Consider the following 57162-nt stretch of genomic DNA (forward strand, 5'->3'; position numbering starts at 1 on the left):
TCAGCGGCAGACGGCGAGCGCGTCCAGCGCCACCGCGCCCTGCCCCCGTCCCAGCACCATCAGCGGGTTGATGTCCAGCTCGGCGAGGTCGTCGCCCAGTTCCAGCGCCATCCGCTGCACCCGCAGCACGACCTCGACAAGCGCGTCCACGTCCGCGGGCGGGCCGCCGCGCACCCCTTCCAGCAGGGCCCGGCCGCGCAGTTCGCCGAGCATCGCCCGCGCCTGGTCCTCTCCGAAGGGGGGCACCCGTATGGCGGCGTCGTGCAGCACCTCGACGAGCACACCGCCCAACCCGACCGTCACCGTCGGCCCGAACAGCGCGTCCTGCGTGACGCCGACCATCATCTCGACGCCCCGCTCGACCATCTGGCAGACCAGGATGCCGTCCAGCTCGATGTCCTCGTACCGCGCGATGTCGGTCAGCTCGCGGTACGCGTCGCGCACCTGGCTGGCGGAGGTCAGCCCGACCTTGACGAGGCCCAGTTCCGTCTTGTGGGCGAGTTGTGCACCCGACGCCTTCATGACGACCGGGTAGCCGACCAGCCCCGCCGCTCGGACGGCCGCCGCCGCGCTGGTCACCAGCTGCTCGCGCGGGACCCTGATCCCGTATGCCCGCAGCAGTTGCTTTGCGGCATGCTCGCTGAGCTGCCGGCCCGCACGCAGGAGCCCCTGGGCCTTGCGGAAGGACGGCGACGGCGTGCGCGGTGCCTCGTCGAAGGGGGAGTGGTAGCGGGCGGTGAACCGGTGGTGTTCCAGGTACGCCTTTACGGCGGTGACGCAGTTGCGGAACGTACGGAAGGTGGCGACGCGGGACGAGCCGAGCAACGTTCTGCGGTATGCGTCCTCGGTGCCGACGGGCGAGCCCCACACCACGCACACCAGCTTGTCAGTGGCCTCCGCCGCGTCCACCAGGTCCTGGGCGAGTTTGTCGCTCATCGGCGGGAAGGGGCCGGTGATCGGGCAGATCAGCACCCCGACGTCGGGGTCGGCGAGGAGCGCGTCGATGATCTTCCGGCCCCGCCAGTCGCCGACCGGATGGCCACCGTTGTCGACCGGGTTGGCGACGTTCAGATAGCCGGGTATCCACTGGTACAACTCGCGCTGCTTCCCCTCGGACAGGGTGGGGAGCTTCAGACCGGCCTCGGTGGCCAGGTCCGAGAAGTGCGCCCCGGTTCCGCCGGAGATCGAATACACGACGACGCCGTCGGCCAGCGGCTTGCGGGCCCGGGCCAGCAGGGTGGCGGTGTCCTGGAGTTCGTCGAGCCCGTCCACCCGGATCACGCCGAACTGCCGCATCGCCGCGTCCACCACCTGGTCGGTTCCGGTCAGCTTGCCGGTGTGCGAGGCGGCCGTCCTGGCCCCCGTCTCCGTCCGCCCCACCTTGACGGCCACCACCGGCACCCCGGCCCGCGCGGCCCGGTCCGCCGCCAGCAGAAAGGAGCGCCCGTCCTTGAGCCCCTCCACGTAGCAGGCGATGGCCCCGACCTCCGGGTGCTGTGAGAAGTACGAGATGAAGTCGGCTGTCTCCAGATCCGCTTCATTGCCCGTAGGAGCCCAGTGGGAGAGCCGCACCCCCAGCTCCTGGAGGGAGTAGACGGGGCGGCCCTGGTGGCCCGACTGGGTGATCAGGGCGATCGCCGGTCCGTCCAGGTCGTCCCGGAACTCCTCGAAGGCGTTGAGGTTGGTGTTCGGCCCGAGCAGTCGCAGACCGGACCGTTCCACCGCCGTGGCCAGCCGCGCCTGGGCGGCGGCGCCCTCCTCGCCGGTCTCGGCGAAGCCCGAGGCGAAGGCGACCGCGAACTTCACTTTGGTCTGCGCGAGTTCCTCGATCACGGGGAGCGGGTCGCCGACCAGCAGCACGGCCAGATCGACCTGTTCCGGCAGGTCCGCGACGGAGGGGAAGCAGGGCCGCCCGAACACGGTCTCGCGGGTGGGGTGCACAGGATGCAGCCGGGCGCCGACCCGTTCGGCCCAGGCGATCAGCTGCCGGGTGATTCCCGTATGGGGGCGCCCTTCGGCGTCGGAGGCGCCGACGACGGCCACGGACGCGGGCCGGAAGAACCGGTCCAGGTCCGGCACGGGCGCGTGCAGAGGCCGGCCGCTGACGTCGAGCTCGTCTTCCATGGCGCCGGTCGTCATACGGCGGACGGTGGCGTGCGGTTCCTCGCCGCAGGCCACCACCCTGGCGCGGAGGTCGGTGGTGAAGGTGCCGTGAGTCGATCCAAGCATCGTTCCGCCCGCTCCTGCTCGAAGTCCGTGGGGTACCGTGCCCGGTCAGTCATAGCTGACACTCTGTCAGGTTACTGAACTGACGCCCTGTCAGGAATGGGTGTGCGGGCAAAGGCCGGCGCGGGTCGGCTCGGAGGGTCCGGGAAGGGGGCCGGAGGCGGGAAGGCGTGGCGCATTCGGGTGACCGCCATGTGGCGTACGAGGGAGTGGGGCGGGGTGCGCACGGGGAGGGGAGGCAGGGGCGAGGCCGGTTGGACTCCTCGGACGAGCGTGCCGCGCGCCGGCCCGGGCAAGTCCGGCCGACCTTCCCGGCCCGGCGCGCGGTGCTGCGACCCGACGGAGGTGTACAACCTCCAGGAGATCTTGAACGTCCAACGAGCGAGCCGGCTCCACCGGCCCAATTCGCCGTCCGTGGCCCACCTTTGGGGGAGAGAATGAGACCTGCCGCCGCCCGCCGCACGACGCGCCTGGGGGCCTGCGCCGCCGCAGCCGTCGCCGGGCTGCTGACCGTCGGACCCGCGGTACCCGCGTCCGCCGAGGAGCAGACCGACCAACTGTGGATCAGCGCGCCCACCGAACAGAGCCTCCCGCTCGGCGGTGGCTCCGATGGTGAGCCGCAGAGTCGTTCGCTGGACATCGGGCTCTACCACGACAACGACAACTTCGCCGTCACGGACGGCCGGCTCACGGTCGACATCTCCGGGATCGTGGGAGTGGCCGATGTGACCTGGCCCGACAACTGCACGCCGAGCGGGACGACCGCGGTGTGCGGCGTTCCCGAGGTCCCGGTCATCGGTGACGCCTACCGCCCGCAGGTCCATCTCACGGTGCGGGCGGCCGACGGTGCGGCGGCGGGCGCACAGGGGCGGATCACCTATGCCGCCGTGGCCACCGGCGGGCCCGGCGGCTCCCTGGAGGCCCCGCTCGACTCGTTCGACACCGCGCTCACCGTCGCGGGCGGACCGGACCTCTCCCTCGGGAACGTCACCCCGGTGAAGGGCGCCCAGCCGGGCAGCACGCACACCGTTCCGTTCGCGCTCACCAACAAGGGCGACACCCGGTCCGAGGGCTTCACCGTCAGGTTCTTCGGGTCCTACGGGCTCGACTTCGTCACCCGCTACCCCGAGTGCGCGTACCAGACGATCGGCGGCGACGACTACGCTCCGATGACCGAGGTCAACTGCGCTTTCGACCAGGTGCTCGAACCGGGTGACTCCTTCGCTCTGCCCGAGCCGATGCAGGTGGCCCTCGCCCCGCACGCGCTCGCCGAGCGCCTCGATATCAGCGTCGAGCCGGGCAACGGTGCCACCGACCTCGCGGAGGAGGACAACTACACCATGGCCTCCTTCGGCGCGGTGAACACCGCCGACTTCGAGGCGCGGGGTGCCCGCGTCGCGGGCGGTGCCGGTGAGACCGTGACCGCCGAACTCGGCTTCCACAACAACGGTCCGGCCTGGCTGGGCAACCTCGGCTCCGGCGACCCGGTCGCGATCCTCGTCTTCACCGTCCCCGAGGGCGTCACCGCGACCTCCGTGCCCGAAGCCTGCGAGCCGAGCACTCTGAGCGGCGGCTCCTACCCGGGTCGGACGGGCGCCCCGCGCTACACGTGCGAACTGCCGTACTGGACGCTGCCGGACACGACGCGGACCTTCCCGTTCAAGCTGCGCGTCGACCGGGTCGTCCCGGATGCCGCCGGGCAGATCGTTCTCAGGCCGAGCTTCGGCAGCACGTCGTTCCCGTTCGACCCGGAGCCCGGGAACAACAACGCCCAGGTCGTGGTGAACGCCACCTCGAACACCGCCTCCGGGGCGTGAGGAGCGCCCGCCCCGGCATCTGAGGGGAGCCTCCTCGGGATCGGAGGGGGCCTTCTGCGGCGACCGAGGACGCTGAGTCAGTCGGCGTCAACTCTATGACCTGGCAAGGTGGTTCACCGGGTGGGGTGCGGTCGGGCATCGCTCCGGCCGTGCCCCGCGCGGGTGTGGGCACGTGGGCCCGCCCGTCCCGTGGGCCCGGCCTTCCCGGTCCAGCAGCCGCGTGCGCGTTCGTGCGCCGTGTGCGCGGGACCGGTGGGCGGTCAGCGGGAGCGTGCCGCCCTTCCGGCGATCCTCCTGGCTATCTTCCGGGCGTCCAGGGCCATTTCGCGCAGCATGCCGCTGATCGGGTTGGTGAACCCGGTGAAGTACAGGCCAGGCGCCTGCCTGGGCGTACGGCCGCCGCGCACCACCGGGCGGCCACGGGCGTCCAGCACGCCGAGGTGGCCGACCAATCCCTCCAGGTCCCTTCGGTAGCCGGTCGCCGCGATCACCGCGTCCGGGGTGATCCGAGTCCCGTCGGCCAGCACCACGGCATCCCCGTCGAACGACTCGACGGCCACCACCGGCACCACCCGGCCACCCTTCACCGCGTCGATCAGTCCCACGTCCTGCACCGGAATGGCGCCTTCCCGGACCCGTGAGTACAGGCCGGTGTCCGGACGCGGCAGCCCGTACGCGGTGAGGTCGGGTACGGCCAGCCGCGACATCAGGCGCGCGGCGCGGTCCACCAGCCACACCGGCAGCCTGCGCACCAGGACGGCCGTCGCCTGGGACGGCCAGCCGAGCGTGGAGCGGCGCACGATGTGCGGCGCCGTGCGCACCGCGATCCGCACCCGCGACGCCCCGCCCTCCACCAGGTCGACGGCGATTTCCGCGCCCGTGTTGCCGACGCCGACGACCAGGACGTCCCGGCCCGCGTACGGGGCGGCATCGCGGTACTCGGAGGCATGCGCGAGCTCACCGGTGAAGGTGTCGCGCCCCGGCCAGTCGGGAACGCGTGGGGTGTGGTTGAAGCCGGTGGCGACCACGACCGCGCGCCCGGTCAGCATCCGGCCACCGCTCGCGGCCAGCTGCCAGCCGGAGCCGTCAGGGGACCGGTCGACGCGGGAGACCTCGACGCCCGTCACGACCTCCAACTCGTGGTACTCGGCGTACTTCTCCAGATAGCGCACCATGTCGTCCCGGTCCACCCAGCGCCCGAATCGGCGCGGGATCGCCAGCCCCGGCAGCGCGGACCGGCGTCGCGTGGTGTGCAGGCGCAGCCGGTCGTAGTGGCCGCGCCAGGACGCTCCCACGCTTCCGGACTTCTCCAGAACCACCGCTCGCATCCCGCGTTCGCGCAGGGCCGCGGCGGCGGACAGCCCGCCCGGACCGCCGCCGATGACGTACACGGGCCGGTCCTCGGTGAGGTCGGTGAGGGCGGGGGCGGGACCGCCGGCGACAGAGGTGCTGCGGGACATGGTTCGGAGCGTAATCGCGGAGTTGATTGATGGGTCTCGGTCAAGACCGGAATCGATTGCGAATCGGTCACGGAGCCTGCCCCTTGCGCCCGCCGCCGACTTCAGGTGAACTGACGTACCGTCAGATTCCTTCGGTGGGAGGGCTCATGCAGACGATCTGGTTCGGTGGGGCCGAGTGGCTCGCCGTTCTCCGGGTGGGTCTCGGGCTGTGGTGGCTGGAGAGCTGGCGGCACAAGGACAAGAAGGGCTGGTTCGAACGCGGTACGGGCATCGCCTGGGCCGCCGACGTGGCGGAGAAACACCGGTGGTCGGTCGTGCGCACCGGCTTCCGGCGGATCGTCGCCCCCCGCCCGAAACTGATGGCCTACGTCGTCGTGTACGCCGAACTCGCCCTCGGCCTGGGCCTGGTCGCCGGTTTCCTCACTCCGGTGGCGCTCGTCGGCGGGCTGCTCCTCAACCTGCTCTATCTGACGCTGATGATCCACGACTGGGCCGAGCAGGGACAGAACGCGATGATGGGGCTCATCTCGCTCGTGGCGCTGTTCGCGATGTCCTGGCAGACCTGGTCCCTGGACGACGCGATCGGGCTCTTCCCGTGACCGCAGCCTCCGCCGCCCCGCGCTTCGACCTCCCCGAGCCCGACGCCTTCACCCGCCCCTACTGGGACGCCGCCGCCCGGGGGCTACTGCTGCTGCGCCGCTGCGGTGCCTGCGGGCGTGCCCATCACTACCCGCGCGAGTTCTGCCCGCACTGCTGGAGCGATGACGTCGTCTGGGAGCGGGCGAGCGGGGAGGCCACGCTGTACACATGGTCGGTCGTCCACCGCAACGATCTGCCGCCGTTCGGCGCCCGCGTTCCGTACACCGCCGCCGTCGTCGATCTGGCGGAGGGGCCTCGGATGATGACGGAGATCGTGGACTGTGCGGAGCCGGATCTGGTGATCGGCATGCCGCTGTGGGTGACGTTCCGCCGCGAGCCGGGGCAGGAGGCCGTTCCGGTCTTCCGGCCCTGAGGAAGGGCCGGTCGCGGTGCCATGCCCGGCGTGCCGGTGTCTCAGTGCGCCCGGGTGTCGCGCAGCTTGCGGCGTTCCCGGAAGTTGGGGTGGCGAACGGTCACGCCCCCCATGCCGCACGATCCCGTCAGCCGGAGCAGCGGGGCACCCGGAGCACTGTCGTCCGTGGTCTTGTTCCTCAGTCCGCCGAGGCCGAGGGACAGTTCTTCGGTCTGCACGGTCCAGCTCTGCGGAACGACGATCTTCACGCCCCCCATGTCCCCGTGTACGTCCAGTTCGATCTCGCGCCACCGGCAGTCGGCGAGGGTGAAGTCGATCCTGACACCGCCGACGCCGCCGTGGGCGCGTATCGAAGGGGGTACCTTCCAACGGCCCGAGCGGGACGCGCCGTGTACGCCGCCGTTGAGGACCAGCGGCTCGCCCGCGGCCACCGTGACGGGCACCAGGTCCTCGGTGAGGGGTGCCAGTTCCGCGCAGGTCTTGGCGGACAGGGCCAGCCCGAGACGGGTGTCCAGCTCGTCCAGGTCGAGGCGTCCCTCGGCCGCCGCCTCCCGCAACTGTTCGACCACGGCCTCGCGGTCGGCATCGGAAGCGCGCAGGGGTTTGACGGAACGCGAGGGCTCAGCAGTCATGGCAGTGATGATACGGACGGGCGCGTCATGAGGAGCCCGGCACCGCTCACGCCCGGCACCGCTCACGCCCGGCACCGCTCACGCCCGGCACCGCTCACGCCCGGCACCGGCCATCCCTCACAGCGCCGGCAGCCATCTCCTCGCAGTGTCAGCAGCCATCCCTCATAGCCCCGGCGGACGGCGCGCACGGCCCCGGCGGACGGCCCTCACAGCCCCGGCGCCCCCCATACCGGGAACCACCGTGCCAGGTCCTTCTCCATCCGCAGATCGTCTCCGAGGACCGCTCTGACCTGCAACTCCAGCTGGTTGTCGCGCCTCTCCACGCTGCCGGGAACGGGCGCGAACGGGTAGAACGTGCCGCGCTTGTACAGGTAGACGAGCGCCAGCGGGCGGTTTCGGGCGTCCCGGAAGCCGATCAGCGAGCAGAGCAGTTGCGGTCCGAAGCCACCGTCCTGGAGCAGGGTGTTGACCGCGTGCAGGTCGTTGACCAGCGAAGCCACGTCGTCGGGGGACTGGCGGGCGAGCAGCCAGGTGTATCCGTACGCGTCCTGGCTGAACTCCACCGGGACGCCGCCGCGCTCGGTGTCGGCGTCGAGGAGTTCGCGTACGTCCTGCTGGATACGGGCGAAGGTGCCGCCCTCGACGCCCGCGAAGCAGACCGAACCGAGCCCGGTGGGCTCGAAGCCGGCACCCGCCTGGAGGGTGAGGGCCGCGGACGGGACGGCGAACAGCTGGTCGAGGTCGGGGCGGACCGGTTTGCTGCGGCCCAGAATGACGTCGAGGAGACCCATGCACGTTCCTTGGGGAGGGAGCGGGAAAGAAAGCGGGCAGCGGGGCCGATCGCGGCCCTGTGGATCGAGGAGATCGGGGTTCCTACGGGCGGGCGAGGTCGGCGGAGATGCGGGCCAGCTGGTCGAGGCGCTGTTCGAGGGTCGGGTGGGAGGAGAGCAGTCGGCTCAGGCTCTCCTTGGAGGAGAACGCGGGAACGAAGTAGAAGGCGTTGTACGGCTCCGCCTTGCGCAGGTCCTCGGTCGGGATACGCGCCATCTGGCCGCTCACCTTCGTGAGGGCGGAGGCCAGCGCCGAGGGGCGTCCGGTCAGCAGCGCGGCGGCCCGGTCGGCGGACAGCTCGCGGTAGCGCGAGAGCAGCCGGGTGAGCAGGAAGCTCAGCACGTACACGAGCGCGCTGATCAGCGGGATCAGCAGGACCACTATCCCGATGGGGTCGTTGCTGCGGCTGCTGCGGGAGAGGCCGCCCCACAGGGCGACGCGGGTGATGATGCCGGCCAGCACGCCGAGGAACGAGGCGATCGTCATCACGGCCACGTCGCGGTGGGCCACGTGTGACATCTCGTGCGCCAGCACACCCTCCAGCTCCGGGGGATCCAGTCTGCGCAGCAGCCCAGTAGTGGCGCAGACCAAGGCTGTCTTCTCGCTGCGACCGGTGGCGAACGCGTTCGGTACGTCGCTCCGTGCTATGGCCACCCGAGGCTTCGGCATGTCGGCCAGGGCGCAGATCCGGTCGATCGCGCCGTGCAGTTCGGGCGCCTCCCCCGGGGTGACCTCGCGGGCGCCCATGCTGAACGCCGCGATGCGGTCGCTGAACCAGAACTGCGCGATGAACATGCCGCCGACCAGGATCAGGATGATCGGCCAGGCACCACGCAGCACGGCGAGCAGCACGCCGACCAGGACCACGTACAGCAGTCCGATCAGGAACATGGTGCTGACCATCCGGGTGGTCAGTCCGCTGTCCGGTGCGTAACGGGAACGGGTCCGGCTCATGGTCGCCTCCAGTCACCCTGTCGCCTTCCATCTTGCCCCCTTTGTCGCAAAAGCGTGGTTGGGCGGGGGTAAACGGCGAGGAGGGCGGGGGAACGGCGGAGGGCGACGTGCGCGGGAAACGGGCGACGAGGTGGGGGAGGGGGAGAGGCGGGCCTCGACGTGCGCGTTCGGTGCGGCGGCGGAAGAGTGGCCGGCGGAGAGAAAATGGAGCGGGGAGGGCACCGAGGGATCGCCGGGAGGGGCCGAGGGACCACCGGAGGATATTTGGCCGAACATCAACTGGACCCTTTAGATGCCTCGGGCATCTAGTGGGCACAGATCGGTAGGACTCCCTCCACCCCTGCGAGGTCCGCCATGGCAGTTGCCGAGACCATCCCATTCCCGCAGAACCGTACCTGCCCCTATCACCCGCCGACCGAATACCGCGGCGCACACCGCGGTGACCGGCCCGTATCACCCGTTCGGCTCTTCGACGGACGTACGGTGTGGATGGTGACGGGGCACGCCGAGGCACGCTCACTCCTCGTGGACCAGAGACTGTCGTCCGACCGGGAGAACCCCTCGTTCCCGATCTTCGCCGAACGGGTGGCCAAGTCGTCCCTGCGCCGTGTCGAGCTGATCGGCGTCGACGACCCGGAACACAACGCCCAGCGCCGGATGCTGATCCCGAGCTTCACGGTCAAGCGGACGGAGGCCCTGCGGCCGCAGATCCAGCAGATCGTGGACCAGCTGCTCGACCAGATGATCGAGCAGGGGCCGCCGACGGACCTGATCGGCGCCTTCGCGCTGCCCGTGCCCTCCATGGTCATCTGCTCGCTCCTCGGTGTGCCCTACTCCGACCACGAGTTCTTCGAGGCGCAGTCGCGCAAGCTGCTGCGCGGCCCCGCGGCCACCGACGTGGAGGCCGCACGGGCGGCGCTCGACGACTACTTCCGTGTGCTGATCGAGCAGAAGAGGACCGCCCCGGGCGACGGACTGCTCGACGAACTCATCGCGAAGCAGCTGGAGACCGGGGCCGTGGACCACGAACAACTGGTCCGACTGTCCGAGATCCTGCTCGTGGCCGGTCACGAGACGACCGCCAACATGATCTCGCTCGGTACGTTCACCCTGCTGCAGCATCCCGACCAGCTGGCCCGGATGCGTGAGTCGGACGATCTGATGGCCTCCGCGGTCGAGGAGCTGATGCGATTTCTGTCCATCGCCGACGGGATCGCGCGGGTGGCCGTGGCGGACATCGACACGGGCGGCGTGACCATCAAGGCGGGCGACGGCGTCATCCTGTCCACCTCGGTGATCAACCGCGACGAGAACGTCTACACCGCGCCGGACGAACTGGACATCGGCCGAAGCGCGCGCAACCACCTCGCGTTCGGATTCGGGGTGCATCAGTGTCTGGGGCAGAACCTGGCTCGGGCCGAGATGCAGATCGCGCTGCGTGAGCTGTGCCGGCGGCTTCCGGGACTGCGGCTGGCGGTGCCCGCCGACGAGGTCCCGTTCAAACCGGGCGACACCATTCAGGGGCTGCTCGAACTGCCTGTGACGTGGTGAACGGGAGTGGTCCGGACGGGACCAGCCGGATCGGCCGGATCGACCGGGACCGCCGGATCGGCAGGATCGGCCGGGACCGCCGGATCGGTCGAAGCAACCGGACCGGCCGGAGCGACCGGACAGGAAAGTCGGAAAGGTTTGACGAGATGCAGATCAGTATCGACAGGGAACGGTGCATCGGCGCGGGACAGTGCGCGCTCACCGCACCGAAGGTGTTCACCCAGGACGACGACGGATTCAGCGAACTGCTGCCCGACTACGAGGAAGCCCTCGAAGGGCCCATGGTCAAGGAGGCGGCCCGTGCCTGCCCGGTACAGGCGATCACCGTCACCTGACCGGGCCGGATCGGGCGTACACCGCTCGCACCCGTGGGCGGGCGACCGCGCTGGGGCGTGACATAGCGGTGGCATGACCGTGCGCGCGGTGACGCCACTGTGCCGTGGTCGTGGCCGTGCCGGGGCGCGTGACCGTGCGGGGCGTGGGCGGCGACTGCTCGCGCCCGCGCACGGCCGCGGCCCCCGAACGCTTTCGGACGGCCATGGCACCGGGCGCTTTCGGACGGACACGGCGCCCAGGCGCTTTCGGGCGGTCACGGCGCCTGGGCGTCCCCCGGAGCCACGGCGCCTGGACATCCCCCGGAGCCATGGCGCCCGGATGTCCCGCGATGTCAGGGCGCTCAGGCGTCCTGCAACGGTCGCGTGGCGCGAGCGCCCCCGATCGGACTGCCCGACCGTCCCCGATCGGACTGCCCGACCGTCCCCGATCGGACTGCCCGGCCATTCCCCTGCGGTGGAGTCCGGCCGTTCCGTACGCCGTACGGCCGTCGCGCGCGGCTGCCCGGTCAGGGCCAGAGCAGTTCCCGGTCCCAGGTATCCGCCCGCCTGACGTAGCGCAGCCGTACGTGCCGGCGTCCGGCGTCGCCCTGGAAGAATTCGACCTCCCGGGGCTCGACCACGTACCGCGTCCAGCTCGCGACCTCTGCGCCCGGTTCTGCCCGAGCCCGCTCCCAGGCCAGGTCCGAGGCGTGGTTCAGCTCCTGGTACGAGCCGAGCACCTCGCTTTGCCGGCCGACCAGCGCCGACGCCAGGGCCCCGGTCGAGCGTGCGTGCAGATCGGCCAGGCTCTCGGCGGGCGAGCAGGCGATGACCGGCCCCCGTACCCGTACCTGCCGACCCTGGACGGGCCAGTAGAAGCCGAGCGCGGCGTACGGGCGGGCGGCGAGCTGGCTGCCCTTCGTGCTGGTGCGGTGCGTGGCGAAGTGCCAGCCGCGCTCATCCGCGTCGTGCAGCATCAGCGTCCGTACATCGGGCCGGCCCTCGGCGTCGACCGTGGCCAGCGACATCGTGTGCGGCTCGGTCTGCCCGGCCGCCACGGCCTCGCAGAACCATGTGTGGAACAGCGGGAGCGGGGCTTCGGGGACACCGTCCGGGTCGAAGGCCGGAAGGTTGGTGTCCCAGACCCGCTGGGCGTGGAGCAGGTCGAGGAAGCGCTGCCGCGCGTCGGACTTCTGTACGTCACTCATGGCCCCATTGCAGCGCATCGCCGCCCGCCGCTTTCCAGGCCCTGCCCCGTGCCCCGTTCCCTCGTGGCAACACTCTTCCCTCGCGCCCTTCGCCCCCTCGGCCCTATCAATCCCATCAGCCCCATCATTCCTCTCGGCCTTCTCAGCCCCTCGGTTCTCAGTCGCGCCCCAGCACGAGCGTCCCCGACGAACAGAACCAGCCGCCCGTCCCCGATGCCACCGCCAACTCCGGCGGCTCGCCGTCCCTCCTGCGCACTTGGCGCGCGCCCGCCTCCCCGCGCAACTGCCGTACCGCCTCCACCAGCAGGAACAGCCCGCGCATCCCGGGGTGGCAGGCGGACAGCCCGCCACCGTCCGTATTGACCGGCAGCCCGCCCGTCAGGCCGGTCCGGCCCTTCTCCACGAACGCACCGCCCTCGCCCTTCGCGCAGAATCCCAGGTCCTCCAACGTCACCAGCGTCATATAGGTGAACGCGTCGTAGATCTCCGCGAAGTCGATGTCCGACGGTCGCACCCCCGCCCGCTCGAACGCCAGCCGACCCGAGACCGCCGCGGGGGAGAGGGTGAAGTCGTCCCACTCGGACATGGTGGAGTGGGAGACGTGCTCGCCCGCGCCGAGGATCCACACGGGATCCTTCGCCGTGTCCGGTACCCGGTCCTCGGCGGCCAGCAGCACCGCGCACCCGCCGTCGCTGCGGATGCAGCAGTGCAGCTTGGTGAACGGATCCGCGATCATCGGCCCCGACAGCACGTCGTCCACGGTGATCGGGTCGCGGAACATCGCGTCCGGGTTGGCCGCGGCGTTCGCCCGTGCCTGGACCGCCACCTCGGCGAGCTGCTCCAGAGTCGTCCCGTACTCGTGCATGTGGCGGCGGGCGGCCATCGCGTACTTCGCGATCAGCGAGTGCCCGTACGGCACCTCGAACTGGAGCGGCCCGCGCGCCCCGAAGGAGAGGTTGGACGTGCGCCGGCCTGCCTTGATATCCGCCCGCGCCGTCGACCCGTACACCAGCAGTACGGCATGGGCGTGCCCCGCGGCTATGGCGTCCGCCGCATGGGCGGCCATCACCTCCCAGGTCGAGCCGCCGACCGCGGTGGAATCCACCCAGGTGGGCTTCAGCCCCAGGTACTCGGCGATCTCGACCGGGGCGAGCGCACCGAGGCCGGCGGAGGCGAAACCGTCCACGGCGGACCGGTCCAGGCCCGAATCGGCCAGGGCCCGACGAGCGGCCTGGGCGTGCAGGGCGTACGGCGTGGTGTCGTCGACGCGTCCGCAGTCCGCGAGCGCTATGCCGACGACGGCGACCTTGCGACGGGAGGCAGACATGAATCTGACGGTACATCAGATTCGCTCCTGGTGGACCGGCACGGATGGCACTCGCTGGGGGGCCGGTGGGGATGACTCTTGTGGGTGGACCGGATCGGGTGGGGCGTCGCGGGGCGTTGCTTCGGCGGGCTGCTTCGGGCGGGGCGTCGCGGGTGGATCGCTTCGGGTCGGCGCTATGGGCGGGCTGCCCGGGGCGGGTCGGTTCGGACGGGGAGCTCTGGGTGGGTCGACGCGGGCGGGTCAGTGCGGGCGGAGGTGCTCCGGGTCGGCCCCCGGGCGCGCGGCTCTGGGCATCTTGCCGGGTCGCCTCTAATATGACGGACCGTCAGATCAGAGGTCGGGGGCCAGAGACCGGGGCCGCTGAGCGGAAGGAGCCCGACGATGGACGCCGCCTTCACCGCGGAACAGGACGCGATCCGCCGCACCCTGCGGGAACTGCTCGCCGAGCACGCCGGATCCGACGACATCCGGAGCGCCGTACGCACCGCCGACGGCTACGACACCTCCCTGTGGCGCAGGCTGGCCCGGGACCTCGGGCTGCCCGGTCTCGCTCTTCCGGAGGAGTACGGGGGCATCGGCTGCGGCCTCACCGAACTCGCCGTCGCCTGTGAGGAGACCGGCCGGGTCCTGCTCCCGTCACCACTGATCGCCACCGCCGCCCTCGCCGCGCCCTTGATCGCCGTACTCGGCACCGAGGCCCAGCGCACCGCGCTGCTGCCGCGGCTCGCCACCGGGGGGCTGACCGCGACCCTGGCCGTCCCGGGTGCCTCGCTTCCCCTCGCGCTCGGCCTCACCGGTGACCCGGCCGACGGCGCCTGGGCGGGTGGCGGCCGGGCGGGCGGCATCCAGGCCGCGCCGACCGCCGACGGGAGCGGCTGGCGGTTGTACGGGGAGGCCGCGCAGGTCCTCGACGGACACAGCGCGGGGCTGCTCGTGGTCGCCGCCCATACCGGCGGCTTCCCGCGCAGCCGTACGCTCCTCTTCCTGGTCCGCCCGGACGAGACGGACGGCGTCGTCCGCGTGCGCCGCACCTCGCTGGACGAGACCCGCCCGCTGGCCCGCGTCGAGCTGCGCGACGCCCCGGCCGAAATCCTGGGCGCGGACGACACCGCCGATGTGACCGGCGTGCTGGCCGCGGCCGGACACCCGGTCGCCGCCCTGCTGGCGGCGGAGGCGGTGGGGGCGGCGACGAGCGCGCTGGAGCGGACCGTGGAGTACGTCAAGGTGCGCGAGCAGTTCGGCCGGGCGATCGGCTCCTTCCAGGCAGTGAAACACCGTCTCGCGGACCTGTATGCAAGGGTGCGGGCGGCGCGCTCCGCGGCGTACTACGCGGCCTGGGACCCGGCCGCCGCAGGGGGACTCGCCCTCGCCCAGGCCCTGGAGACGCTGCGGATCACCGGGGCGGAGACCGTCCAACTGCACGGCGGGATCGGCTTCACCTGGGAGCACGATGCGCACCTCTACTTCAAGCGGGCCGCCGCCGGAGAACTGCTCTTCGGCCCCGTCCACGCGCTCCGCGACCGTGCGGCACGGCTGGCCGGGTTGTTCGCACCGTGCGACGGCGCCTCGCCGCACGGCATACCGACCGCTGCTCCGCCACTCGCCGCCGTGCCGCCTTCCGGCCCGCCGCCCGCCGCCCCGCGCGAAGCCGCTCCGGGGACGGCGAGCGGGCGGGTGGTCGTGTGATGGCGGCGGGCGTCCGGCTGGTCCAGAGGGTCTCCGCCACCCGGGCCTTCGCGAAGATCGCCCCACACGTCATCCCGGCCATGGACCAGGCGGTGCACCGGCTCACGCGCGGCAAGGTGCTGCTCAGCGCCCGGATGCTGCCGGGGCTGGTCCTCACGGTGCCGGGCGCCAGAAGCGGACGGCCCAGGACCACTCCGCTGGCCTGCATGCCGGAGGGCGGGGCGGCCGTGCCTGGGGACGGGGCGCCGCGGAGCTGGATCCTGGTCGGCAGCAACTTCGGCCGTCCGGGGCATCCGGCCTGGACGGCGAACCTGCTGGCGGGCCCCGACAAGGCCGTCATCAGCTGGAACGGGCGCGACATCCCGGTGCGCGCCACCCTTCTGACGGGCGCGGAGCGGGAGGCGGTGTGGCAGGCGGCGCTGAGGTTCTGGCCTCCGTACGCGTCCTACCAGGAGCGGGTGGAGCGGGAGCTCCGGCTCTTCAGGCTGGAACGGTCGGGTGAGGCGAGGCGCTGACCGCGCTCGGGCTGAGTGGCCGGACGGGTTGGTCGGGGGGAGTGGCCGGACGGCCGCCCCGAGGGGTGACCCGACGGGCGATTCCATGGTGGGCCGGACCGAGGTGAACCAGCAGGGAGGACGTGGTGATCCGGTGGACCGGACCGAGGCGAACCAGCAGGCAGGACGTGGTGATCCGGTGGGGCGGATCGGTCGGACGGGCCGCGGTGAGCCAGTGGGGTGAGGCGGGGTGGGCCGGTGGGGCCGAGCGGAGCGAACCGGGATCTGGAGGCCCGGATACGCCGACGGCGGACCACACGTGTGGTCCGCCGTCGGCGAGACAGGACCTGGGGCACCCGGATCGGCCGGGCGGTACCCAGTACGGGAAGTGAGGGGGGAACCCGGCGCGACTACCTCGTCGGCCTCTTGCCGGTGATGCCCAGATGCACCAACAGAGCGAGGTTCGGCTTGAGTTCGGCCTGCTTCACGCCCCAGGTCGTGAAGCCCTTCTGATGGGAGGCGACCGCGGCCAGCATCGCGACCAGCGAGCCGGCCATCGCGGCGGCGCTGACCTCCTTGTCGACCTTGCCGCGGGCCTGGAGGTCCTTCACCGCCTCCGTGAGGGAATTGGTCACCGAATTGAGGATCTTCATGCGGATCTTGTAGAAGCGCTTGTCGCCTTCCGCCGCCCCCAGGTCGACCACGCGCAGGATCGCGTCATGATGTCGCCAGAAGTCGAGGAACCCTTCGACGAGCTCTTCGGCGGTCTGCCAGCCGGCTTTGCCGACCCAGGAGCGGCCGGCGACCAATTCGGTCAATCCGGCGCCCTCTTTGGCCATTTCCTCGGCGATCTCAAGGACGGCGCCCTCGACATCGGGGAAGTACTGGTAGAAGGTCGCGGGTGAAGTCCCCGCCCTACGGGCCACGTCGATGACCTTGACGTCCCGGTACGGCGAGGAACTGAGCATCTCGCTGAGGCAGTCGAGCAGCTTCTGCCGCGTTGCCTGTCCACGCCGACCGGCCACGCGGCCGTCGACGGTGCGTACTTGTCCTGTCATGCCGTCAGCTTACCGAGGGGTGATCCCAGCGCGATTCGGCCGACTGCAAATGGGGAGCCCCGCAGGTGCCTCGGGGGGTGTGGCCGAAAACCGACGTACGGGCCCTACGCAGGGATAAGTCCTATCAACAGCCTGTGGATAACTTCAGTGGATAACTTTCTGTGATGGTGTGAATGTCGAACGTTTCTTCGAAGGGTGAGTCCGGTGTGGTCACCCGGGGCGCGTTCCGCGCCACTGGCGGTTACTTTGGCTGTGACGAGCGTCACCGATGCGAATCGTGAACCGCCATGGGCGGCCGACCGCGACCACGAGCGGCCGGGGGTGTTCAAGAGCGGTCGGGAGCAACGGCGTGAACACGGAAGGACCGGGCCATGGCCGCATTCGCGCGATCCGCGCCGTGCTGGGTGGATGTGCAGCTTCCCGATCTCGAAGCCGGCAAGCGCTTCTACGGTGAGCTGTTCGGCTGGACCTTCCGGCCCGGCGACGGCCCGTACGCGGACGCGTTCAGCGGGGGCAGGCTGGTCGCCGCCCTCGCCGCCAAACAGGACGGACGGATGCCCACCGCTTGGGGCGTCTACTTCGCCACCGACGACATCGTCGCGTCCGTCGCCCGGATCAGGGAGGCCGGTGGCGCCGTGATCACCGATCCCGTACGGGTCGGCCGGGCCGGTGCGGTCGCCCAGGCCGCCGACCCCGGCGGAGCGGTGTTCGGGCTCTGGCAGGCCGACGAGCGCGAGGGCTTCCAGAAGCAGAACGAACCCGTCTCGTTCTGCTGGACCGAGGTCCACACCCGGCAGAAGGGCCGCGTGGACCCCTTCTACGAAGAGGTGTTCGGCTTCCAGGGCACCGACCTCGACGCCTCCGGCGCCGACGTTTCCGGTACGGGTTCCTCCGGTGCCGGTGCCGGTGCCTCCGACATCGTTGCCTCCGGAGCCGCGGACTCCGGCACCGCTACTTCCGGAGCCGCGGACTCCGGCACCGACTTCCGTCTGTGGTCCCCGGCAGACGCCGAACCGGGGCCCGACACGGCGATCGGCGGCCGGAGCGTCATCACCGACGCCTTCCCCGCCGAACTGCCCAGTTACTTCCTGGTCTACTTCGCCGTCGAGGACTGCAACTCCACCGCCGGGCACGCCGTACGCCTCGGCGGGCGCATCACCGCGCCGCCCTTCGACATCCCGTACGGGCGGATGGCGGTGCTCCAGGACGATCAAGGCGCCGAGTTCGCCGTACTTCAGCCCGCTGTGTCCGGGAAGCGGGCGGAGTGACCTGTGACACCCCGGTCCGCCCCCGGGTTCGCAACCGAGGGCTCAGCCAGGAACAATCGGGGTGCGCACCGCCGGGTGGTGCCCAGTGGTGAGACGCCGCACGAGGCGGGTTTTCGCGGTCTTCCGTTTCGGGAGGTCCGTACGGGGAGGTGGCAGTGCAAGTGGTGGAGCAGCTGACGCAGCACGACCCGAGGCGGATCGGCCCGTTCGAGGTGCTGGGACGGCTCGGGGCCGGCGGCATGGGGCTGGTCTATCTCGCCCGCTCGGCTTCGGGCCGACGGGTGGCGATCAAGACCGTGCGTACGGAGCTCGCCGAGGACCAGCTGTTCCGGGTCCGCTTCACGCGTGAGGTGGAGGCCGCCCGCGCCGTCAGCGGGTTCTACACGGCCGCGGTGGTGGACGCCGACCCGCGGGCGGCAGTCCCCTGGCTCGCCACCGCCTATGTGCCCGCGCCCTCGCTGGAAGAGATCGTGAACGAGTGCGGGCCCATGCCGGCGCAGGCGGTGCGCTGGCTCGCCGCCGGGATCGCCGAGGCGCTCCAGTCGATCCACGGCGCCGGGCTCGTCCACCGCGACATGAAGCCCTCGAACGTGCTCGTCGTCGAGGACGGCCCCCGGGTGATCGACTTCGGCATCGCGTCCGGGGTCTCCAACACCCGCCTGACCATGACGAACGTCGCCGTCGGCACCCCCGCGTACATGTCCCCCGAGCAGGCCAGGGACTCCCGCAGCGTCACCGGCGCCAGCGACATCTTCTCGCTCGGCTCGACGCTGGTCTTCGCCGCCACCGGACATGCACCGTTCCACGGGGGCAACCCCGTCGAGACGGTCTTCATGCTGTTGCGCGAGGGCCCCGACCTGGAGGGACTGCCGGACGAGCTTCGTCCGCTGATCGAGTCCTGCCTGCAGATGGACGCCACCCTGCGGCCCAGTCCTGCCGATCTCCAGGCTCAGCTCGCCCCGCACCTCTTCGCCTCCGGCGACGACAGCGGTACGGCCTCGGCCTGGCTGCCGACCACCGCCACCGCGCTGATCGAGCAGCGCCGCGGCGGCCGCAAGCCCGTCCCCTCCGCGCCGGTACCCGCGTCCGAACCCCCTCCCGCCCCGGCCCCGATGCCCCCGCCGCCCCAGCAGCCACCGGCCGCCGACCCGCACCCGGCCTGGCACGGCGACGCCGACCCGCACCCCGTGGCCCCGGCAGTGCTGCCCGACGGCGGCGGCCCCGTCCGGCTGCCCGGTACCCAGGTGCCGATCGGGCCCGGCCCGCGTGCCCAGGACGTGCGGGCCGCTGCCACGGCCGCCCCGGACGCCGGGCCCGCGACCGGCTGGGTGCGTCCGCCCGCCGGAGCGAACGGCGGTGCGGGGTTGAACGGCGGCGCCGGAGTGAACGGCGGTGCCGGAGTGAACGGCGGTGCCGGGTTGAACGGCGGCGCCCCGCCCGCCCCGATGCCCGCGCCGACGCACACCCCCGACGCCTCGCCCGCGGACCCCGACCGCTGGCGGCCCTGGCGGTTCCGGATGTCCAACGACCTCTGGGGCACCCCCGTCGTCGTCGGGGACCTCCTCTACGTCACCTCGTTCGAGGTACACGCCCTGGACATCGGCAACGGGCGGCGCCAGTTCAAGACCCGGGACGTGGCCTGGGTGATGTCCGTCGACGGCGGCCGTATCCACGCCTCCGACGGACCATCGCTGTACGCCCTGGACGCCATGACCGGTGCCGAGCAGTGGCGGCTGCAGACCGATGCCTGGGTGTACTCCCTCAGGGCGGAGCGCGGCACCGTCGTCACCGGAACCCGGGGCGGCGGTGTCCAGGCGTGGGAGGCGTCCACGGGCGAGAAGCTGTGGGAGGCCGTCGGCGTACAGACCGACTTCGAGTCGCAGGACGCCGGGCCCGCCCTCCACGACGGCACGGTCTTTCTCTGGCAGGACGCCCGGCTGCGCGCCGTCGACGCGCGCACCGGCATCGAGCGCTGGTCGTACCCCATCGGTGACGCGGTCTCCTGCGGTGGTGTGCCGGTTCGGGTGACATCGGCGCCGGACGGTTTCGTGTACATCAGCGCCGGGGCCCGGGTGCTGGCCGTCGACCTCGTGTCCGGTCACGTCCGCTGGCACTTCGAGTCGCCCGCGGTGTTCCTCTCCGCGCCCGCGTTCGCGCCCGGCCCCGCCGTCACCGGGGGCGGCGTGTATCTCGCGGACTACCTCGGCACGGTGTACGCGCTCGACGCCTCGACCGGCAAGGACCGCTGGCGGATCGCCACGGAGTCCCGGCAGTCGATCGAGCCCGTCCTGGTGGCGGGAGGGCACGTCCATGTCGGCAGCGGTAGCGCGCTGTACACGCTCGACGCGGTCACCGGTACCCCGAAGTGGCGGTTCGCGGCGGGCGGCGACGTGGTGGGCACACCCGTGGTCGCCGACGGCCGGGTGCACTTCGGCTCCGCCGACCACGTCCTGTACACCCTGGACGCGGCGGGCGGTCAGCTCCGCTGGAAACTGGCGACCGGCGGTGAGATCACGGGATCCCCGGTGGCGCGCGGCGGTGTCGTGTACGCGTGCAGCAAGGACCGCTGTGTGTACGCGCTGGACGCGCTGAAGGGAACGGCTACCGGGAATCGGGCCCGTGCATAGCAACGGGTCGCAGATAGCAACGGGTCGCAGATAGCAACGGCTCGCGGGCTCAACAACGGGTCGCAGGCGTAACAACGCCTCGCGGGCACAGCAACGGGCAGTGGCAAACGGGTTCCAACGGCCCGGGTACGACGACCGGGTCCGGGCCTGGCGCGGGCGCCTGGGGACACGGGACTTCGGGGAAGACACGGGACTTCGGGGAAGGCGCCGGAACCCCGGCGCAGCCGGGACCGTCTCGGGGCAGCCGGGACGTCAGGGGTCAGCGTCCCGGGCCGACACCTGGTCCGGGACCGGGGCCCTCGTCCGGTCCGGTGTAGGGGTACGGGTCCTCTCCGGCGTGCGGGTTCGGTCCGGCGTGGGGGCCGGTGTGCGGGCCCGGTCTGGGCCCTTCGCGCGGGTCCCGGTCCGGTCCGGTGTACGGGTCCGCCTCCGGCTCCGGAAGGGTGCTCGTCTGCGCGGACGGTCCCGGTTCCTGCGTCGGCGGCCAGGTGTCCGGGTGCTCCGAACCGGGCGCCGTGTACGGCCGGGCCTGCCCCTCAGGCACGGGCCTTCGTCCACCGCGCCGCCCGGCCATCATGGCCGCGCCCAGCAGGGTCAGCACCCCGCCCACCGCCGCGCCGGCCACACCCCACCGCAGCCCGGAACCACTGGTCGTGATCCCCAGACCGCCCGCTGTCTGCCCCTGGCGCACCATCCACAGCACGGTGAACCCCAGCACCAGCACACCCGCCACCGCCACCAGCGACCGGGAGCGCAGTACGACCCCGATCAGCGTCAGCAGCGCCGTGAAGAGGAAGAACGCCAGAATCGAACCCAGCAGACCCGGCCGGCCGGACGTGATGCCGGTGAACGGGTCCAGAATCCCGTAGTGACGTCCGAGACGGCCGCCGTACCAGTGACGGAAGGGGCTCAGCACGGCGATCGCCGCACCGACGAGGGCGAAGACCGAACCGAGGACATTGCGGATCATCGTCCGCCTCCTGCCTGCGCACGGACGCTACGACGGGTGCCTGCGCATGGACCGGTGAGAGAGACCGGTGCGGAGCGCCGCTTCACAGGTCCTGTGTCCGTCACGGCCCCGTGTCACGGGTCGGCACCACTCGCTCCCGACGCTACGCCCGCCCCACGGCCCTCGCCACCGTGCGCTACCGTGACGCGGTTGTCCCATGCACAACAAGCGTGTGGGGGCGACCGCGCGAGGACTGTGGCACAGGACAACGACACGCGAAGGACAACCACACAAGGGGGGCTGCATCGATGATGCGGCAGCACGTCAAGCTATCCGCGGTACTGCTGGTGGCGGTGCTCGCACTCACCGGGTTCTCGACCGGCCGAGGCCACTCCAGCAAGGGCAGCAGGGGGTCGAGCAGCAGCGGTGGCGGCTGCTCCAGTTCCGAGAAGAGCAACAACGACTACCGCCGCAGCGGCTACCGCTACGACAACCACCATGGATCGTCGACCGGTACCGGTGGCACGACCTCGTCCGGTTCGGACGAGGTCGACGCCTATGTGTTCCGCTGCGCCCAGCCGCCGAAGGGCAAGAGCAAGGCCGTCACCACCGCGACCATCAGGCTCACGGCGAAGGCCACCGGTTCGCGCACCTACGAGGTCGACGTGGACTTCCTCGACGCGCTGGGCAACACCGTCGACACCGGCGAGGCCCGGGTGAACGCCGTGGGCGGAGACACCACGACGGTGTCCGTGCGCATGGACCACCCGCGCAGGGTCTCCAAGGTCCGCAAGTGCCGCGTCGAGGCTGAACTGAGCTACTGAGCCGCGGCGGGAAGCTCATCGCAGCCGGAAGCCGCCACCGCCCCGCCCCTGGAAGAGTTCGGTCTGCCGTTCCGGCGGCAGGTTGCCGAGCGCGATCAGGTGCGGGGCGTGGGCCAGGGCCTGCGCCCTGGCCGCCTCCTTCGCGGACCACACCGCCCGCACCGTCCCCTGCACCGCCTCCGTCGGGTACGAGGCGATCACCTCCGCCGACCGCAGGGCCGCCGCCACCGCGTCGCCCGGTGCCGTCACCTCGCCGACCAGGCCGATCTCGTACGCCCGCCGGGCCGTGATCCGTTCCGCCGTCCCCATCAGGGACATCCGGGCCACCTCCCCGAACGGCATCCGCTGCGCCATGGCGATCGCCTCGTACGCGCTGACCATGCCGTACGTGGTGTGCGGGTCGAAGAACGTCGCCGCCTCGGACGCCACGACGAACTCCGACTCGCCCAGCAGATAGAACGCCCCGCCGCAGGCCATCCCCTCCACCGCCGCGATCACGGGCTTCCACAGGTCGTTCGCCTTCGGTCCGATCGCGAGCAGCGGATCGTCGATCGTGTACGGGGACGAGGGCTGCGGCACCTCGGCCGACCGGTCGATGCCCGTGCAGAACGCCCGCCCGCCCGCGCCGGTGAGGACGACTGCCCGCACCTCGTCGTCGTACCGGAACGCCCGCCAGGCGGCGGCCAGTCCGGCGGCCGTCTCCGGATCGATGGCGTTCAGTCTCTCCGGCCGGTCCAGGGTGACGAGCGCGACCCCGGACCCGTGGTCCGTCTCCGTCCGCAGGCTCATCGACCCGTCCACAGGCTCATCGACGCCCTCCCCTTCCCTTTCCCTCACCGCTCCAGCAGCCAGCGCACCAGGGCGGTCCCGGAGGCGTCCGGGCAGAACACCGCCCGCACCGGCGCCCCGATCCGCAGCCGCCCCGGATCGACCGAGTCCAGTGGGGCATCCGGTCCACTGACCACGTTCCCGACCAGCCGGATCCCCGGCGCGTCGGCCAACTCGACCACGGCGGCGTTGTACGGCGCCTGCGCGGCGTACGCGGGCAGCAGCGGCGGATGCGGCAGCACGTACGACCAGATCCGGCCGCGTCCGCTCATCTGCCGCCACTCGCTCGCGAAGGACCGGCAGTGCGGGCAGCACGGCCGGGGCGGGAAACGCAGCCTTCCGCACTCCGGGGCGGCGCACGCCTGGACCCGGAGTTCGCCGCGGGCCGCGTACTCCCAGAAGGGGGCGCCGTCGTCGTCCACGACCGGTGCCAGCAGGGCGGCGTCTCTCTGGTTCGACTGTTCCACTCCTCCACTCCTTTCGCTCAGACTCGGACCCTCGGACCCTCGGCCCCTCGGACCCTCAACCCGTCAGTTCCTCAGTTCCTCAGCAGTACGGCCGACGTGGGCACGCCCTCACCAGCCGTGACCAGGCACGTTCCAGCGTTCGGGACCTGGGCGGTGGAGGTGCCGCGCAACTGCTTCACTCCCTCGGTGATCAGGTTGAAGCCGTGCACATATGCCTCGCTGAGCCCGCCGCCCCCGGTGTTGACGGGCAGCCGCCCGCCGGTCTCCAGCGCCCCGCCCTCGGTGAACGCGGCGCCCTCGCCGCGCCCGCAGAAGCCGTAGCCCTCCAGCGACAGGGGGATGAGCGGGGTGAACGCGTCGTAGATCTGTGCGACGTCCACATCGTCCGGGCCGAAGTCGGCCTGCTTCCACAGCTGCCGGGCGGCCGTCCACGCCGGGCCGGAGAGCGGATCGTCGTTCCAGTAGTTGACCATCCCGTGGTGCTGGGAGGGCAGACCCTGCGCGACGGAGTGGATGTAGACAGGGCGCTGCCGGCAGTCCCGGGCCCGTTCCGCGGAGACGACGACGCAGGCCAGCGCACCGTCCGTCTCCAGGCAGTTGTCGAAGAGGCAGAGAGGTTCGCTGATCCAGCGCGAGGTCATATACATGTCGCGCGTCAGCGGGCGTTCGTACATCATCGCGTCCGGGTTCTGGTTGGCGCGGTTGCGACAGGCGAGGGCCACGTTGAAGAAGTGGTCGCGGGTCGCCCCGTACTCGTGCATATAGCGCCGGGCCAGCATCCCGATCTCATCGGCCGGCCGCAGCAGCCCATACGGACGGGTCCACTGGGCGGGGGTGGGCAGTTGGACCGTGGTGTTCTTCCACGGGCGGGGCCCCGAGCCGCGTTTCCGGGACCGCCAGGCCACCCCGACGCTCGCCTGCCCGGTCGCCACGGCGGCGGCCAGATGCGCGACCGTGGCGCATGAACCCCCGCCCCCGTAGCCCACCTTGCTGAAGAAGGTCACATCGCCCGCGCCGATCGCCTTGGCGACCTCGACCTCGTCGGTCTCCTCCATCGTGTACGAGGCGAAGGCGTCCACCTCCGAGGCGTCGATGCCGGCGTCGTCGAGGGCCGCGACGATGGCCCGGCAGGCCAACTCCTTCTCGGAACCGGGCAGTCGTTTCGCGAACCGTGTCTGTCCTATGCCGGCTATCACCGTTCTGTCCTTGAGTGCCGCCACCGCCACCTCCGAGACCGTCCCGACCGCTGACAGCGGCAGAGGCTACAGCTAATCTGACGGATAGTCAGCTACTGGTGGTCGGCTACCGCGTCAATCAGCTACTGCGTCAATCGGCTCGGCTACCGCGTCAATCGGCTACTGCGTCAGGAGGACGAGCGATGCGCGGCGACGAGGAGTGGGGCAGCGTCCCGGGGCTGGTGCGCGCGGCGGCGCGGCGGTACGGGAGCCGCGAGGCGGTGGTCGAGGGCCGGACCCGGGTCTCGTACGCCGAACTCGGCGAACGCGTCGAACGGGCTGCCGCCGCGTGCATGGCCTCGGGCGTCGAGCCGGGGGACCGGGTCGCGGTGTGGGCCCCGAACACCCTGGACTGGATCGTCTCCGCGCTCGGCGCCGTCACCGCCGGGGCGGCCCTCGTCCCCCTCAACACCCGCTTCAAGGGCACGGAGGCGGCGTACGTCCTGCGGCGCAGCCGGGCGAGGCTGCTCTTCGTCACCGGAACCTTCCTTGGTACCTCGTACGTGGCATCGCTGCGCAGGTCCGACGTACCCCTCCCGGATCTGGAACGGGTGGTGGTGCTGGCGGACGCCGCCCCCGACGACTACCTCACCTGGAAGGACTTCCTGGCGGCGGGGGAGGGGGTCCCCGCCGCGGCGGTCCGGGCGCGTGCCGAGGCGATCGCCCCCACCGACCCCTCCGACATCATCTACACCTCGGGCACCACCGGCCGGCCCAAGGGAGCCGTCATCACCCACGCCCAGACCCTGCGCTGCTACGCGGTCTGGAGCGAACTGGCGGACTTGCGCGAGGGCGACCGCTATCTGATCGTGAACCCCTTCTTCCACACCTTCGGCTACAAGGCGGGGGTGCTCGCCTGCCTGATGCGCGGCGCGACCATGGTGCCGCAGCCGGTGTTCGACGTGGACACGGTCCTGGCCAACGTCGCCGCCGAACGCATCTCGGTGCTGCCCGGCCCGCCTACCCTCCACCAGTCCCTGCTCGACCACCCGGCCCGGAGCGCCCACGACCTCTCCGCCCTGCGCCTGGTGGTGACGGGTGCGGCGGTGGTCCCGCTGCGGCTGGTGGAGCGGCTGCGCACGGAGCTGGGCATCGCGACCGTCCTCACGGCGTACGGTCTCTCCGAGGCGAGCGGCATCGTCACGATGTGCCGCCGGGGCGATCCGGGGGAAACCATCGCCTCGACATCGGGCCGGGCGATCCCGGGCACGGAAGTCCGCGTCCTGGCCGAACCGGGCCGTCCCGGCGAGATCCTCGTCCGCGGCTTCAACGTGATGCGGGGCTACTTCGAGGACCCGGGGGCCACGGCGGCGGCCATCACCCCGGACGGCTGGCTGCACACCGGTGACGTGGGCGTCCTCGACGCGCACGGCAACCTCCGGATCACCGACCGGATCAAGGACATGTTCATCGTCGGCGGCTTCAACGCGTACCCAGCCGAGATAGAGCAGATCATCGGCCTGCACCCGGACGTCGCCGACGTGGCGGTCGTCGGCGTCCCCGACCCTCGCCTGGGCGAGGTCGGCCGTGCCTACGTGGTCCGCCGGCCGGGCGCCGCGCTCACGGCCGACGACCTGATCGCGTGGTCGCGCCGTGAGATGGCGAACTACAAGGTCCCGAGGTCGGTGGAGTTCGTGCCCGGTCTGCCGCGCAACGCCGGCGGCAAGGTGCTGAAGGGGGAGCTGCGGGGGCGGGCGGTCTGACGGTCCGCCTCGCGTCCGCGGTGCGCGGGTGCCCGCTGCGAGCCGGTGCGGCGCGTGGCCACCGGATGGCCATCGCGTGTGCCGATGCGGGGGCGCGAGCCGTTGACTCGCGCTCCCCCGCACGGCTTCAGGCCCGTGGATGCGCCACGGCCGCGACGGCTCCCCCTCCGCGCCGCCGCGGCCGTTCCCCCCGTGCCAGTCGGGTCTAGGCGGTCGGCTTGAGCGGCTCCGACGTGGCGTGCTGGTCCAGCGTGGTCAGTTCTTCACCGGTCGCGTGCTGGTCCTGCGTGGTGGTCGGAGCCTTCGGCTCGCTGGTCGCGTGCTGGTCCGCAGGCTTGAAGATCGGGTCCTGCTTCTTGGCGTCGGCCATGGTGGTCAACTCTCTCTGAGCGCACTGAGTGCAATGGCTTGGCAAGGCCCGCCCGGCTGTTCCCCCGTGGACTGCCGGGCGGGCCCCTGTCGGGCCGCTCACCATAGTGGTGTGGCCGTTGTCGCCCCCGTCTGCCCCCCGACGCGACGGATCGACTGCTATGAGCATGAAGGGTGGTGATAAACGAACGATGAACGTCTCGGGCTCAGGAGGCCGTCGCAGGCTCCAGCAGCGACCGGACCGCCTCCGCTTCCGGGGAGCCGAGTTCCTCGTAGATATTCAGTGCCTCACGCCAGCAGACCTGTGCACGCCCGGTCTGACCGATTCCGGCAAGGGCCCGTCCGAGCACGGTCAGCACGTTTCCGCGACGCCATTCGCCGCCGATGCCCCGCAGGACGGTGAGGGCCGACTCGGCGAACTGCGCGGCCTGGGCCGGTCGACCGGCGACGATCTCGACCTCGGCCAGCCGGAAGAGGGACATGCCCTCCCACAGTCGCTGTCGACTGTCGCGGAAGACTCCGAGGGCCTCGTTCAACTCATCTGCCGCGGCGGACAGTTGCCCACTCTGGGTGAGGGCGAGCCCCAGCGCGTAGCGGCCGTTCGCGCTGCGTAGCTCGTGTCCCATGGACTCGTAGATCTCGATGCCGGACTGGGCGAGGGCGATGGCGCTCTCGGTGCGGCCGGTGGCCAGGTGGATACGGGACAGATTGCACAGGGCACTGGCTTCTCCGGGGCGGTTCTCGTCCGCCCGGAACGCCTCGATGGCCTGGGTCAGGAAGGCTTCGCCGTCTGCGTGGCGGCTCTGGTACAGGGCGATGATGCCGCGAGCGTTGGAGGCCCAGCACGCCGGCAGGGGATCACGAACCGTGTCGGCGAGCCGGATCGCTTCCTGGGCTTCTCGATCGGCGTGGTCGAACCGCCCCGCGAGCTGATGCACATTGGCCAGCGACATGACGGCCCGGCCCTCGGCCCGCCGGTCTCCGCAGCGACGGGTGGCTTCCCGCAGGGTGATCGCGGATGCCTCGTACTGCTTCGAGTTCGCCCCGGACTCGCCCAGGTCGAGGGCGGCGTACAGCAGATCGACGGCGCGGCGCAGGGTGGCGGGGCCGGTGGACTGGCAGACGCAGGCCAGCAGGTTGGTCGCCTCGGCGTAGAGCCAGTCCAGTGCCGAGTGCCGGTCGGTGAAGCGCAGTCCCGCATGCCGCGTCGGCTCCAGGTGGTCCACCAGCCGGTCCCCCGGCCGCTCCAGGGCGTACACCCCCGCCGCCGTCGCGAGGTAGAAGTCCAGCAGCCGCGACAGCGCCGCCTCACGTCCCTCCGGGGGCCGCTCGTCCCGTTCCGCGCAGGAGCGGGCGTAGAGGCGCACCAGGTCGTGGTAGCGGTAGCGGCCCGGGGCGGCGGACTCCAGGAGGCTGGTGTCGACGAGGGACTCCAGGACGTCCTCGGTGGTGTGCACGTCCAGGTCGAGCAGCGCCGCCGCGGCGGCCAGGGAGATGTCGGGGCCGTCGGCCAGGCCGAGCAGGCGGAAGGCGCGGGCCTGGGCGGGTTCGAGCTGGCCGTAGCCGAGTTCGAAGGTGGCTTTCACCGCGAGGTCGCCGGCCTGGAGCTCGTCGAGGCGGCGGCGTTCGTCGGCGAGCCGGGCGGCCAGGGCGGAGACCGTCCAGGTGCGGCGGGCGGCGAGACGGGAGGCGGCGATGCGGATGGCCAGAGGGAGGAAGCCGCAGGCGGCGACCACGTCGAGGGCGGCCTCGCGTTCGGCTTTGACGCGGTCCTCGCCGACGATGCGGGTGAAGAGCTGGAGCGCCTCCTCCGGGGACATCACGTCCAGGTCGACCAGATGGGCGCCGGCCAGGTCGACGAGCCGGACACGGCTGGTGACCAGGGCGGCGCAGCCGGGCGTGCCGGGGAGCAGGGGACGGATCTGGGCCGCGTCGTGGGCGTTGTCGAGGACGACCAGGATGCGGCGGCCGTCGAGCGTCGAGCGGTAGAGGGCGGCGCGTTCGTCGAGCGAGTCGGGGATGGCCGAGTCCGCCGTGCCCAGGGCGCGCAGAAAAGCGCCGAGGACCGTCTCGGGTTCGGCGGCGCGGGCGCCGGCGCCCTGGAGGTCCACGTAGAGCTGGCCGTCCGGGAAGTGCTGGCGTGCCTGGTGGGCGACGTGCACGGCGAGGGTGGTCTTGCCGACGCCGCCGATGCCGGCGAGTGCCGAGACGGCCATGACGGAGCCCTCGGCGGTCGCCAGCCGGTCGCCGAGCTCCCGGACGAAGGCGGCGCGGCCGGTGAAGTCCGGCACGGTGGCCGGGAGCTGGGCGGGGCGCACGGGTACGTGGGCCGGGGCCGGCTGGTCGGCGGGGCGGGCCAGTTCCTCGTCGGCCCGCAGGATGCGCTGCTGGAGCTGGGAGAGTTCGGGGCGCGGGTCGACGCCCAGTTCGTCGGCGAGGAGCCGGCGGGTGTCCGCGTACACCGCGAGCGCCTCCGCCTGCCGACCGCTGCGGTACAGGGCGACCATGAGGAGTTCGCGCAGCCGCTCGCGCAGTGGATGCGCGGCGGTGAGCGCGGTCAGTTCGGAGATCGCCTCCGCGTGGCAGCCGAGGTCCAGGTCCAGGTCCAGATGGATCTCGGTGAGCTGGAGCCGCCATTCCTTCAGGCGGGTGCGCTGGTTCTCGGCGTACGGGCCGGGCACGGAGGCCAGCGCCTCGCCGTCCCACAGGCCGAGCACCTGGTCGAGCAGGGCGCGGGCCTGGGCGCGGTCGCCGCCGACGCGGGCCTTCTCCGCCTCGGCCGCCAGATCCTGGGCCACGGTCAGGTCGACGGCGTCGTGACGGGTGCGGATCGCGTATCCGCCGGCGTCGCTGACGAGCGTCTGCGGGTCGAGGACCTTGCGGAGCCGGGAGGCGTAGGTGCGTACGGCGGCGAGTGCCTGCGAGGGCGGACCCTCGCCCCAGATGCCGTCGATGAGTTCGGCGGCGGTGGCGGTACGGCCGTTGCGCAGCAGCAGCGCGGCCAACAGGGCGCGCTGCTGAGGGGAACCGGACGGCAGGGCCTCGCCGCCCCGCCATGCCCGTACCGGACCGAGGACGGAGAAGCGCAGACCGTCGCCGTCGGCGGACCGCTGTCGCGGAGCACGTTGCCCCGGAACTCGTGTTCGCGGTCCGTTGTCACGGTCCATGGCCGCCTCCTGTTCTGCTCGCCTTGCCGGTCCTGCCGATCGTGCCTCTGTGCTGTTCGTCCCGGATCACCCGCCTCCCCCGCTCCGGTCAGGAGGGGCGCATCCGGATTTCTCCGTACCGCTGGTATCGCGCCCAACAGTCTGCCTTGTCGCGGGCGAAGACGTCAGCAGTGGGTGACGCTCTGCACAAGCCCTCGACAACGGACGTGGAACGAGGATCCGCACATGGAGCTGACGGTTCGTCAGATGCGCGCTACCGTGAAGGGCATGGAGACCTTCCCCAGGATCATCTCGGTGGACGACCACACGGTGGAGCCCTCTCATGTCTGGCGGGACCGGCTCCCGTCCAAGTACCTCGACCGTGCTCCCCGGATCGTCCGCGCGCCGCTCAGGGAAATGACCTTCATGGGGGGCAGATTCGCGCCTGTGATGGGTGCCGAGGGGGACGAGGGCCCGATCGGCGACTGGTGGGTGTACGAGGACCTGCACCGGCCGCTCACTCGGCTGGACACCGCGGTCGGATACGACCGGGACGAGATCAAGCTGGAGATCATCACCTACGAGCAGATGCGCCCGGGGTCGTACTCGGTCCCCGATCGGCTCTCCGACATGGACGCCAACCACGTCCAGTCCGCCCTCTGTTTCCCTACATTTCCCCGCTTCTGCGGTCAGACCTTCACCGAAGCGAAGGACCGGGAGCTGGGGTTGCTCGGTGTGCGCGCGTACAACGACTGGATGGTGGAGGAGTGGTGCGGGCCCGAGGCGCACGGCCGGCTCATCCCGCTCACGCTGATCCCGCTCTGGGACGCGGAACTGGCCGCGGCCGAGGTCCGGCGCAACGCGGGACGAGGGGTGCGCGCGGTGGCGTTCTCCGAGATACCTCCACATCTCGGGCTGCCCTCTATTCACACGGACGAGTGGGATCCGTTTCTGCGGGCCTGTGACGAGACCGGGACGGTGATCGCGATGCACATCGGCTCGTCCTCGCGCATGCCCTCCACCTCGGCCGACGCCCCGCCCGCCGTCGGTTCCACCATCACCTTCGCCAACTGCTGCTTCTCGATGGTCGACTGGCTGATGAGCGGCAAGTTCGAACGGTTCCCGAACCTCCGGATCATGTACGCGGAGGGGCAGATCGGGTGGATCCCGTACATCCTGGAACGCGCCGACGTGGTCTGGGAGGAGAACCGGGCCTGGGGCGGTGTCGCCGACAAGGTCCGCCGCCCGCCGTCGGAACTGTTCGCGGACCATGTCTACGGCTGCTTCTTCGACGACGCCTTCGGGCTCAGGAACCTGGACTCGATCGGCGTCGGGAACGTGCTGTACGAGACGGACTACCCGCACTCCGACTCCACCTGGCCCCGGTCGCGCGAGGTCGGCGAGGCGCAGATGGGGCATCTGGACGCCGAGGTGGTGGAGCGGATCGTGCGCCGCAACGCGATCGAGCTGCTGGGTCTGACGGACGACGGCCTGTGGGCCGGCCCGGGCGGGCGGTAGCGGGGCCGGGGGGCCGGGGGCGCGGACCGGAGACCGGAAGGCGGCGGGCGGAAGCCGGAGACCGGAAGGCGGCGGGGCGCGGGAAGAACGCGAAGCCTCACGCACGGCGTGTCCTGCGCGAGCGGGTGCGTTCTTCCGTGGCTCCGAGGTTCCGTGGCGCGGGAGCCCCGTGGGGTCCGGCACATGGCCGAACCCCTGCCGTGTGACGGACCCCTGCCGTGTGACGGACACCGACTGTGTCCCGGCCCGGACGGCAACAGATTCCGACGGCGTCAGGTTCCGACGACAACAGGCTCCGACGGCGTCAGGCCATGACGGCCAGGCCATGACGGCCAGGCCATGACGGCCAGGCCATGACGGCCAGGCCATGACGGCCAGGCCATGACGGCCAGGCCATGACGATCAGACCCTGATGACCGGCTCCTGGAGTTCGGTCACCCACGCGTCCCGGTCCTCGGGGCACTCCAGGCTGACCTCACGGGCGTACCCGGCGGAGCGGAAGTCATGGGCATCGATCCAGCGCGCCAGGGCCTGCGCCGTCGGCAGCACGTCGTCCATCGAGCCCCGGTGGACGACGGTCGCCGCCTCGACCGGGGGCAGTTCCACCACCGTGATCCCGGTGTCGCCCAGCGGACCCGGCCGGGCGCAGACCGTCACCCCGGCGTGGACGACGACCGCGCCGCCGCCCTCAGGGGCATCCTCGTAGCGTGCGATCCCGGGGCCGCTGGGGCTGACGCCCGCCGCCGCCAGCAGTGGGAAGAGCCGGTCGTACAGTGGCCCGATCACCGGACCGATGTCCTCCGGCTCGAAGCCCGCCGCGACACCGGTCAGCTCGGCCACCCGCACCGCGGGAACCTTCCGAACCACCACTTCTTCCGCGGACATGCATTCCTCGCTTTCGATCGACCGGAGCCTCGCCTCGACCCGCGCCAGCCGTGCCGCGGTCGTCGCCATGACCTCTTCCAGCTCCGCCCGCCGCAGCCGCAGCATTCCGCGCAGTTCCTCCGGACCCACCCGTTCGTCGAGGATGGCGCGCACCTGCTGGAGCGTGAAACCGAGATCCTTCAGCGCGATTACGCGGTTGAGACGGGCGAGTTGGGCCGCCGTATAAAAGCGGTATCCGGTGGCGGGGTCGGTGCGCTCGGGGCGCAGCAGTCCGATGGCGTCGTAATGGCGCAGCATCCGAGGCGAAACACGCCCGTGCCTGGCGAAGTCTCCGATGGTGAACATGATGATTCCCAGTGCAGCGCTTCACACGGTGTCAGGGTCAAGAACCTTCCCGACGCGAAAAGGCAGGAGCCCCGCTCCCCGGCGAGAAGGGGGAGCAGGGCTCCTTGGGTACTGCTCGTCAGCCGCGATCGGCCGACCCGGGCCACTTAGGCCGGGGTGACGTTCTCCGCCTGCGGACCCTTGGGGCCCTGGGTGACGTCGAAGTTCACGACCTGGTTCTCCTCGAGGGAGCGGAACCCGGACGCGTTGATCGCGGAGTAGTGGACGAAGACATCCGGGCCGCCGCCGTCCTGGGCGATGAAGCCGAAGCCCTTTTCAGCGTTGAACCACTTGACGGTTCCGGTAGCCATAAGCCCTCCTTGGGCCAAAGGGTTGCCCTGCTCCAGAACCTGCAAAGAAGTCTGAAAACTACAAAAGCCTGCGGGTCACATGCTCCGCAGGCTCTGTACTGCAAGGGAAACCAAACTGCAACTTGCGTCGAGCCTAGCACGCAGCGTGTGCGGAAGGGTAGAGGGAAAGATCACTTCACTCGGATGTTTCATTGCCGTGCGGATGAGCTGATGAAGTACGAGTCCGGGAGAGTGACGCGCGGGCGTCTCCCGGGCGTCTTCAGGGCGTCTCGGGAACGTCTTGCGGGGCGACTTCGCGGGGGTGCGAACGGGGTCGTGTGGGAACTCGGGCGGGAGGGGCCGGGCGGGAGAGCCCGGGCGCGGGGCCGCGAGGGAGACTCGGGCGGGACCGCGATGAAGCGTACGCAGGGGCTGCGAGGAGCTGCGAGGGGCCGCGAGGGCTGGGCGCGCGGCCGGGAGTGAGGGGATCGCGCCGGAGGGGCGCGACGTCGCTCCGCAGGGGCCCGCGGCGCGTTGCCTTCCCGGAGGCGGTTGCGGTGCGTCCCGGCAGAGGGGCGGCGGTGTCGTGTGCACCCGGTTCCCTTCGAGTGGCGCCGCGGGTCTAGCCTCGCGACGTGGACAATTCAACCGTTTCAACCGCCGTGGGCGACGAACGTCGCAGCCGGCCGCGCGTCGGTCACATTCAGTTCCTGAACTGCCTCCCGCTCTACTGGGGGCTGGCGAGGACCGGGACCCTGCTCGATCTGGAGCTCTCGAAGGACACCCCCGAGAGACTCAGTGAGCAACTGGTCGAGGGGCATCTCGACATCGGTCCCGTGACGCTGGTCGAGTTCCTCCGCAACGCCGATGACCTGGTCGCCTTCCCGGACATCGCGGTGGGTTGCGACGGGCCCGTCATGTCCTGCGTAATCGTGTCGCAGGTGCCGCTGGAGCAGTTGGACCGGGCCCGGGTGGCGCTCGGTTCGACCTCGCGCACCTCTGTGCGGCTGGCCCGGCTGCTGCTCGCCGAGCGGTACGGGGTCAGCCCGGACTACTACACCTGCCCGCCGGACCTCGGTGTGATGATGCAGGAGGCGGACGCCGCCGTGCTGATCGGCGACGCCGCGCTGCGGGCCAACCTGCATGACGCACCCCGTCTCGGCCTCCAGGTCCATGACCTGGGCCAGATGTGGAAGGACTGGACCGGCCTGCCGTTCGTCTTCGCGGTCTGGGCGGCGCGCAAGGACTTCCTGGCGGCCGAGCCCGACCAGGTGCGCAAGGTGCACGAGGCGTTCCTGGCCTCGCGGGACCTCTCCCTGGAGGAGGTCACCAAGGTCGCGGAGCAGGCGGCGCGCTGGGAGGCGTTCGACGCGCAGACGCTGGAGCGGTACTTCACGACCCTGGACTTCCGCTTCGGCCCCGACCAGCTCGCGGGCGTGGCGGAGTTCGCCCGCCGGGTCGGTTCCGAGGCCGGGTTCCCGGCGGACGTGAAGGTCGAGCTGCTCGACGTCTGACCGGACGGGAGGACGCGGAAGAGGCGCGGGAAGGCGGGGTACGGGTACGGGCGGACACCCCGGAAGAGCACCCCGGATGGACACCTCGGATGGGCGCCGCGGGCGGGCGCCGTGTGCGACGGCACGGTAATGGGTTCGAGATACGGGTGAAACTCGAACTTTCGGGGTAGAAAAGTCACGCCGCGCTTCTCGGCGTCGCCTTCCGTGCTTCTCCCTTGCTTCTCCGTTGCTTCTCTGTGCCTCTCCGCTTCCTTCTCCTCACCGACTTAACGGTTCGGGTGAATAAGCGGCGAATAGTCGATTCCCGGAAGCTGTCCGGACGCAGTCCCGGTTGTGCGCCGTAATCGCTCGCGTGAACGACGCATTCACGCCTTTTGTTGTGTCGAATGCCGTTCTTCGTTCCCTTGGGAGCGAAATCGGCGGATGGTTTCCTCTGGGAAGCGATGACCTTCGCCGCCTAGGCTTCGACCGGAGATCCGGCCGGTACACAGGGGGAGTCACGCATATGCAGCCGCTGGAAGCCGGCGAACCGCTGACCATCGGCGCCTTCCGGTTGCTCGGCAGGCTCGGTGCGGGCGGCATGGGCCGGGTGTATCTCGGGCGCAGCGCGGGGGGCCGCACCGTCGCGGTCAAGGTCGTGCACCCCCACTTCGCCCTCGACGAGCAGTTCCGGGCCCGCTTCCGGCGGGAGGTCGACGCGGCCCGGCGGATCGGCGCCCAGTGGACGGCGCCGGTGCTGGACGCCGACCCGGATGCCCCGATCCCATGGGTCGCCACCGGCTACGTCGCCGGCCCACCGCTGTCCACCGCGATCGCCGAGCACGGGCTGCTGCCCGAACACGCGGTGCGGGCCCTGGGCGCCGGACTCGGGGAGGCGCTGGCCGTGGTCCACGGACTCGGGCTCGTCCACCGCGACGTCAAGCCGTCCAACGTCCTGCTCGCCCTCGACGGCCCCCGGCTGATCGACTTCGGGATCGCCCACGCCGTCGGCGCCACCTCCTCCCTCACCTCCACCGGGGTGTCCGTCGGCTCGCCCGGCTACATGGCTCCGGAACAGATCAGGGGCACGGACCTCTCGGGGGCGGCCGACGTCTTCTCGCTCGGCTCGGTGCTGGCGTACGCGGCGACCGGCAGCGCCCCCTTCCTGGGCGACTCGTCCGCCGTGCTGCTCTACAAGGTGGTGCACGAGGAGCCCGAGCTGGGGGAGTTGGAGGGCGAGCTGCGGGAGATCGTCGCCGGGTGCCTGGAGAAGTACCCGGAGGACCGGCCGACCCCCATGGAGCTGGCCCGCCGGCTGGCGCCGGGCGGGGCGGCGGGACTGGTGTCGGCGGGCTGGCTGCCCGGGCCGCTGGAGCGCCAGGTCAGCCGCGCGGCGGTCGCGCTGCTGGACCTGGAGCCGCAGGACGCGCCGGTGCAGTCGGGCCCGGTGCCGTTCAGCGCGGCGTCCTGGGGCTCGGTCGCCGCGGACGGCGGGCACGGCGCAGACGGTGGATACGGCGCGAATGGCGAGGGCGGGCACGGCGCGGGCAGCTTCGGAGGAGGTGGCGCGAACGGCGGTGGCGGGGCGTACGGTCCGCCGGCCGAACCGACCCCGCCCGCCCCGTTGGCGCCGTCGTACGACCCGGCCCGGCCGCTCCACTGGACCGCGACCGCCGCCGACGGCGAGCGGCACCAGGGTGCGGAGTTGCCGGGGCAGCGGACGCAGGACGCCCGGTTCTCCGTCACCGTCGGCGCGGACTTTGAACCGCCGTCCCGGCGCGACGGCCAGGACACTCGCCCCGGTCGGCGGCTCAGTTGCACCGTCGCCCTCGCCGTGGCGGGCGCGCTCGCCGCGGTCACGGTCGGCGGCGCGTACCTCTTCGACCTGTTGCCGGGCGGGGCCGGCCGGAACGCCGCCGAACAGGGAACGGGCGCCGCACCCACCGCGCGGCCCTCAAGCCCCTCCGCGTCGGACCCGGACCCGGCGCAGGGCGGCCCGGACCAGGTCGCCGAGGTGCCCAAGGCGTTCGTCGGCACCTGGCGCGGCCCGCTCACCGAGAAGACCACCGGGCAGCCGCACGGCACGCTCACCGCCGTGTTCACCGAGGGCGCGAAGGGAACGGACGTGGTCCGCATGACCACGGAGGTCACCGCCCTCGGACTGACCGTCCGCTGCAACAGCGTCGCCGCCCTCACCTCCGGCACCGACGAGGAGCTCACGCTCCACGAACGAGCCGACCCGGACCGCCCCGGCGACCGCACCTTCTGCACCACCACCGAGACCGACGTGCATTTCACGCGGAACGCGGACGGCACCCTCCGATTCCGGTCGGAGGAGAGGGTCGCCGGGCTCCCGTACGGCACGCTCACCCGGTCCGGCGGCTGACGCCGACGGGTGCTGGCGTACGCTGATCCGGTCCGTGGACCCGTTGAAAACCCGCCGAAAGGTGACAGCCCGGTGACCGAGAAGGCCGCTCTCCAGCCCATCCTCGACCGCGCCGCCGAGGGCGGCCGGATCACTCCGGAGGAGGCCCTCGACCTCTACCGGTCGGCGCCGCTGCACGCGCTGGGGGCTGCCGCCGACGCCGCGCGCCGCCGCCGTTACGCCGGTACGGAGCACATCGCGACGTACATCATCGAGCGCAACATCAACTACACCAACGTGTGCGTCACGGCCTGCCGGTTCTGCGCCTTCTACGCCGCGCCCAAGGACACCGCCAAGGGCTGGACCCGCGATCTGGACGACATCCTGCGCCGCTGCGCGGAGACCGTCGAGCTGGGCGGCACCCAGATCATGTTCCAGGGCGGGCACCACCCGGACTACGGCGTGGAGTACTACGAGAAGCACTTCTCCGCGATCAAGGAGGCGTTCCCGCAGCTGGTCATCCACTCGCTGGGCGCCTCCGAGGTCGAGCACATGGCCCGGATCTCCAAGGTCTCCGTCGAGGAGGCCATCCAGCGGATCCACGCGGCCGGGCTCGACTCCTTCGCCGGCGCGGGCGCCGAACTGCTGCCCGCCCGCCCGCGCAAGGCGATCGCCCCGCTCAAGGAGTCCGGCGAGCGCTGGCTGGAGATCATGGAGATCGCGCACCGCCTCGGCGTCGAGTCCACCTCCACCATGCTGATGGGCACCGGCGAGACCAATGCCGAGCGCATCGAGCATCTGCGGATGATCCGTGACGTGCAGGACCGGACGGGTGGCTTCCGCGCGTTCATCCCGTACACCTACCAGCCGGAGAACAATCACCTGAAGGGGCAGACACAGGCGACGCTCTTCGAGTACCTGCGGATGATCGCCATCGCCCGCATCTTTCTCGACAACGTCGCGCACATCCAGGGCTCCTGGCTGACCACCGGCAAGGAGGTTGGACAGCTGTCGCTGCACTACGGCGCCGACGACCTCGGCTCGATCATGCTGGAGGAGAACGTCGTCTCCTCGGCCGGAGCCAAGCACCGCTCCAACCGCCTGGAGATCATCGACCTGATCCGCAAGGCGGGCCGGGTGCCGGCGCAGCGCTCCACGACGTACGAGCACCTCGCTGTCCACGACGACCCGGCGAACGACCCGGTCGACGACCGCGTCGTCTCGCACATCTCGTCCACCGCGATCGAGGGCGGCACGGCGCACCCCGAGCTGACGCTCCTGAACGCCGACTGAGCCCGAAGACCGACGACTGACCAACGACAGTCCGACGACTGAGGCCGGAGAGACCGACGTGTTGACGGTGCACACCGCCGACGCGGTGCACGGGGCCGCGGACGCCGCGGCCGACTCCGTGGCCGTGGACGGCGCCGCGGTCGTGGCGATCGGCCCGTACGAGGAGCTGACCGCCGCCCATCCCGCGGCCCGGGTCCGTCGGTGGTCCGGGCTGATCACGCCGGGCCTGCTGAACGCGAGGGCACCGGCCCTGCTGGAGGCCGCCTACCACCCGGACCCGCGCGAGGCGGACGAACTCGGTACGGAACCGCTCACCGGAGCCGCGCTCACCGCGCTGGGCATGGACGAGACCCGCTGGGGCGCGAGTGCCCGGCGGGGACTGCAGCGCATGCTGCGGCACGGCACGACCGCCGTCCGGGGCCCGTTCGCCCGCCCCGCCGTGCGCACGGCCGTCGCCCGCTCGGGACTGCACGTCCACGCCCCGGCCCCGGCGGCGGGCCCGGTCGTCGCCGACCCGTTGTCCGCCGTGCCGGAACCGACCGGCCTCGACCCGCTGGCCTCCGTACCGGATCCGGCCGAGGCGTTCGCCGTGCCCCTGACCGTCGGCGGCCCCGCCGACCTGGCGGTGTTCGCCGTAGCGGACATGGCGGAGCTGGCCGCGGCGGGTGCCGGGAGTTGCGTGGCGACGGTGCTCGGCGGGCGCCTGGTCTTCCGCAGGGGTTGAGGGTGGCGGGGCGGCTTCCGCAGGGGTTGAGACCCAGCGCGGCTTCCGGCAGGAGCTGAGGGCCCGAGGTGGCTTTCCCAGGGGCTGAGAGCCCGGGGGGGAACGGGGCACCGGTGCCGGCGGACCCCAATGCTTCACACCACGTCGCACCACGCTGGACGACGTCGAACGACCTCTCGGGCCACGTCGCACCGTCCGTGCGGCGCCGCCCGTGACCGGGCCTGGCACGGCCCGGCGGGCGCTCTACTCGCTGTGCACGATCTGGATCAGATTGCCGCAGGTGTCGTCGAAGACCGCAGTGGTGACCTGGCCCATCTCCAGCGGCTCCTGGGTGAAGCGCACCCCGAGCCCGCGCAGCCGGTCGAACTCCGCCCGCACGTCGTCCACGACGAAAGAGGTGGCCGGGATGCCGTCCTGGACCAGCGCCGTCTTGTACGGCCGCACCGCGGGATGGCCGGAGGGTTCGAGCAGCAGTTGGGTCCCGTCGGGATCTTCCGGCGAGACCACGGTCAGCCACCTGTCCTCGCCCACCGGGACATCGTGCTTCTTCACGAAGCCCAGCACATCGGTGTAGAAGCGCAGGGCCTTTTCCTGGTCGTCGACGAAGACGCTGGACAGGTGGATCTTCATGGGGTGTTCTCCGGTGCGTCGGGCCTGAGCCATCGGGTCGCGATCCGCTCAAGGGGCTCGGTGTTCAGATCGTGGAACTTGTAGCGGCCCTGGCGCCGCGAAAGGACCAGACCCGCGGATTCGAGCACGGCCAGGTGCTGGCTGACCGCCTGGCGAGACAGCCCCAGACCGTGTTTGGTCACCAGTCGCGTGCATATCTCGAACAGGGTCTGGCCGTCCCGTTCCACCAACTCGTCAAGGATGCGCCGACGGGTCGGGTCGGCCAGGGCCTTGAAGACATCCTCCGCCATGACCCCCACCATAGGCAAGCAGCGACTTGCCTATCAAGTGGCTGCTCGGACGCCTCCCGAGCAAGGCGCTCCGGCGCTTTCGGAGCGAGGTGCTCCGGTGCATTCGAGGCGAGGTGCTCCGGTGCTTCCCGAGTGAAGGGAGACACCCCGCACCGCGCCTGCCGCATCCCGCCGGGCGCGCGACGCCCGGTAGCCCGCCCTCGCCGCGTTGCCGGAGTCACCCGCGTGCGTCCGGGATACGCGGATGATCCTCCGCCTCGCGATCGCACGCACCGGGCGCCGCGCGCCGCCCTACGGGCGAACGACGGTGTGCGCCGGACGCGAGCCGGACACGAGCCGGGCGCGACCGGCGCGAGGTGTCGCGGACCGGACTGCTTGAATGGACGGGTGATCCGAGCTTCCCTGGACAAGCAGCCGCACGAAGTCGCCACGATGTTCGACGACGTGGCGGCCAACTACGACCTCACCAACGACGTGCTGTCCCTCGGCCAGGCCCGGCTCTGGCGCAAGGAGGTCGCGAAGGCGGTCCACGCCCGGCCCGCGGAGAAGGTCCTGGACCTGGCGGCGGGCACGGCGACGTCCTCGCTGCCGTTCGCCGCGACGGGCGCCTACGTCGTGCCCTGCGACTTCTCCCTCGGCATGCTGCGGGAGGGGAAGAGGCGCCACTCCTGGCTGCCGTTCACCGCGGGCGACGCCACGAAGCTGCCGTTCCGCGACGAGACCTTCGATGCCGTGACGATCTCCTTCGGACTGCGCAACGTCCAGGACACGGACGCGGCGCTGCGCGAGCTGTACCGGGTGACGAAGCCGGGCGGCCGGGTGGTGATCTGCGAGTTCTCCCAGCCGACGTGGGCGCCGTTCCGCACGGTGTACACCGAGTACCTGATGCGCGCGCTGCCGCCGGTCGCGCGCGCGGTGTCCTCCAACCCGGACGCGTACGTGTACCTCGCCGAGTCCATCCGCGCCTGGCCCGACCAGCCGGGGCTCGCGGCGAAGCTCCAGCGGGCCGGCTGGTCGAAGGTCGCCTGGCGCGACCTCACCGGCGGTGTGGTGGCCCTGCACCGGGGCGTGCGCGCGTAGTCCTCCCGGCCGACGGGCCCCGCCTCCGTCCCCGGGCTCTCCAACCCCGGATTCTCCGCCTCCGGATCTTCCGGCCCGGGTCCTTCGGTGCGGACCGTCTCCGGGGACGGCCCTGATCCCCGGCCCTGGGGGCTTCCGTCCGGATGGCCCCGCGGAGCCGGGACCGCGTCTCGGGACGCCATCCGGACGGAACGTCACGAGGCCGGTCCCGTCCGGAATCGCCACGGCGCCGGTCCCGTCCGGAACGTCAGAGCGCCGACCGCATCCGGAACGTCACGGGGCCGAGGCCCGTCCGGAGCGTCACGGCGCCGGTCCCGCCCGGTACGTCGCCGGCGCTGAGGCCGGCCGCACCCCGGAGCGTCACGGCGCCCGGCTCCTGCCGGAGTGCGACGGGATCAGCTCCAGCCGGAGTTCACGAAGTCAGCTCCAGCCGGAGTTCATGGAGTCAGTTCCAGCCGGAAGCAGAGGCCCTGGCGTCCCGACCGCGGTCTGGTGAAGCCCTCCGCCCGCTCCATGCCCAGCCGTCGGGCCACGGCGATCGACCGCTCGTTGCATGAGTCGATCACCGCCACCACCCGGTCCACTCCGGCCGTGCGCAGCCGATCCAGCGTGAGGTGTGCGGCGGCAGTGGCGTACCCCCGGCCCCAGGCCGTACGCGCCAGCCGCCAGCCGATCTCGATCTCGCCCACCGGGCCGAACGAGGTGTGCGGCCAGGGCTGGGCGCCGGTGAAGCCCGCCACCCCGCCGTCCTCGCCGAGCAGCGTCCACAGGCAGTAGCCACGTTCGGCGTCGTGCCTGCGCTGTCGCGCGGTCAGTTCCTCGTAGACGGAGAGTTCGGCGGACGTGCCGCCGAAGAACTCCATCACCTCGGGGTCGTCGAAGACGTGGTGCCAGGCGAGCGCGTCCTCATCCGTGGGGACGCGCAACTGTATACGGGGAGCGGACATCGGGGAGCCCTTCAGGAGGCCGGATGGCGGACCCCCATAGACTGAACGGAACAGGTGCCGCGCGGCACGTGATTTCGAGCCTCCGGGAGATCCGACCGTGACCGAGCCTCTCTCCGAGCACAGTGCGGACGTGATCGTCGTCGGGGCAGGCCCGGCCGGTTCCACCACCGCGTACTACCTCGCCAAGGCCGGACTGGACGTCCTGTTGCTGGAGAAGACGGCCTTCCCCCGCGAGAAGGTCTGCGGCGACGGCCTCACCCCGCGAGCCACCAAGCAACTCGCCGCCATGGGCATCGACATCTCCGAAGAGGCCGGCTGGCTGCGCAACAAGGGCCTGCGCATCATCGGCGGCGGCGTCCGGCTCCAACTCGACTGGCCGGAGCTCGCCTCCTACCCGGACTACGGACTGGTCCGCAAGCGCGACGACTTCGACGAGCAACTGGCCCGGCAGGCGCAGAAGGCGGGCGCGCGGCTGTACGAGCGCTGCAATGTCGGCGCCCCGGTCATCGACGACCGCACCGGCCGCATCACCGGCGTCCACGCGAAGCTCGGCGAGGAGAAGACCCCGGTCACCTTCCGTGCCCCGCTGGTCGTCGCCGCGGACGGCAACTCCTCCCGGCTGTCGCTCGCCATGGGCCTGCACCGGCGCGAGGACCGCCCGATGGGCGTGGCCGTGCGCACGTACTTCACCTCGCCCCGTCACGACGACGACTACCTGGAGTCCTGGCTGGAGCTGTGGGACCGGCGCGGCCCCCAGGACCGGCTGCTGCCCGGCTATGGCTGGGTCTTCGGCATGGGTGACGGTACGTCCAACGTGGGTCTCGGCATCCTCAACTCCTCTTCCGCGTTCCGGGAGCTGGACTGGCGGGAGGTCCTCAAGGCGTGGTGCGCCTCCATGCCGGAGGACTGGGGATTCACCCCGGAGAACATGACGGGTCCGATCCGCGGTGCCGCCCTGCCGATGGCGTTCAACCGCCAGCCGCACTACACCCGGGGCCTGCTGCTCGTCGGTGATTCGGGCGGCATGGTCAACCCGTTCAACGGCGAGGGCATCGCGTACGCCATGGAGTCGGGGCAGATCGCCGCGGACGTCATCGTCCAGGCCCACGCCCGCACCACCCCGGCCCAGCGCGAACTGGCGCTCACCAACTACCCGAAGGTGCTCAAGGAGACCTACGGCGGCTACTACACGCTGGGCCGCGCCTTCGTGAAGCTGATCGGAAACCCGAAGGTGATGAAGGTCGCGACCCAGCGCGGTCTGACGCACCCGCTGCTGATGAAGTTCACCCTCAAGATGCTCGCCAACCTGACCGAGCCGACGGGCGGCGACGCGATGGACCGGATCATCAACGGCCTCTCCAAGGTCGCCCCGAGGGCCTGATGATTCTGACCGGTCGGCTCGCGCTTCGCTGACCCTGATGTACGTATGCCTACGGAGCAACGGCCGTTGCTCCGTAGGCATGTTGCTCTGAGGGCGCCCTATGCCCGAAGTTGCGTCGGGCTGTGCCCCATCAGGTCGTGCACGGACCGGCCCATCCGCGGGCACTCCGGTGGCGGTGCGTGGGCACGGGCTGCCCCGCTGCTCGGCGCCGTCGCAGGGCCCATCCGCAGAGCGCACCAGCTACATCCGGCCAACTTCCCTATTCACCGTTCACCCCGCAGGCCCCGCATTGGCCGGCAGGCCGGTACGGCAGCGACGCACGCAACCTATGGCAACGGCTCTGAGGCATGTGTTCCGAGTTGCCGATGAGCCGGGCTCGACGCCGGAGCGGGTAGGTACGGAAACTCAGCGCGGATCCAAGTGATCGTACGGACATGGCGCAGCGCACCCGGTCCGTAACGTCTGTATCGGTAACCTCAGCGAGCACACAGAGGCAACCAGGATGCTCACCCGGGCGATGCCTGGGGCCACGGGGAGGGCACGCGCATGGCGTGGGACGAGTGGGAGCATCTGAAGGCGCAGGCCGTCGGGCGGTACACCGCCGCTGTGCAGATCAACAACGTGCAGGGGGAAGGCGGCGGCGTCGAGCCTTCCGGCGGCGGGGGCGATACCGGCACGCTCAAGCACAAGGGAGGTCCATGGGCGAAGGCAGCCGGTACCGCAGATGATCTCCAGACCAGCACGATCACTGCGAAGGTTGAGCTGCGTAGTGCCCACGACGGCACGGGTAGCAGTCTGACCGGACTGTCCAGCCTCGGCACACTCAAGTCGGTTCTTGCCTCGTGGGACAAACGACTCGGGTGTGTCCGTGAAGAATGCAGTTCTCTGGAGCCGAAACTGCGGCAGGTGGCCGTGGACCTCGGCGAAGTGGATGCCCAGGTCCGCGACAAGGTCAAGGCGGTTACGGTGCCGGGCACGAGGAGGGGCGAGTAGGAGATGGCAACTACTATCGGGCTGACCTGGCAACAGCTCCGCTCCCTCAAGCTATCGGAGATCACTGTTGCCGCCGACGGCTGGGGTGCTGCTTCCAGGTTCGCCGATGCTGCACGCGAACGCGTCGACGGTGACATGAGTGGCAGACTCACCAAGACCCAGGACAGTGAGGCTGCCCGAGCAGCTGTCAAACGGCTGAAGCGACTGAGCGAGAACTACCACTACATCCATACCGAGGCCGGTTTCATCCGAGGCACTCTCGATGCGCTCGCCAGCGAACTCGGCGCCCCACAGCGGCGATTACGCGATGCTTTGGACGACGCCGCTTCCTTGGGCTACGAAGTCAACGAAAACGGCAGCATCGATTATCCGGCCGGCGGCAAGAACAAGATCAGCGGCGAGACGATGCCCGGCGGCTCTGTAATGGGCAACAATGGCCTGATCGGTCCTGGTAACTCAGCTATGTACCGCGACGGCAAGGGTAATTACGACCTTACTCAGGGCCCGAATGCGCCTGTTCTGAATAGCCCCAATCCGCACCGCGCCAAGGCCCAGGACATTGCTGACCGCATCGCCCATGCCCTGTGCGAGGCGCGCGAAATTGATGAGCGGTACTGCACCGCGCTCGGCAAGCTCAAGGCTGCACCCGGTCTAACGGTCGACGACAAGACGTGGGGAGATGTGGCCTCGGACGCCGAGGCGGTGAGCCAAGCTGCATACAGCTACCTGGAGAAGCAGCTTCCGCTCGACAAGCCGCCTTCGGACCGCAAGGAGTGGTGGGACAACCTCAGCGAGGAGCAGCGCGAGGAGTACGTCTCTGCCTTTCCGGAGCTGATCGGAAATTTGGATGGAATCCCGGCGCTGGTGCGTGACGAGGCGAATCGGGAAAATCTCTGCATGCTTATCGGGAAACTCGAAGGGGAACAAGATGGTGCTTCCCAGGACATGCTGGGTGGCCTGAAGAAGATTCAGGAGAAGCTAGAGAAAGGCAGCGAACCACCGATGTATTTGCTGGGCATCGGCGACAAGGGGAACGGACGCGCGGTCATCGCCTACGGTAATCCCGACACCGCCGACAACGTCTCGGCGTACGTTCCCGGGCTCGCCACCAAGCTGGACGAGGAGTTCGCCGACGGAACCGTCAACCGTGCGCTGCAAACAGCCCTCGGTGCGCAAGAAGTCGATAAGTCCAGCAAGACCTCGTCGATCGTCTGGCTCGGCTACGACGCGCCCCAGTTGACACCGGAGGACCTGGCAAGCGGCAGGAGTGTGATGTTCACCAACGATGCCAGGGCCGGAGCGCCTGACTACAACGCATTCATGGAGGGGATCTCCGCGACGCACGAGGGCGGTGCCCCGCATGTCACCGCCATCGGGCACTCATACGGCTCCCTCACGGTCGGCCTCGCGGCTCAGGAGAAGGGGGGAATTCCCGGCGCCGACGACATCATCCTGGTGGGAAGCCCGGGCACTGGTGCGGACAACGCACAAGCCCTCAATATGGGTAAAGGTCACGTATTCGTAGGTGCAGCCGAGAACGACATCGTCACCAAACTCCCGAATCATGCAGAAGCATTGGGTATGGGTACGGGTGCGGTCGGAGGTGGCTCGGCGGGCTTCGTTCTCGGTGGCGGCATTGCCGGCCCTCCGGGGGCACTTTTTGGTGGTGCTGCCGGAGCCCTGGTCGGTGGCATTGGCGGATACATGGCCCAAGACGCCCAAACTGACCCGAGCGAGCGCTGGTTCGGCACCGACCCGGCAAGTAAAGACTTCGGGGCTACGCGATTCATGGTGGACGACGGAGCCACGATTATCGAGGATCGTGGAACGATGTCGGCGCATTCTAATTACTTCAACCCCGCGAAGGACCAGGTGTCAGCCGACAACATCGCCAAGATCGTGGTTGGCAGGTCCGACGAGATCACCTTGGAGAGGCCTCGATGAGGACTTCAGGAGCCGTGGCGCTTGCGGTTGGGGCATTGCTCCTGGCTGGATGCGGCTCATCGGGCAGCTCGACCGGGCAGGGGGAGAAGATGAACATGCAAGAGGCGGCCGTACGTGCCGACGAAATCCTTGACGGAACATTCGCTGCCATCAAGCCGGCGGTGCACTGGACGCACGGGCGGTCGACGGAAGGTAAATGCGATGTCCAGAGGCGGCGGGCGGTGATGACGATCATCTCCGAGGAGCGTCGAGGGAGTTTCCTCGGAGTGATCGAACGGTATTGGAAGAGTCAGGGGTACAAGAAACTCGCAGTGAATAATTCGAAGACTCCGGCCATGTACTACAGAACGTCCGATGAATTTAATGTGCGAGTGCTCATCGGAGGTAATGGGCAGGCGTTTTTTGAAGTTGCGACACCGTGCGTGAAGGCTTCCGAGGTTTCTCCACCGAAGGAAAAGTCAGTAGGTCCCGACTATGTCGGGAAGGAAATTCCCGATCCTGACGTCAGATCGGATTTCTGGTCTGCGAAGGGCCCAGAGCCGTCCGGGTGACCTTGGTGGAGGCGGGGTCTTGGGCTCCGCGTGTGACCTCCTTGCTGGTGCTTCCGTAGGAGCACCTCGCAGTCGGATTCGGTGCCGCCGTCATTATGTGCCGCTGGGTGACGAACACGCCGAATTGCTGCGGTCGCAGTGGCCCAGGCTGGGATCGCCGCTCGCCGCGTGATGGCGACGGACACCCGCAGCACCTCCCGCCCCCGTCCGTCCGCGCCTCGTCCTGGTTTCGGCGTGTGGTGCCGTGACGGCCGGAACCGTCGAAAGGCGCCTCCGCGGTCTCACCCGAGCACCCGGCTTTCTTGGCGGGATTCCGGGTCCTGGGCGCCCGTTTCCACGCCCCGGTCGGTGTCGGCATCGGCGTCCCTGGAAGCCAGGTGCGTGCGGCCCCGCCGGTACCAGTGGGGCGTGAGCGAGCGCAGCCGTCCGGTGAGGGCGATCTCGTAACGCGGCTGGAGCAGCAGGAAGAGGCCCAGCGCGCAGACGCCTGTGATGCCGTACAGGATCCACGACTTGGCGCCCCGGGCGGAGAAGGCCACGATCCCGAACGAGAACAACGCCGACCAGAAGTACATGAGCAGCACGGCCCGCCGGTGCGAGTGGCCGAGCTGGAGCAGCCGGTGGTGGAGGTGGCCCTTGTCGGCGGCGAACGGCGACTTCCCGTTCCAGGTACGCCGGATGACCGCGAGCACGAGGTCGGCGATGGGCAGCGCGATGACGGACAGGGGCAGCAGCAGCGGGATGTAGATCGGCACCATCGCCGCGGAACCGGCCGTGCCGTCGAGGGGCTGGTTGAAGATGCTCGGGTCGACGTCGCCCGTGACCGAGACCGCACATCCGGCGATCAGCAGCCCCATCAGCATGGAGCCCGAGTCGCCCATGAAGACGCGGGCCGGGTGCGAGTTGTGGACCAGAAACCCGAGGCACATGCCCACGAGGATCGCGGAGACCAGCGTGGTGGAGGCGGCCGCCTCGATGCCGTAGCCGTACCAGAGCCGGTACGCGTACAGGAAGAACGCCGTCGCCGCGATGCCGACCGTCCCGGCGGCCAGCCCGTCGAGCCCGTCGACGAAGTTGACCGCGTTGATGGTGATCAGGACCAGGCCCACGGTCAGCAGGGTGCCCTGCCAGTCGGAGAAGTAGATCCCGTCCGTGCCCGGCACCGGAAGCCAGAGGATCGTCAGCCCCTGGAACACCATCACCCCGGCGGCGAGCACCTGCCCGCCCAGCTTGACCAGCGAATCCAGCTCCCATTTGTCGTCGAGGACCCCCAGCAGCCAGATCAGCGCGGCACCGGACAGCAGCGCCCGGGGCGTCGAGCTCTGGGTGAAGATCTCTTCGAGGTGCGGCAGGTGCGAGGCCACCAGATAGCCCGTCAGAAGCCCGCCGAACATGGCGATCCCACCCAGGCGCGGCGTGGGTTCGCGGTGGACGTCGCGCGCCCGGATCTCCGGCATCGCCCCGATCGAGATGGCGAACTTCCGGACCGGCCCGGTCAGCAGATGGGTCACCGCCGCCGTGATGAACAGCATGAGCAAGTAATCCCGCACGGGCAGCCCCACATCCCGGCCCGACGGGCCGATTCCTGAACAGCTCTTTCCGGTTCCGCTTCTCCGGGCTGCTGCTCAGGGTGGGACGGGCCGATCGGCGAGTCCGACGCGGTGTCGGCACTGGATCCTGGCTCCGCGGATCCCGGTCGAGGCCCTTCGCTGCGCCCCGCCGAGCCTAACCCATGCGTGTTCCGGAACTGCGGGGTGCCGGGCGGGTTCGCGCTGGTGGCGGGCCGGTTCGGCGGGCCGGCGGGGCGAAGTGGGGGAGTGGTCCGGAAATGCCGCGGGGGCGAGGGCCACGAGCGCGAGCGAGCGGAGGCGGCATTCGTGTGGGGACCATGAGCCGGATCGGCGTAACCATGCTCCGGAGCATGATTGTCTCTGGCGTATGAGCACAAGGACCCCTGCCCGGAAGAAGCCGGGGCAGGGGCCCTGCGCGTGACCGCCGGTGCGTGCTAATGAACGAAGTGGTCGTACTCGCCCGCCTTGACGCCTTGGATGAATGCGGCGAACGTGTCGCGGCTCGTCCGAGTGATCACGCGCGGGTCATCGCTCTCGCGCAACAGAATCTCCTCGGCGCGCCGTGCGACCTCAACACACTGTTCCCCACCACCGCCGGAGAACGACGATTTCTGCCAGCTGATCTCAGTGTCCATGTCGCGGATTATCACAGGTCGCGAGCGATGTGGTGAATGAAGCTCCGTGACTCGTCGGGGTCGAGGCTGACCTGTTCCGCAAAGTCGAGTTGCATGCGGTATCGGTGCAGGTCGGCAACGGAGTTCAGGAATACGCCCCCGAACGGGGCGTCGATGTGGACGGTGTCCAATTGCGGGGTCACTCCGCCCGCGTACAGCACGGTCTGTGTCGCCTCGACGAACTGCTCACCGGCGAAAGGAATCACGCGCACGGTCACCCCGGGACGTTCCGTCTCCTCCAGGAGACGCTCCAACTGGGCACGTGCGACCTTGCGCCCGCCTATTCTCATGCGCAGTCCGGCCTCGTGGAGGACGACGTCGAACTTTGGCGGATTCTCGCGGTCCAGCACGGCCTGCCTGCGCATCCGGTGCTCGACCCGCGCCTCCACCTCCTCCTCGGGCAGCTTGGGCAGGATGCCTTCGAAGAGGGCCCGGGCGTACTCCGGGATCTGGAGCAGTCCGGGTGCCATCACGGGCTGGAGACAACGCATATAGCGTGCGTGGTGCTCCAACTCCGCGATGTTCAGGAATCCGGGTGCCAGTACACCGCGGTATTCGTCCCACCAGAACTGGCCCCGGTGCTCCCGCGATATGGCGCACAGCGCATCGATCAACGCGGAATCGTCGCATGAGTAGAAACTCGACAGGCGGCGGATCCGCTCTTCGCTGACGCCGATGCGACCCGCTTCAATATGGCTGATCTTCGCCTGATCGGTGGAGATCAGCCCGGCGGCCTCGCGCGCGGTCATGCCGGCCTGCTCGCGCAGCTTTCTCAACTCGCAGCCCAGCCGGACCTGTCGTGCTGTGGGATTGTCCCTCGGGGGCATGTCACCTTCCTCTGATCGCCCACAGTCTCGCGCGGTGCGGACGGTCCGGTCCACCCGCTGGTGTGAAGCGTTGACGGCAATCTTGCTCCGGGGTACCCATGTGCCCTCATGGGCGCTTTCAACGGTGCCCGGCGGTCGTCATGGCGTGAAGTGCAGCCCAGGGAAGGCGAGTTGGATGCCGCGCCACAGGTCCGGTGTCACGTCCGATGCCACAGCAGGAGCCATGGGCGGGGTCTGGGACTCCGTGTCGCGGGAGCGCTGCTCGGTGAGGACCTGTGCCTCGGGTGCCGCGTTCCGGGAAGAGCGAAGGGCCGTCGCCCCCGAGCAAGGAGGGGGGCGACGGCCCTTCGCGGCTCCGCGCGCTTGTGAATCAGTGAACGCGCATCGCGGGACGAGTGCCGACGGGTGTCAGAGAACGCGCACCGCGCCCGACGGCGGGTCGTAGGAGAGGGAACGCTGCACCACACCGGTGCTGGAGTTCTGCGCGCCGACGAACTGGCCGCCGCCGACGTACACCGCGACGTGGTACGCGCTGCCCGCGCCGCCCCAGTACAGGATGTCGCCGGGCTGAAGGTTGCTCAGGGAGACCTGGGTGCCCGCGGTGGACTGGGCCTGCGAGACGCGCGGCAGGTCGACGCCCACCGAACGGAACGCGGCCTGGACCAGCCCGGAGCAGTCCCACGAGTTGGGGCCGGTGCCACCCGACACGTACGCGTCGCCGACCTGGGCCTTCACGAAGGAGATCACGGACGCGGCGGAGCCGGTCGCGCTCGACGACTGCGAGGCGGAAGAGGGGGCGGACGAGGAGGAGGACGAGGACGTGGTGGCGACGGTGGTGCTCGCGGGGGAACCGGAGGTCGTCGCGCTGAGCGTCGTACGGGCCTGGGTGCGCGAGGCACGCAGCGCGGCCTCGGCCTCGGCCTTCTTCCTGGCCTCGGCCTCCGCCTTCTTCTTGGCCTCGGCCTTGCGGACCGCCTCGGCCTTGGCCTTCTTGGCGGCCTTGGCGGCGCTGGCCGCGGCGGCTTCCTCCTGCGCCTGCGTCCGCAGGTCCTGGGCGACCTGCTCGGTCGCCTGGGCGGAGGCGGCGACGGCGGTGGACAGGCCGTCGGTGAGGGTGGGCATCTCGATCGTCCGGGTCACCGGCTCGGCCTGGGCCGGCCCGGCTGCGCCGGCGACCGCGATGGTGCTGAGGACGCCACCGGCAACTCCGGCGCGTAGCGCCGTCTTCGGTGCGCTTCGGCGAGGCTTCCGGTGGCTGGGTATGTGAGCGGTGTGGGACATGTGCACTAGCGCTATCAGGGCGTCGGGGCTCCCATCAAGAAACGTGTGTTGCGACACAGTTACGTTCGGAATCTCTGAATCCGCTTCCTGATGAGCCTTATTGACGCCGTAACGGGCAAAACGGACATGCATGATCACCGCTGTGATCACGGACTTTCGCCAATACGTCCGAATTGCCCGTCACTTACCATCCGTTGGCACTGTTGGCCAAGCCCGCTTTTCCCGGAAGTGTGGGTGAGTGGTGCAGGTCACATCCTGATCGCCGGGTGCGGGGGTGCGCGTGATGGGGTGCGGGCCGCTCGCGCGCGCCGGCCTCCCGGGCGGTCGTGCGGATCGCCCGTACGGGCGGTTGCGCCGACGGGTGCACGGTGGTGCGCGCGAGCGGTTCGGGGTTCGCCGGAGGGCTCTGGGTGGAGGGGGTATTGGCACCCAGAAGATCGTGAATGTGTGCACACGTCCACTTCGCTCGACGCGACCCCCCTCGCGCGGGTGAGTCCGGAGTGAGACGGATGCGCATATCATGCACTGCCGTCCATTGCCAATTTGCGTGTAGAGGCGTTCCATTGTTAATGGAACGAGGCTTTGACCAGCGACGACAGCACCAGATGTCACATCTCGTAACAGCTCTGCCGCTTTGAGTGAAAAGATCGGCTCTCATCCGGCTTCATGATCGTTCGCTGGGTGGTGAAGATCACAAACTCCGTCCACTACCCCGTGTCGCAGATCACAGGATGGCGGGCATAGGATGCGGGGCAGTCGGGCTTGTGAACTGCCTCACATGTACACGATCTTGGTGGGGCGGCGAGCCGAAAACGTCCGATGCGGTCCAACGGTCAAGGACGACTGGAAGGAGCGAGGAGCGTGAATGCCTACGCACCCATCCTCGTGCTCGGCGCCCTTGGGGCAGGGTTTGCGATCTTCTCCGTGGTCATGGCCACGCTTATCGGCCCCAGGCGGTACAACCGGGCGAAGCTCGAAGCGTATGAGTGCGGGATCGAACCCACCCCCACTCCGGCCGGAGGCGGCCGCTTCCCCATCAAGTACTACCTGACGGCGATGCTCTTCATCGTCTTCGACATCGAGATCGTCTTCCTCTATCCCTGGGCGGTCAGCTTCGACGCGCTGGGGATCTTCGGGCTCGTGGAGATGCTGCTCTTCGTGCTCACCGTCTTCGTCGCCTATGCGTACGTGTGGCGTCGCGGCGGCCTGGAATGGGACTGAGGGGCTGAGGGGCACACCATGGGACTCGAAGAGAAGCTGCCCAGCGGCTTCATGCTGACCACCGTCGAGCAGGCCGCGGGCTGGGTGCGGAAGGCCTCCGTCTTCCCCGCCACGTTCGGCCTCGCCTGCTGCGCCATCGAGATGATGACGACCGGCGCGGGACGCTACGACCTGGCCCGTTTCGGGATGGAGGTCTTCCGCGGATCGCCGCGGCAGGCGGACCTGATGATCGTGGCGGGACGTGTCAGTCAGAAGATGGCGCCCGTCCTGCGGCAGGTCTACGACCAGATGCCCAACCCCAAGTGGGTGATCTCCATGGGGGTTTGCGCCTCGTCGGGCGGAATGTTCAATAATTACGCCATTGTTCAAGGTGTTGATCACATTGTGCCGGTTGACATCTATTTGCCTGGCTGCCCGCCGCGGCCCGAGATGCTGATGGACGCGATCCTCAAGCTCCACCAGAAGATCCAGGGCACCAAGCTCGGGGTCAACGCGCAGGAGGCCGCCCGCGAGGCGGAGGACGCGGCGCTCAAGGAACTGCCCCTGATCGAGATGAAGGGGCTGCTGCGATGAGCGAGAACCACGGCCGCGAGCAGCACGACGGCAACGGCGTCCCCGCCCCGCGCGACGAGAACGGCGAGGTCGTCGGCGTGCGCAGGGGCATGTTCGGCGCGAACAACGGCGGCGACACCTCGGGCTACGGCGGCCTCGTCCGCACCGTGGCCATGCCCGGGGCCTCGTCCCGCCCCTACGGCGGCTGGTTCGACGAGGTCGCCGACGAACTCGAAGGCGCCCTGGAGGAACAGGACCTGCTCCCGGCCAACGCCATCGAGAAGACCGTCGTCGACCGCGGTGAACTCACCTTCCACATCGCCCGCGAACACCTCGTCCGGGTGGCCCGCACCCTGCGCGACGACCCGGCGCTCCGCTTCGAGCTCTGCACCGGCGTGAGCGGCGTCCACTTCCTCGGTGACAAGGGCCGCGAACTGCACGCCGTCTACCACCTGCGCTCGATCACCCACGGCCGGCTGATCCGCCTGGAGGTGTCCGCGCCGGACAGCGACCCGCACATCCCGTCGCTCGTCGAGGTCTACCCGACCAACGACTGGCACGAGCGCGAGGCGTACGACTTCTTCGGGCTCGTCTTCGACGGGCACCCCGCCCTCACCCGGATCATGATGCCGGACGACTGGCAGGGCCATCCGCAGCGCAAGGACTATCCGCTCGGCGGTATCGCCGTCGAGTACAAGGGCGCCCAGATCCCGGCTCCGGACCAGCGGAGGTCGTACTCCTGATGTCTACTCCCCGCGCAACGCCCCGCGCCACGACCGAGGGGGCCGTGTACACGGTCACCGGCGGCGACTGGGACGAGGTCGCCCAGTCCGCGGTCAAGTCCGACGACGAGCGCCTCATCGTCAACATGGGGCCCCAGCACCCGTCCACGCACGGGGTGCTGCGGCTGATCCTGGAGATCGACGGCGAGACCGTCACCGAGGCCCGCTGCGGCATCGGCTACCTCCACACCGGCATCGAGAAGAACCTCGAATACCGGACCTGGATCCAGGGCACCACGTTCGTGACGCGCATGGACTACCTGACGCCGTTCTTCAACGAGGCGGCGTACTCCCTCGGCGTCGAGAAGCTCCTCGGTATCGAGGACCAGGTGCCCGACCGGGCCACCGTTCTGCGCGTCCTGCTGATGGAGCTCAACCGGATCTCCTCGCACATGGTGTGCATCGCCACCGGCGGCATGGAGCTCGGCGCCACCACGATCATGATCTACGGGTTCCGCGACCGCGAACTCGTCCTCGACCTCTTCGAGCTGATCACCGGCCTGCGCATGAACCACGCGTTCATCCGGCCCGGCGGACTCGCCCAGGACCTGCCGCCCGGCGCGATCGACCAGCTCCGCGAGTTCGTGAAGACCATGAAGAAGAACCTGCCGGAGTACGACAAGCTCGCCACCGGCAACCCCATCTTCAAGGCCCGCATGCAGGACGTCGGCTACCTCGACCTGACCGGCTGCATGGCGCTCGGCGCCACCGGGCCGATCCTGCGCTCCGCCGGGCTCCCGCACGACCTGCGCAAGACGGACCCGTACTGCGGATACGAGACGTACGAGTTCGACGTCCCCACCGCCGACAGCTGCGACGCCTACGGCCGCTTCCTCATCCGTCTGGAGGAGATGCGCCAGTCGCTGCGGATCATCGAGCAGTGCATCGACCGGCTCGAACCCGGCCCGGTCATGGTCGCCGACAAGAAGATCGCCTGGCCCGCGCAGCTCGCCCTCGGCCCCGACGGGCTCGGCAACTCGCTCGACCACATCAAGAAGATCATGGGCACCTCCATGGAGGCCCTGATCCACCACTTCAAGCTGGTGACCGAGGGGTTCCGGGTGCCCGCCGGACAGGTGTACACCGCCGTCGAATCCCCCAAGGGCGAACTCGGCGTGCACGTCGTCTCCGACGGCGGCACCCGCCCCTACCGGGTCCACTTCCGCGACCCGTCCTTCACCAACCTCCAGGCCATGGCGGCGATGTGCGAAGGCGGCCAGGTCGCCGACGTCATCGTCGCCGTCGCGTCCATCGACCCCGTGATGGGAGGCGTCGACCGGTGACCGAAGCACGACAGGAAGTCAGTCTGGGGATGCCGCAGCTCCCCGCCCCCGCCTACCCGGACGAGGTGCGCGCCCGGCTGGAGGCGGACGCGAAGGAGGTGATCGCCCGCTACCCCGGCAGCCGGTCCGCCCTGCTGCCGCTGCTGCACCTGGTGCAGTCCGAGGAGGGCCACGTCTCCCGTACCGGCATGGCCTTCTGCGCCGAGATGCTCGGCCTCACCACCGCCGAGGTCACCGCGGTCGCCACCTTCTACACCATGTACCGGCGCAAGCCGGGCGGCGATTACCAGGTCGGCGTGTGCACCAACACCCTGTGCGCGGTGATGGGCGGCGACGCCATCTTCGACCGGCTCAAGGAACACCTCGGCGTCGGCAACGGCGAGACCACCGAGGACGGCAAGGTCACCCTCGAACACATCGAGTGCAACGCCGCCTGCGACTTCGCCCCCGTGATGATGGTCAACTGGGAGTTCTTCGACAACCAGACGCCCGAGAGCGCGACCCGCCTGGTCGACGACCTCATCGCCGGGCGCGGCGCCGAACCCACCCGGGGCGCCCCGCTGTGCACGTACAAGGAGACCGCCCGCATCCTGGCCGGCTTCCCCGACGAGCGCCCCGGAGCCGTCGAGGCGTCCGGCAGCGCCGGTCCCGCCTCGCTGGCCGGCCTCCGGCTCGCCCGGGGCGAGGAACCGCACCCGCGCGTCGTCGCCCCCCGGGGCGAGAGCCCGAGCGGCGACCAGCCGCACGACCCGTCGCCGCCCGAGCACCTGGGCTCCCACGACGCACCGCGGTCGACCTCCGCCTGTGACCCGGACCACCCGGCGGGCCCCGCAGCCGAGGAGGGAGCGTGATGACGTTGGCCACCCAGATCAGCGACAACGGCAGTGGCGGCGGGGGAGACCCGGAGAAGCTGCTCGCCCCCGTCCTCTCCGCCTTCTGGGACGAACCCCGCTCCTGGACCCTGGAGACCTACCGGCGCCACGGCGGCTACGAGGGACTGCGCAAGGCCCTCGCCATGTCCCCGGACGACCTCATCGCGTACGTCAAGGCGTCCGGACTGCGCGGGCGCGGCGGCGCCGGTTTCCCCACCGGGATGAAGTGGCAGTTCATCCCGCAGGGCGACGGCAAACCGCACTACCTCGTCGTCAATGCCGACGAGTCGGAGCCCGGCACCTGCAAGGACATCCCGCTCCTCTTCGCCAACCCGCACGCCCTCATCGAGGGCATCGTCATCGCCTGCTACGCGATCCGCTCCGCGCACGCCTTCATCTACCTGCGCGGTGAAGTCGTGCCCGTACTGCGGCGGTTGCACGAGGCCGTGCGTGAGGCGTACGCGGCGGGCTACCTCGGCAAGGACGCCCTCGGCCCCGGGCTCGACCTGGAACTCACCGTCCACGCGGGCGCGGGCGCGTACATCTGCGGCGAGGAGACCGCCCTGCTCGACTCGCTCGAAGGGCGGCGCGGCCAGCCCCGGCTGCGACCCCCCTTCCCCGCGGTCGCCGGTCTGTACGCCTGCCCCACCGTGGTGAACAACGTCGAGTCCATCGCCTCGGTTCCCTCGATCCTGAACAAGGGCAAGGACTGGTTCACGTCGATGGGCAGCGAGAAGTCCCCGGGCTTCACGCTGTACTCGCTCAGCGGCCACGTCGCGAGCCCCGGCCAGTACGAGGCGCCGCTCGGCATCACGCTGCGCCAACTGCTCGACATGAGCGGCGGCATGCGCCCCGGGCACCGGCTGAAGTTCTGGACCCCGGGCGGCTCCTCCACCCCGATGTTCACCGAGGAACACCTCGACGTGCCGCTGGACTACGAGGGCGTCGGCGCCGCCGGATCCATGCTCGGCACCAAGGCGCTCCAGTGCTTCGACGAGACGACCTGCGTGGTGCGGGCCGTCACCCGCTGGACCGAGTTCTACGCCCACGAGTCCTGCGGCAAGTGCACCCCCTGCCGCGAAGGGACGTACTGGCTCGTCCAGTTGCTCCGCGACATCGAGGCGGGCAAGGGCCGTATGGACGACCTCGACAAGCTGAACGACATCGCCGACAACATCAACGGCAAGTCCTTCTGCGCCCTCGGCGACGGCGCCGCCTCGCCGATCTTCTCCTCGCTGAAGTACTTCCGCGAGGAGTACGAGCAGCACATCACGGGCAAGGGCTGCCCCTTCGATCCTGCCAGGTCGACCGCCTGGGCCGATGACAAGAACGCTCACCAGGGGGT

The 57162-nt window shown here is 70.2% G+C and carries 49 protein-coding genes and 1 pseudogene (1 of these 50 cut by a window edge); 27 read left to right on the plus strand and 23 right to left on the minus strand.

Annotated features, from left to right (window positions below; genetic code table 11):
- Window positions 1-2229, minus strand: a complete 2229-nt coding sequence (locus tag ACIHCL_RS06020) for an acetate--CoA ligase family protein (RefSeq protein ID WP_399857397.1) — start codon at window positions 2227-2229, stop codon at window positions 1-3.
- A 434-nt stretch (window positions 2230-2663) separates the two neighbouring features.
- Between ACIHCL_RS06020 and ACIHCL_RS06025 the strand changes: the two genes are divergently transcribed.
- Window positions 2664-4043, plus strand: a complete 1380-nt coding sequence (locus tag ACIHCL_RS06025) for a hypothetical protein (protein WP_399857399.1) — start codon at window positions 2664-2666, stop codon at window positions 4041-4043.
- 260 nt (window positions 4044-4303) lie between these two features.
- Here the strand turns inward: ACIHCL_RS06025 and ACIHCL_RS06030 are convergent, their stop codons facing one another.
- Window positions 4304-5503, minus strand: coding sequence for a flavin-containing monooxygenase (locus tag ACIHCL_RS06030; RefSeq protein ID WP_399857401.1), 1200 nt, complete (start codon window positions 5501-5503; stop codon window positions 4304-4306).
- 146 nt (window positions 5504-5649) lie between these two features.
- Between ACIHCL_RS06030 and ACIHCL_RS06035 the strand changes: the two genes are divergently transcribed.
- Together ACIHCL_RS06035 and ACIHCL_RS06040 are read left to right on the plus strand one after the other, a co-directional pair.
- Window positions 5650-6102 (plus strand): DoxX family protein, encoded by a 453-nt coding sequence (locus ACIHCL_RS06035; protein ID WP_399857403.1) that lies wholly within the window; start codon window positions 5650-5652, stop codon window positions 6100-6102.
- Complete coding sequence (locus ACIHCL_RS06040; protein ID WP_399857404.1) at window positions 6099-6515, plus strand: Zn-ribbon domain-containing OB-fold protein; 417 nt, start codon at window positions 6099-6101, stop codon at window positions 6513-6515. Before ACIHCL_RS06035 ends, ACIHCL_RS06040 begins: the two co-directional genes overlap by 4 nt.
- Before the next feature lie 41 nt (window positions 6516-6556).
- On the opposite strand, the gene ACIHCL_RS06045 is transcribed toward ACIHCL_RS06040, so the two are convergent.
- The 3 genes from ACIHCL_RS06045 to htpX form a co-directional block, all read right to left on the minus strand.
- Window positions 6557-7147, minus strand: coding sequence for a DUF1707 domain-containing protein (locus tag ACIHCL_RS06045; RefSeq protein WP_399857406.1), 591 nt, complete (start codon window positions 7145-7147; stop codon window positions 6557-6559).
- Window positions 7148-7353: 206 nt separating this feature from the next.
- The gene (locus ACIHCL_RS06050; RefSeq protein WP_399857408.1) at window positions 7354-7938 is read right to left on the minus strand and encodes a hypothetical protein; all 585 of its coding nucleotides are present in this window, start codon (window positions 7936-7938) and stop codon (window positions 7354-7356) included.
- An 82-nt stretch (window positions 7939-8020) separates the two neighbouring features.
- Window positions 8021-8932: a zinc metalloprotease HtpX gene (gene htpX / locus ACIHCL_RS06055; RefSeq protein WP_399857410.1), complete on the minus strand. Its 912-nt coding sequence runs from the start codon at window positions 8930-8932 to the stop codon at window positions 8021-8023.
- 354 nt (window positions 8933-9286) lie between these two features.
- Here htpX and ACIHCL_RS06060 point away from each other — a divergent pair, with 354 nt between their 5' ends.
- Together ACIHCL_RS06060 and ACIHCL_RS06065 are read left to right on the plus strand one after the other, a co-directional pair.
- Entirely contained in the window at window positions 9287-10483 is a 1197-nt protein-coding gene (locus tag ACIHCL_RS06060) for a cytochrome P450 (protein WP_399857412.1), read from the plus strand.
- Between the two features lie 146 nt (window positions 10484-10629).
- Window positions 10630-10818: a ferredoxin gene (locus ACIHCL_RS06065; protein ID WP_399857413.1), complete on the plus strand. Its 189-nt coding sequence runs from the start codon at window positions 10630-10632 to the stop codon at window positions 10816-10818.
- Window positions 10819-11324: 506 nt separating this feature from the next.
- On the opposite strand, the gene ACIHCL_RS06070 is transcribed toward ACIHCL_RS06065, so the two are convergent.
- Window positions 11325-12005: a pyridoxal 5'-phosphate synthase gene (locus ACIHCL_RS06070; RefSeq protein ID WP_399857415.1), complete on the minus strand. Its 681-nt coding sequence runs from the start codon at window positions 12003-12005 to the stop codon at window positions 11325-11327.
- A gap of 157 nt (window positions 12006-12162) precedes the next feature.
- Entirely contained in the window at window positions 12163-13332 is a 1170-nt protein-coding gene (locus ACIHCL_RS06075; RefSeq protein ID WP_399857417.1) for a thiolase C-terminal domain-containing protein, read from the minus strand.
- Between the two features lie 381 nt (window positions 13333-13713).
- Between ACIHCL_RS06075 and ACIHCL_RS06080 the strand changes: the two genes are divergently transcribed.
- Window positions 13714-15018 carry an acyl-CoA dehydrogenase family protein gene (locus tag ACIHCL_RS06080; protein ID WP_399857419.1) on the plus strand — a complete coding sequence of 435 codons (1305 nt, stop codon included), beginning with the start codon at window positions 13714-13716 and terminating at the stop codon, window positions 15016-15018.
- Window positions 15018-15533 (plus strand): nitroreductase family deazaflavin-dependent oxidoreductase, encoded by a 516-nt coding sequence (locus tag ACIHCL_RS06085; RefSeq protein WP_399857421.1) that lies wholly within the window; start codon window positions 15018-15020, stop codon window positions 15531-15533. The genes ACIHCL_RS06080 and ACIHCL_RS06085 overlap by 1 nt, the downstream gene beginning before the upstream one ends.
- A 389-nt stretch (window positions 15534-15922) precedes the next feature.
- Here the strand turns inward: ACIHCL_RS06085 and ACIHCL_RS06090 are convergent, their stop codons facing one another.
- Window positions 15923-16570 (minus strand): TetR family transcriptional regulator, encoded by a 648-nt coding sequence (locus tag ACIHCL_RS06090; RefSeq protein WP_399857423.1) that lies wholly within the window; start codon window positions 16568-16570, stop codon window positions 15923-15925.
- A 371-nt stretch (window positions 16571-16941) separates the two neighbouring features.
- Between ACIHCL_RS06090 and ACIHCL_RS06095 the strand changes: the two genes are divergently transcribed.
- Window positions 16942-17838, plus strand: coding sequence for a VOC family protein (locus tag ACIHCL_RS06095; RefSeq protein WP_399857424.1), 897 nt, complete (start codon window positions 16942-16944; stop codon window positions 17836-17838).
- 161 nt (window positions 17839-17999) lie between these two features.
- Window positions 18000-20465, plus strand: coding sequence for a PQQ-binding-like beta-propeller repeat protein (locus ACIHCL_RS06100; protein ID WP_399858032.1), 2466 nt, complete (start codon window positions 18000-18002; stop codon window positions 20463-20465).
- Between the two features lie 259 nt (window positions 20466-20724).
- On the opposite strand, the gene ACIHCL_RS06105 is transcribed toward ACIHCL_RS06100, so the two are convergent.
- A complete protein-coding gene (locus ACIHCL_RS06105; RefSeq protein WP_399857426.1) occupies window positions 20725-21435 on the minus strand; it encodes a hypothetical protein in 711 nt (236 codons plus the stop codon).
- A gap of 287 nt (window positions 21436-21722) precedes the next feature.
- On the opposite strand from ACIHCL_RS06105, the gene ACIHCL_RS06110 reads away from it, so the two are divergent.
- The gene (locus ACIHCL_RS06110) at window positions 21723-22238 is read left to right on the plus strand and encodes a hypothetical protein (RefSeq protein WP_399857428.1); all 516 of its coding nucleotides are present in this window, start codon (window positions 21723-21725) and stop codon (window positions 22236-22238) included.
- A 15-nt stretch (window positions 22239-22253) separates the two neighbouring features.
- On the opposite strand, the gene ACIHCL_RS06115 is transcribed toward ACIHCL_RS06110, so the two are convergent.
- The 3 genes from ACIHCL_RS06115 to ACIHCL_RS06125 all read right to left on the minus strand — a co-directional run bounded on the left by ACIHCL_RS06115 (window position 22254) and on the right by ACIHCL_RS06125 (window position 24753).
- A complete protein-coding gene (locus tag ACIHCL_RS06115) occupies window positions 22254-23027 on the minus strand; it encodes an enoyl-CoA hydratase/isomerase family protein (protein ID WP_399857430.1) in 774 nt (257 codons plus the stop codon).
- A 44-nt stretch (window positions 23028-23071) separates the two neighbouring features.
- A complete protein-coding gene (locus ACIHCL_RS06120) occupies window positions 23072-23533 on the minus strand; it encodes a Zn-ribbon domain-containing OB-fold protein (protein WP_399857432.1) in 462 nt (153 codons plus the stop codon).
- Between the two features lie 71 nt (window positions 23534-23604).
- Window positions 23605-24753 carry a lipid-transfer protein gene (locus ACIHCL_RS06125; protein ID WP_399857433.1) on the minus strand — a complete coding sequence of 383 codons (1149 nt, stop codon included), beginning with the start codon at window positions 24751-24753 and terminating at the stop codon, window positions 23605-23607.
- Window positions 24754-24911: 158 nt separating this feature from the next.
- Between ACIHCL_RS06125 and ACIHCL_RS06130 the strand changes: the two genes are divergently transcribed.
- The gene (locus ACIHCL_RS06130; RefSeq protein WP_399857435.1) at window positions 24912-26471 is read left to right on the plus strand and encodes a FadD3 family acyl-CoA ligase; all 1560 of its coding nucleotides are present in this window, start codon (window positions 24912-24914) and stop codon (window positions 26469-26471) included.
- Between the two features lie 205 nt (window positions 26472-26676).
- Here the strand turns inward: ACIHCL_RS06130 and ACIHCL_RS06135 are convergent, their stop codons facing one another.
- Both ACIHCL_RS06135 and ACIHCL_RS06140 read right to left on the minus strand, forming a co-directional pair.
- Window positions 26677-26841: a hypothetical protein gene (locus tag ACIHCL_RS06135; RefSeq protein WP_399857437.1), complete on the minus strand. Its 165-nt coding sequence runs from the start codon at window positions 26839-26841 to the stop codon at window positions 26677-26679.
- 205 nt (window positions 26842-27046) lie between these two features.
- Complete coding sequence (locus ACIHCL_RS06140; protein WP_399857439.1) at window positions 27047-30007, minus strand: BTAD domain-containing putative transcriptional regulator; 2961 nt, start codon at window positions 30005-30007, stop codon at window positions 27047-27049.
- 267 nt (window positions 30008-30274) lie between these two features.
- On the opposite strand from ACIHCL_RS06140, the gene ACIHCL_RS06145 reads away from it, so the two are divergent.
- The gene (locus ACIHCL_RS06145; RefSeq protein ID WP_399858035.1) at window positions 30275-31504 is read left to right on the plus strand and encodes an amidohydrolase family protein; all 1230 of its coding nucleotides are present in this window, start codon (window positions 30275-30277) and stop codon (window positions 31502-31504) included.
- Window positions 31505-31906: 402 nt separating this feature from the next.
- Here the strand turns inward: ACIHCL_RS06145 and ACIHCL_RS06150 are convergent, their stop codons facing one another.
- On the minus strand, window positions 31907-32734 hold the full coding sequence (locus tag ACIHCL_RS06150; protein WP_399857441.1) for a MerR family transcriptional regulator: 828 nt from the start codon (window positions 32732-32734) through the stop codon (window positions 31907-31909).
- 146 nt (window positions 32735-32880) lie between these two features.
- Window positions 32881-33084: a cold-shock protein gene (locus ACIHCL_RS06155; RefSeq protein WP_003967102.1), complete on the minus strand. Its 204-nt coding sequence runs from the start codon at window positions 33082-33084 to the stop codon at window positions 32881-32883.
- A gap of 614 nt (window positions 33085-33698) precedes the next feature.
- Here ACIHCL_RS06155 and ACIHCL_RS06160 point away from each other — a divergent pair.
- From ACIHCL_RS06160 to ACIHCL_RS06175, 4 genes are all read left to right on the plus strand, one after another.
- On the plus strand, window positions 33699-34577 hold the full coding sequence (locus tag ACIHCL_RS06160; RefSeq protein ID WP_399857443.1) for a menaquinone biosynthetic enzyme MqnA/MqnD family protein: 879 nt from the start codon (window positions 33699-33701) through the stop codon (window positions 34575-34577).
- A 505-nt stretch (window positions 34578-35082) separates the two neighbouring features.
- Window positions 35083-36942, plus strand: a complete 1860-nt coding sequence (locus ACIHCL_RS06165) for a serine/threonine-protein kinase (RefSeq protein WP_399857445.1) — start codon at window positions 35083-35085, stop codon at window positions 36940-36942.
- Window positions 36943-37014: 72 nt separating this feature from the next.
- Entirely contained in the window at window positions 37015-38214 is a 1200-nt protein-coding gene (mqnC, locus tag ACIHCL_RS06170) for a cyclic dehypoxanthinyl futalosine synthase (protein ID WP_399857447.1), read from the plus strand.
- 58 nt (window positions 38215-38272) lie between these two features.
- Window positions 38273-38938: an imidazolonepropionase-like domain-containing protein gene (locus ACIHCL_RS06175; protein ID WP_399857449.1), complete on the plus strand. Its 666-nt coding sequence runs from the start codon at window positions 38273-38275 to the stop codon at window positions 38936-38938.
- A 243-nt stretch (window positions 38939-39181) separates the two neighbouring features.
- Here the strand turns inward: ACIHCL_RS06175 and ACIHCL_RS06180 are convergent, their stop codons facing one another.
- On the minus strand, window positions 39182-39568 hold the full coding sequence (locus ACIHCL_RS06180) for a VOC family protein (RefSeq protein WP_399857451.1): 387 nt from the start codon (window positions 39566-39568) through the stop codon (window positions 39182-39184).
- Complete coding sequence (locus tag ACIHCL_RS06185; RefSeq protein ID WP_399857452.1) at window positions 39565-39858, minus strand: ArsR/SmtB family transcription factor; 294 nt, start codon at window positions 39856-39858, stop codon at window positions 39565-39567. Before ACIHCL_RS06185 ends, ACIHCL_RS06180 begins: the two co-directional genes overlap by 4 nt.
- A 387-nt stretch (window positions 39859-40245) precedes the next feature.
- Between ACIHCL_RS06185 and ACIHCL_RS06190 the strand changes: the two genes are divergently transcribed.
- Window positions 40246-40938, plus strand: a complete 693-nt coding sequence (locus ACIHCL_RS06190) for a demethylmenaquinone methyltransferase (RefSeq protein WP_399857454.1) — start codon at window positions 40246-40248, stop codon at window positions 40936-40938.
- Window positions 40939-41375: 437 nt separating this feature from the next.
- Here ACIHCL_RS06190 and ACIHCL_RS06195 read toward each other — a convergent pair whose 3' ends face one another.
- The gene (locus tag ACIHCL_RS06195) at window positions 41376-41885 is read right to left on the minus strand and encodes a GNAT family N-acetyltransferase (RefSeq protein ID WP_399857456.1); all 510 of its coding nucleotides are present in this window, start codon (window positions 41883-41885) and stop codon (window positions 41376-41378) included.
- 97 nt (window positions 41886-41982) lie between these two features.
- On the opposite strand from ACIHCL_RS06195, the gene ACIHCL_RS06200 reads away from it, so the two are divergent.
- The 4 genes from ACIHCL_RS06200 to ACIHCL_RS06215 all read left to right on the plus strand — a co-directional run bounded on the left by ACIHCL_RS06200 (window position 41983) and on the right by ACIHCL_RS06215 (window position 46754).
- Window positions 41983-43266, plus strand: a complete 1284-nt coding sequence (locus ACIHCL_RS06200) for a geranylgeranyl reductase family protein (protein WP_399857458.1) — start codon at window positions 41983-41985, stop codon at window positions 43264-43266.
- 546 nt (window positions 43267-43812) lie between these two features.
- A complete protein-coding gene (locus tag ACIHCL_RS06205; RefSeq protein ID WP_399857460.1) occupies window positions 43813-44259 on the plus strand; it encodes an amino acid ABC transporter permease in 447 nt (148 codons plus the stop codon).
- A 3-nt stretch (window positions 44260-44262) separates the two neighbouring features.
- Window positions 44263-46203 carry an alpha/beta hydrolase gene (locus ACIHCL_RS06210; RefSeq protein WP_399857462.1) on the plus strand — a complete coding sequence of 647 codons (1941 nt, stop codon included), beginning with the start codon at window positions 44263-44265 and terminating at the stop codon, window positions 46201-46203.
- Window positions 46204-46292: 89 nt separating this feature from the next.
- Window positions 46293-46754, plus strand: a complete 462-nt coding sequence (locus ACIHCL_RS06215) for a hypothetical protein (RefSeq protein WP_399857464.1) — start codon at window positions 46293-46295, stop codon at window positions 46752-46754.
- A gap of 281 nt (window positions 46755-47035) precedes the next feature.
- Here the strand turns inward: ACIHCL_RS06215 and ACIHCL_RS06220 are convergent, their stop codons facing one another.
- From ACIHCL_RS06220 to ACIHCL_RS06235, 4 genes are all read right to left on the minus strand, one after another.
- Window positions 47036-48316, minus strand: coding sequence for an MraY family glycosyltransferase (locus ACIHCL_RS06220; RefSeq protein ID WP_399857466.1), 1281 nt, complete (start codon window positions 48314-48316; stop codon window positions 47036-47038).
- Between the two features lie 443 nt (window positions 48317-48759).
- Entirely contained in the window at window positions 48760-48960 is a 201-nt protein-coding gene (locus ACIHCL_RS06225; RefSeq protein WP_399857468.1) for a DUF397 domain-containing protein, read from the minus strand.
- 11 nt (window positions 48961-48971) lie between these two features.
- Window positions 48972-49826, minus strand: coding sequence for a helix-turn-helix domain-containing protein (locus ACIHCL_RS06230; RefSeq protein WP_399857470.1), 855 nt, complete (start codon window positions 49824-49826; stop codon window positions 48972-48974).
- A gap of 408 nt (window positions 49827-50234) precedes the next feature.
- A complete protein-coding gene (locus tag ACIHCL_RS06235; protein ID WP_399857472.1) occupies window positions 50235-51107 on the minus strand; it encodes a C40 family peptidase in 873 nt (290 codons plus the stop codon).
- Window positions 51108-51968: 861 nt separating this feature from the next.
- On the opposite strand from ACIHCL_RS06235, the gene ACIHCL_RS06240 reads away from it, so the two are divergent.
- The 6 genes and pseudogenes from ACIHCL_RS06240 to nuoF form a co-directional block, all read left to right on the plus strand.
- A complete protein-coding gene (locus ACIHCL_RS06240; RefSeq protein WP_018490714.1) occupies window positions 51969-52328 on the plus strand; it encodes an NADH-quinone oxidoreductase subunit A in 360 nt (119 codons plus the stop codon).
- An 18-nt stretch (window positions 52329-52346) separates the two neighbouring features.
- On the plus strand, window positions 52347-52901 hold the full coding sequence (locus tag ACIHCL_RS06245; RefSeq protein ID WP_399857475.1) for a NuoB/complex I 20 kDa subunit family protein: 555 nt from the start codon (window positions 52347-52349) through the stop codon (window positions 52899-52901).
- Window positions 52847-53623 (plus strand): annotated as a pseudogene (locus tag ACIHCL_RS06250) (NADH-quinone oxidoreductase subunit C); the annotation flags it as partial. The gene ACIHCL_RS06245 and the pseudogene ACIHCL_RS06250, both read left to right, overlap by 55 nt.
- On the plus strand, window positions 53623-54945 hold the full coding sequence (locus tag ACIHCL_RS06255; RefSeq protein WP_399857477.1) for an NADH-quinone oxidoreductase subunit D: 1323 nt from the start codon (window positions 53623-53625) through the stop codon (window positions 54943-54945). The pseudogene ACIHCL_RS06250 and the gene ACIHCL_RS06255, both read left to right, overlap by 1 nt.
- Before the next feature lie 29 nt (window positions 54946-54974).
- Window positions 54975-55796 carry an NADH-quinone oxidoreductase subunit NuoE gene (gene nuoE, locus ACIHCL_RS06260; RefSeq protein ID WP_399858036.1) on the plus strand — a complete coding sequence of 274 codons (822 nt, stop codon included), beginning with the start codon at window positions 54975-54977 and terminating at the stop codon, window positions 55794-55796.
- Window positions 55796-57162, plus strand: partial view of an NADH-quinone oxidoreductase subunit NuoF gene (gene nuoF / locus ACIHCL_RS06265; protein ID WP_399857479.1) — the 5' portion only. Its footprint extends 10 nt past the window's final position; only the first 1367 of its 1377 coding nucleotides appear in the window; it begins with the start codon at window positions 55796-55798; the stop codon falls past the right edge of the window. Before nuoE ends, nuoF begins: the two co-directional genes overlap by 1 nt.

The sequence above is a fragment of the Streptomyces sp. NPDC052042 genome (genome assembly GCF_044548345.1).
In the GTDB taxonomy this organism is placed as follows: Bacteria; Actinomycetota; Actinomycetes; order Streptomycetales; family Streptomycetaceae; genus Streptomyces.

Coding starts and splice junctions, on each gene's coding strand:
- ACIHCL_RS06020 (WP_399857397.1), bottom strand. CDS start 2,229: ATGCTTGGATCGACTCACGGCACCTTCACCACCGACCTCCGCGCCAGG.
- ACIHCL_RS06025 (WP_399857399.1), top strand. CDS start 2,664: ATGAGACCTGCCGCCGCCCGCCGCACGACGCGCCTGGGGGCCTGCGCC.
- ACIHCL_RS06030 (WP_399857401.1), bottom strand. CDS start 5,503: ATGTCCCGCAGCACCTCTGTCGCCGGCGGTCCCGCCCCCGCCCTCACC.
- ACIHCL_RS06035 (WP_399857403.1), top strand. CDS start 5,650: ATGCAGACGATCTGGTTCGGTGGGGCCGAGTGGCTCGCCGTTCTCCGG.
- ACIHCL_RS06045 (WP_399857406.1), bottom strand. CDS start 7,147: ATGACTGCTGAGCCCTCGCGTTCCGTCAAACCCCTGCGCGCTTCCGAT.
- ACIHCL_RS06050 (WP_399857408.1), bottom strand. CDS start 7,938: ATGGGTCTCCTCGACGTCATTCTGGGCCGCAGCAAACCGGTCCGCCCC.
- htpX (WP_399857410.1), bottom strand. CDS start 8,932: ATGAGCCGGACCCGTTCCCGTTACGCACCGGACAGCGGACTGACCACC.
- ACIHCL_RS06060 (WP_399857412.1), top strand. CDS start 9,287: ATGGCAGTTGCCGAGACCATCCCATTCCCGCAGAACCGTACCTGCCCC.
- ACIHCL_RS06065 (WP_399857413.1), top strand. CDS start 10,630: ATGCAGATCAGTATCGACAGGGAACGGTGCATCGGCGCGGGACAGTGC.
- ACIHCL_RS06070 (WP_399857415.1), bottom strand. CDS start 12,005: ATGAGTGACGTACAGAAGTCCGACGCGCGGCAGCGCTTCCTCGACCTG.
- ACIHCL_RS06075 (WP_399857417.1), bottom strand. CDS start 13,332: ATGTCTGCCTCCCGTCGCAAGGTCGCCGTCGTCGGCATAGCGCTCGCG.
- ACIHCL_RS06080 (WP_399857419.1), top strand. CDS start 13,714: ATGGACGCCGCCTTCACCGCGGAACAGGACGCGATCCGCCGCACCCTG.
- ACIHCL_RS06085 (WP_399857421.1), top strand. CDS start 15,018: ATGGCGGCGGGCGTCCGGCTGGTCCAGAGGGTCTCCGCCACCCGGGCC.
- ACIHCL_RS06090 (WP_399857423.1), bottom strand. CDS start 16,570: ATGACAGGACAAGTACGCACCGTCGACGGCCGCGTGGCCGGTCGGCGT.
- ACIHCL_RS06095 (WP_399857424.1), top strand. CDS start 16,942: ATGGCCGCATTCGCGCGATCCGCGCCGTGCTGGGTGGATGTGCAGCTT.
- ACIHCL_RS06105 (WP_399857426.1), bottom strand. CDS start 21,435: ATGATCCGCAATGTCCTCGGTTCGGTCTTCGCCCTCGTCGGTGCGGCG.
- ACIHCL_RS06110 (WP_399857428.1), top strand. CDS start 21,723: ATGATGCGGCAGCACGTCAAGCTATCCGCGGTACTGCTGGTGGCGGTG.
- ACIHCL_RS06115 (WP_399857430.1), bottom strand. CDS start 23,027: ATGAGCCTGCGGACGGAGACGGACCACGGGTCCGGGGTCGCGCTCGTC.
- ACIHCL_RS06130 (WP_399857435.1), top strand. CDS start 24,912: ATGCGCGGCGACGAGGAGTGGGGCAGCGTCCCGGGGCTGGTGCGCGCG.
- ACIHCL_RS06135 (WP_399857437.1), bottom strand. CDS start 26,841: ATGGCCGACGCCAAGAAGCAGGACCCGATCTTCAAGCCTGCGGACCAG.
- ACIHCL_RS06140 (WP_399857439.1), bottom strand. CDS start 30,007: ATGGACCGTGACAACGGACCGCGAACACGAGTTCCGGGGCAACGTGCT.
- ACIHCL_RS06145 (WP_399858035.1), top strand. CDS start 30,275: ATGGAGACCTTCCCCAGGATCATCTCGGTGGACGACCACACGGTGGAG.
- ACIHCL_RS06150 (WP_399857441.1), bottom strand. CDS start 32,734: ATGTTCACCATCGGAGACTTCGCCAGGCACGGGCGTGTTTCGCCTCGG.
- ACIHCL_RS06155 (WP_003967102.1), bottom strand. CDS start 33,084: ATGGCTACCGGAACCGTCAAGTGGTTCAACGCTGAAAAGGGCTTCGGC.
- ACIHCL_RS06165 (WP_399857445.1), top strand. CDS start 35,083: ATGCAGCCGCTGGAAGCCGGCGAACCGCTGACCATCGGCGCCTTCCGG.
- ACIHCL_RS06180 (WP_399857451.1), bottom strand. CDS start 39,568: ATGAAGATCCACCTGTCCAGCGTCTTCGTCGACGACCAGGAAAAGGCC.
- ACIHCL_RS06185 (WP_399857452.1), bottom strand. CDS start 39,858: ATGGCGGAGGATGTCTTCAAGGCCCTGGCCGACCCGACCCGTCGGCGC.
- ACIHCL_RS06195 (WP_399857456.1), bottom strand. CDS start 41,885: ATGTCCGCTCCCCGTATACAGTTGCGCGTCCCCACGGATGAGGACGCG.
- ACIHCL_RS06205 (WP_399857460.1), top strand. CDS start 43,813: ATGGCGTGGGACGAGTGGGAGCATCTGAAGGCGCAGGCCGTCGGGCGG.
- ACIHCL_RS06210 (WP_399857462.1), top strand. CDS start 44,263: ATGGCAACTACTATCGGGCTGACCTGGCAACAGCTCCGCTCCCTCAAG.
- ACIHCL_RS06215 (WP_399857464.1), top strand. CDS start 46,293: ATGAACATGCAAGAGGCGGCCGTACGTGCCGACGAAATCCTTGACGGA.
- ACIHCL_RS06225 (WP_399857468.1), bottom strand. CDS start 48,960: ATGGACACTGAGATCAGCTGGCAGAAATCGTCGTTCTCCGGCGGTGGT.
- ACIHCL_RS06230 (WP_399857470.1), bottom strand. CDS start 49,826: ATGCCCCCGAGGGACAATCCCACAGCACGACAGGTCCGGCTGGGCTGC.
- ACIHCL_RS06235 (WP_399857472.1), bottom strand. CDS start 51,107: ATGTCCCACACCGCTCACATACCCAGCCACCGGAAGCCTCGCCGAAGC.
- ACIHCL_RS06245 (WP_399857475.1), top strand. CDS start 52,347: ATGGGACTCGAAGAGAAGCTGCCCAGCGGCTTCATGCTGACCACCGTC.
- ACIHCL_RS06255 (WP_399857477.1), top strand. CDS start 53,623: ATGTCTACTCCCCGCGCAACGCCCCGCGCCACGACCGAGGGGGCCGTG.
- nuoE (WP_399858036.1), top strand. CDS start 54,975: ATGCCGCAGCTCCCCGCCCCCGCCTACCCGGACGAGGTGCGCGCCCGG.